This is a genomic window from Paenibacillus sp. A14 (genome assembly GCF_036864815.1).
Lineage (GTDB): Bacteria > Bacillota > Bacilli > Paenibacillales > Paenibacillaceae > Fontibacillus > Fontibacillus sanfengchensis.
This window is the reverse complement of sequence record NZ_JBAGJD010000002.1, coordinates 576,562-634,232: the sequence shown is the minus strand read 5'-3', so window position 1 is coordinate 634,232 and position 57,671 is coordinate 576,562. Positions and strand designations below refer to the sequence as shown.

At 49.9% G+C, this 57,671-nt stretch carries 52 protein-coding genes, 1 pseudogene, 1 riboswitch and 1 other annotated feature (1 of these 55 running past the window's edge); of the genes and pseudogenes, 42 read left to right on the top strand and 11 right to left on the bottom strand.

Annotated elements, in window-relative coordinates:
* Positions 1 to 87 precede the first annotated feature (87 nt).
* Positions 88 to 537 carry a MerR family transcriptional regulator gene (locus V4U88_RS07190; RefSeq protein ID WP_334072582.1) on the top strand — a complete coding sequence of 150 codons (450 nt, stop codon included), beginning with the start codon at positions 88 to 90 and terminating at the stop codon, positions 535 to 537.
* A gap of 389 nt (positions 538 to 926) precedes the next feature.
* Positions 927 to 1,385 (top strand): NUDIX hydrolase, encoded by a 459-nt coding sequence (locus V4U88_RS07185; RefSeq protein WP_334072581.1) that lies wholly within the window; start codon positions 927 to 929, stop codon positions 1,383 to 1,385.
* A gap of 75 nt (positions 1,386 to 1,460) precedes the next feature.
* On the opposite strand, the gene V4U88_RS07180 is transcribed toward V4U88_RS07185, so the two are convergent.
* Positions 1,461 to 1,832 (bottom strand): winged helix-turn-helix transcriptional regulator, encoded by a 372-nt coding sequence (locus tag V4U88_RS07180; protein WP_334072580.1) that lies wholly within the window; start codon positions 1,830 to 1,832, stop codon positions 1,461 to 1,463.
* A 217-nt stretch (positions 1,833 to 2,049) separates the two neighbouring features.
* On the opposite strand from V4U88_RS07180, the gene V4U88_RS07175 reads away from it, so the two are divergent.
* From V4U88_RS07175 to V4U88_RS07160, 4 genes are all read left to right on the top strand, one after another.
* The gene (locus V4U88_RS07175; protein WP_334072579.1) at positions 2,050 to 2,646 is read left to right on the top strand and encodes an NAD(P)H oxidoreductase; all 597 of its coding nucleotides are present in this window, start codon (positions 2,050 to 2,052) and stop codon (positions 2,644 to 2,646) included.
* Positions 2,647 to 2,868: 222 nt separating this feature from the next.
* The gene (locus tag V4U88_RS07170; RefSeq protein WP_334072578.1) at positions 2,869 to 3,375 is read left to right on the top strand and encodes a MerR family transcriptional regulator; all 507 of its coding nucleotides are present in this window, start codon (positions 2,869 to 2,871) and stop codon (positions 3,373 to 3,375) included.
* Positions 3,372 to 3,809: an SRPBCC family protein gene (locus V4U88_RS07165; protein WP_334072577.1), complete on the top strand. Its 438-nt coding sequence runs from the start codon at positions 3,372 to 3,374 to the stop codon at positions 3,807 to 3,809. Before V4U88_RS07170 ends, V4U88_RS07165 begins: the two co-directional genes overlap by 4 nt.
* 16 nt (positions 3,810 to 3,825) lie before the next feature.
* A complete protein-coding gene (locus V4U88_RS07160) occupies positions 3,826 to 4,266 on the top strand; it encodes an SRPBCC family protein (protein WP_334072576.1) in 441 nt (146 codons plus the stop codon).
* Positions 4,267 to 4,349: 83 nt separating this feature from the next.
* Here V4U88_RS07160 and V4U88_RS07155 read toward each other — a convergent pair whose 3' ends face one another.
* Positions 4,350 to 4,661 (bottom strand): hypothetical protein, encoded by a 312-nt coding sequence (locus V4U88_RS07155; protein WP_334072575.1) that lies wholly within the window; start codon positions 4,659 to 4,661, stop codon positions 4,350 to 4,352.
* An 80-nt stretch (positions 4,662 to 4,741) separates the two neighbouring features.
* On the opposite strand from V4U88_RS07155, the gene V4U88_RS07150 reads away from it, so the two are divergent.
* The 4 genes from V4U88_RS07150 to V4U88_RS26950 all read left to right on the top strand — a co-directional run bounded on the left by V4U88_RS07150 (position 4,742) and on the right by V4U88_RS26950 (position 7,733).
* A complete protein-coding gene (locus V4U88_RS07150; RefSeq protein WP_334072574.1) occupies positions 4,742 to 5,686 on the top strand; it encodes a DMT family transporter in 945 nt (314 codons plus the stop codon).
* 94 nt (positions 5,687 to 5,780) lie between these two features.
* Positions 5,781 to 6,785, top strand: a complete 1,005-nt coding sequence (locus V4U88_RS07145; RefSeq protein WP_334072573.1) for a DUF3231 family protein — start codon at positions 5,781 to 5,783, stop codon at positions 6,783 to 6,785.
* Positions 6,786 to 6,942: 157 nt separating this feature from the next.
* Positions 6,943 to 7,434 (top strand): CBO0543 family protein, encoded by a 492-nt coding sequence (locus V4U88_RS07140; protein WP_334072572.1) that lies wholly within the window; start codon positions 6,943 to 6,945, stop codon positions 7,432 to 7,434.
* Between the two features lie 113 nt (positions 7,435 to 7,547).
* Positions 7,548 to 7,733, top strand: a complete 186-nt coding sequence (locus V4U88_RS26950) for a hypothetical protein (protein WP_416367215.1) — start codon at positions 7,548 to 7,550, stop codon at positions 7,731 to 7,733.
* On the opposite strand, the gene V4U88_RS07135 is transcribed toward V4U88_RS26950, so the two are convergent.
* Positions 7,663 to 8,631 (bottom strand): helix-turn-helix transcriptional regulator, encoded by a 969-nt coding sequence (locus V4U88_RS07135; protein WP_334072571.1) that lies wholly within the window; start codon positions 8,629 to 8,631, stop codon positions 7,663 to 7,665. The genes V4U88_RS26950 and V4U88_RS07135 overlap by 71 nt on opposite strands.
* A gap of 102 nt (positions 8,632 to 8,733) precedes the next feature.
* Between V4U88_RS07135 and V4U88_RS07130 the strand changes: the two genes are divergently transcribed.
* The 8 genes from V4U88_RS07130 (at position 8,734) to V4U88_RS07095 (ending at position 14,959) form a co-directional block, all read left to right on the top strand.
* The gene (locus tag V4U88_RS07130) at positions 8,734 to 9,231 is read left to right on the top strand and encodes a GyrI-like domain-containing protein (RefSeq protein WP_334072570.1); all 498 of its coding nucleotides are present in this window, start codon (positions 8,734 to 8,736) and stop codon (positions 9,229 to 9,231) included.
* Positions 9,232 to 9,257: 26 nt separating this feature from the next.
* The gene (locus V4U88_RS07125) at positions 9,258 to 9,725 is read left to right on the top strand and encodes a phage tail protein (protein WP_334072569.1); all 468 of its coding nucleotides are present in this window, start codon (positions 9,258 to 9,260) and stop codon (positions 9,723 to 9,725) included.
* Between the two features lie 97 nt (positions 9,726 to 9,822).
* A complete protein-coding gene (locus tag V4U88_RS07120; protein ID WP_334072568.1) occupies positions 9,823 to 10,596 on the top strand; it encodes a hypothetical protein in 774 nt (257 codons plus the stop codon).
* Between the two features lie 132 nt (positions 10,597 to 10,728).
* Complete coding sequence (locus tag V4U88_RS07115) at positions 10,729 to 11,256, top strand: hypothetical protein (protein ID WP_334072567.1); 528 nt, start codon at positions 10,729 to 10,731, stop codon at positions 11,254 to 11,256.
* Positions 11,257 to 11,610: 354 nt separating this feature from the next.
* Entirely contained in the window at positions 11,611 to 12,198 is a 588-nt protein-coding gene (locus tag V4U88_RS07110) for an RNA polymerase subunit sigma-70 (RefSeq protein ID WP_334072566.1), read from the top strand.
* On the top strand, positions 12,182 to 12,571 hold the full coding sequence (locus V4U88_RS07105) for a nuclear transport factor 2 family protein (protein ID WP_334072565.1): 390 nt from the start codon (positions 12,182 to 12,184) through the stop codon (positions 12,569 to 12,571). Before V4U88_RS07110 ends, V4U88_RS07105 begins: the two co-directional genes overlap by 17 nt.
* Before the next feature lie 72 nt (positions 12,572 to 12,643).
* Positions 12,644 to 13,069 (top strand): SRPBCC family protein, encoded by a 426-nt coding sequence (locus tag V4U88_RS07100; RefSeq protein WP_334072564.1) that lies wholly within the window; start codon positions 12,644 to 12,646, stop codon positions 13,067 to 13,069.
* A gap of 498 nt (positions 13,070 to 13,567) precedes the next feature.
* Positions 13,568 to 14,959: an MATE family efflux transporter gene (locus V4U88_RS07095; protein WP_334072563.1), complete on the top strand. Its 1,392-nt coding sequence runs from the start codon at positions 13,568 to 13,570 to the stop codon at positions 14,957 to 14,959.
* Between the two features lie 76 nt (positions 14,960 to 15,035).
* Here V4U88_RS07095 and V4U88_RS07090 read toward each other — a convergent pair whose 3' ends face one another.
* The gene (locus V4U88_RS07090; RefSeq protein WP_334076912.1) at positions 15,036 to 17,420 is read right to left on the bottom strand and encodes a glycoside hydrolase family 16 protein; all 2,385 of its coding nucleotides are present in this window, start codon (positions 17,418 to 17,420) and stop codon (positions 15,036 to 15,038) included.
* Positions 17,421 to 17,670: 250 nt separating this feature from the next.
* Here V4U88_RS07090 and V4U88_RS07085 point away from each other — a divergent pair, with 250 nt between their 5' ends.
* The 8 genes and pseudogenes from V4U88_RS07085 to V4U88_RS07050 all read left to right on the top strand — a co-directional run bounded on the left by V4U88_RS07085 (position 17,671) and on the right by V4U88_RS07050 (position 29,862).
* Positions 17,671 to 18,093 carry a VOC family protein gene (locus V4U88_RS07085; RefSeq protein WP_334072561.1) on the top strand — a complete coding sequence of 141 codons (423 nt, stop codon included), beginning with the start codon at positions 17,671 to 17,673 and terminating at the stop codon, positions 18,091 to 18,093.
* Positions 18,094 to 18,933: 840 nt separating this feature from the next.
* Positions 18,934 to 25,119: a DUF7601 domain-containing protein gene (locus V4U88_RS07080; protein ID WP_334072560.1), complete on the top strand. Its 6,186-nt coding sequence runs from the start codon at positions 18,934 to 18,936 to the stop codon at positions 25,117 to 25,119.
* A gap of 19 nt (positions 25,120 to 25,138) precedes the next feature.
* Positions 25,139 to 25,912: a class B sortase gene (srtB, locus tag V4U88_RS07075; protein ID WP_334072559.1), complete on the top strand. Its 774-nt coding sequence runs from the start codon at positions 25,139 to 25,141 to the stop codon at positions 25,910 to 25,912.
* Positions 25,913 to 25,920: 8 nt separating this feature from the next.
* Positions 25,921 to 26,147 (top strand): annotated as a pseudogene (locus V4U88_RS07070) (EamA family transporter); the annotation flags it as partial.
* Between the two features lie 271 nt (positions 26,148 to 26,418).
* A complete protein-coding gene (locus tag V4U88_RS07065; RefSeq protein ID WP_334072558.1) occupies positions 26,419 to 27,393 on the top strand; it encodes a hypothetical protein in 975 nt (324 codons plus the stop codon).
* A 111-nt stretch (positions 27,394 to 27,504) separates the two neighbouring features.
* Positions 27,505 to 28,071: a hypothetical protein gene (locus V4U88_RS07060; protein WP_334072557.1), complete on the top strand. Its 567-nt coding sequence runs from the start codon at positions 27,505 to 27,507 to the stop codon at positions 28,069 to 28,071.
* 137 nt (positions 28,072 to 28,208) lie between these two features.
* Entirely contained in the window at positions 28,209 to 28,844 is a 636-nt protein-coding gene (locus V4U88_RS07055; RefSeq protein WP_334072556.1) for a type 1 glutamine amidotransferase family protein, read from the top strand.
* 46 nt (positions 28,845 to 28,890) lie between these two features.
* Complete coding sequence (locus V4U88_RS07050; RefSeq protein WP_334072555.1) at positions 28,891 to 29,862, top strand: helix-turn-helix transcriptional regulator; 972 nt, start codon at positions 28,891 to 28,893, stop codon at positions 29,860 to 29,862.
* 65 nt (positions 29,863 to 29,927) lie between these two features.
* Here V4U88_RS07050 and V4U88_RS07045 read toward each other — a convergent pair whose 3' ends face one another.
* Complete coding sequence (locus tag V4U88_RS07045; RefSeq protein WP_334072554.1) at positions 29,928 to 30,533, bottom strand: TetR/AcrR family transcriptional regulator; 606 nt, start codon at positions 30,531 to 30,533, stop codon at positions 29,928 to 29,930.
* 194 nt (positions 30,534 to 30,727) lie between these two features.
* Between V4U88_RS07045 and V4U88_RS07040 the strand changes: the two genes are divergently transcribed.
* The 9 genes from V4U88_RS07040 (at position 30,728) to V4U88_RS07000 (ending at position 40,923) form a co-directional block, all read left to right on the top strand.
* A complete protein-coding gene (locus V4U88_RS07040) occupies positions 30,728 to 31,507 on the top strand; it encodes a nuclear transport factor 2 family protein (RefSeq protein WP_334072553.1) in 780 nt (259 codons plus the stop codon).
* 40 nt (positions 31,508 to 31,547) lie between these two features.
* Positions 31,548 to 32,741 carry a YhgE/Pip domain-containing protein gene (locus V4U88_RS07035; protein WP_334072552.1) on the top strand — a complete coding sequence of 398 codons (1,194 nt, stop codon included), beginning with the start codon at positions 31,548 to 31,550 and terminating at the stop codon, positions 32,739 to 32,741.
* A 477-nt stretch (positions 32,742 to 33,218) separates the two neighbouring features.
* Positions 33,219 to 33,611: a nuclear transport factor 2 family protein gene (locus V4U88_RS07030; RefSeq protein ID WP_334072551.1), complete on the top strand. Its 393-nt coding sequence runs from the start codon at positions 33,219 to 33,221 to the stop codon at positions 33,609 to 33,611.
* A gap of 93 nt (positions 33,612 to 33,704) precedes the next feature.
* Positions 33,705 to 34,093: a binding site (T-box leader), on the top strand.
* Positions 34,094 to 34,174: 81 nt separating this feature from the next.
* Positions 34,175 to 35,845 carry a 2-isopropylmalate synthase gene (leuA, locus tag V4U88_RS07025; protein WP_334072550.1) on the top strand — a complete coding sequence of 557 codons (1,671 nt, stop codon included), beginning with the start codon at positions 34,175 to 34,177 and terminating at the stop codon, positions 35,843 to 35,845.
* 170 nt (positions 35,846 to 36,015) lie between these two features.
* On the top strand, positions 36,016 to 36,336 hold the full coding sequence (locus V4U88_RS07020; RefSeq protein ID WP_334072549.1) for a hypothetical protein: 321 nt from the start codon (positions 36,016 to 36,018) through the stop codon (positions 36,334 to 36,336).
* Between the two features lie 2 nt (positions 36,337 to 36,338).
* Positions 36,339 to 36,941, top strand: coding sequence for a Crp/Fnr family transcriptional regulator (locus V4U88_RS07015; protein WP_334072548.1), 603 nt, complete (start codon positions 36,339 to 36,341; stop codon positions 36,939 to 36,941).
* Between the two features lie 76 nt (positions 36,942 to 37,017).
* A complete protein-coding gene (locus V4U88_RS07010) occupies positions 37,018 to 37,365 on the top strand; it encodes a darcynin family protein (protein WP_334072547.1) in 348 nt (115 codons plus the stop codon).
* A 249-nt stretch (positions 37,366 to 37,614) separates the two neighbouring features.
* Complete coding sequence (locus V4U88_RS07005; protein WP_334072546.1) at positions 37,615 to 39,120, top strand: malate:quinone oxidoreductase; 1,506 nt, start codon at positions 37,615 to 37,617, stop codon at positions 39,118 to 39,120.
* Positions 39,121 to 39,294: 174 nt separating this feature from the next.
* A riboswitch (glycine riboswitch) is annotated at positions 39,295 to 39,374 on the top strand.
* A gap of 157 nt (positions 39,375 to 39,531) precedes the next feature.
* Entirely contained in the window at positions 39,532 to 40,923 is a 1,392-nt protein-coding gene (locus V4U88_RS07000; RefSeq protein ID WP_334072545.1) for an amino acid permease, read from the top strand.
* Positions 40,924 to 41,222: 299 nt separating this feature from the next.
* Here V4U88_RS07000 and V4U88_RS06995 read toward each other — a convergent pair whose 3' ends face one another.
* Positions 41,223 to 43,268 (bottom strand): serine hydrolase, encoded by a 2,046-nt coding sequence (locus V4U88_RS06995; protein ID WP_334072544.1) that lies wholly within the window; start codon positions 43,266 to 43,268, stop codon positions 41,223 to 41,225.
* Between the two features lie 251 nt (positions 43,269 to 43,519).
* On the opposite strand from V4U88_RS06995, the gene hprK reads away from it, so the two are divergent.
* The 3 genes from hprK (at position 43,520) to helD (ending at position 47,928) form a co-directional block, all read left to right on the top strand.
* On the top strand, positions 43,520 to 44,434 hold the full coding sequence (gene hprK, locus V4U88_RS06990; protein WP_334072543.1) for an HPr(Ser) kinase/phosphatase: 915 nt from the start codon (positions 43,520 to 43,522) through the stop codon (positions 44,432 to 44,434).
* A gap of 57 nt (positions 44,435 to 44,491) precedes the next feature.
* Positions 44,492 to 45,253, top strand: a complete 762-nt coding sequence (locus V4U88_RS06985; protein ID WP_334072542.1) for an AAC(3) family N-acetyltransferase — start codon at positions 44,492 to 44,494, stop codon at positions 45,251 to 45,253.
* A gap of 245 nt (positions 45,254 to 45,498) precedes the next feature.
* Positions 45,499 to 47,928: an RNA polymerase recycling motor HelD gene (gene helD, locus V4U88_RS06980; protein WP_334072541.1), complete on the top strand. Its 2,430-nt coding sequence runs from the start codon at positions 45,499 to 45,501 to the stop codon at positions 47,926 to 47,928.
* Positions 47,929 to 47,942: 14 nt separating this feature from the next.
* Here helD and V4U88_RS06975 read toward each other — a convergent pair whose 3' ends face one another.
* Positions 47,943 to 48,896 (bottom strand): hypothetical protein, encoded by a 954-nt coding sequence (locus V4U88_RS06975; protein ID WP_334072540.1) that lies wholly within the window; start codon positions 48,894 to 48,896, stop codon positions 47,943 to 47,945.
* A 283-nt stretch (positions 48,897 to 49,179) separates the two neighbouring features.
* Between V4U88_RS06975 and V4U88_RS06970 the strand changes: the two genes are divergently transcribed.
* A complete protein-coding gene (locus V4U88_RS06970; protein WP_334072539.1) occupies positions 49,180 to 49,617 on the top strand; it encodes a methyl-accepting chemotaxis protein in 438 nt (145 codons plus the stop codon).
* 75 nt (positions 49,618 to 49,692) lie between these two features.
* On the opposite strand, the gene V4U88_RS06965 is transcribed toward V4U88_RS06970, so the two are convergent.
* From V4U88_RS06965 to V4U88_RS06955, 3 genes are read right to left on the bottom strand one after another with little or no spacing between them, the layout of a single operon-like run.
* Positions 49,693 to 50,493 (bottom strand): ABC transporter ATP-binding protein, encoded by an 801-nt coding sequence (locus V4U88_RS06965; protein ID WP_334072538.1) that lies wholly within the window; start codon positions 50,491 to 50,493, stop codon positions 49,693 to 49,695.
* 22 nt (positions 50,494 to 50,515) lie between these two features.
* Positions 50,516 to 51,523 (bottom strand): ABC transporter substrate-binding protein, encoded by a 1,008-nt coding sequence (locus V4U88_RS06960; RefSeq protein WP_334072537.1) that lies wholly within the window; start codon positions 51,521 to 51,523, stop codon positions 50,516 to 50,518.
* A gap of 36 nt (positions 51,524 to 51,559) precedes the next feature.
* Positions 51,560 to 52,534, bottom strand: a complete 975-nt coding sequence (locus tag V4U88_RS06955) for a FecCD family ABC transporter permease (protein ID WP_334072536.1) — start codon at positions 52,532 to 52,534, stop codon at positions 51,560 to 51,562.
* A 315-nt stretch (positions 52,535 to 52,849) separates the two neighbouring features.
* On the opposite strand from V4U88_RS06955, the gene V4U88_RS06950 reads away from it, so the two are divergent.
* A complete protein-coding gene (locus V4U88_RS06950) occupies positions 52,850 to 54,025 on the top strand; it encodes an oxalate decarboxylase family bicupin (RefSeq protein WP_334072535.1) in 1,176 nt (391 codons plus the stop codon).
* Between the two features lie 327 nt (positions 54,026 to 54,352).
* On the opposite strand, the gene V4U88_RS06945 is transcribed toward V4U88_RS06950, so the two are convergent.
* The gene (locus tag V4U88_RS06945; protein WP_334072534.1) at positions 54,353 to 54,835 is read right to left on the bottom strand and encodes a hypothetical protein; all 483 of its coding nucleotides are present in this window, start codon (positions 54,833 to 54,835) and stop codon (positions 54,353 to 54,355) included.
* 224 nt (positions 54,836 to 55,059) lie between these two features.
* Between V4U88_RS06945 and V4U88_RS06940 the strand changes: the two genes are divergently transcribed.
* Both V4U88_RS06940 and V4U88_RS06935 read left to right on the top strand, forming a co-directional pair.
* The gene (locus tag V4U88_RS06940; protein WP_334072737.1) at positions 55,060 to 55,638 is read left to right on the top strand and encodes a TMEM175 family protein; all 579 of its coding nucleotides are present in this window, start codon (positions 55,060 to 55,062) and stop codon (positions 55,636 to 55,638) included.
* 319 nt (positions 55,639 to 55,957) lie between these two features.
* Positions 55,958 to 57,671, top strand: partial view of a TerD family protein gene (locus V4U88_RS06935; protein WP_334072533.1) — the 5' portion only. It continues 386 nt past the right edge of the window; only the first 1,714 of its 2,100 coding nucleotides appear in the window; it begins with the start codon at positions 55,958 to 55,960; its stop codon lies off the right edge, out of view.

Genomic DNA, 57,671 nt, shown 5'->3' with positions numbered 1-57,671 from the left:
CGCCGATTTGCGTTACAATAAGCTTAGGACCTTCGTGTTACACGAAGTCAAGCGCCTTTTATTATTTTTTTCCAAGGGGGATTTTACATGTATACGGTCAAAGAAGCCGCACAGATCACGGGACTCACTGAGCACGCTGTGCGCTTTTACACGGATAAAGGCCTGGTGCCGAGCATACAGCGCAATGAGCATAATATTCGGATGTTCGACGAAGAATCGATCAACTGGCTGTTTGGCGTCAAATGCCTTAAGCAATCCGGGATGCCGATCGAAGTCATTAAAATGTACATCGATTTATGTCTGGAAGGGGATTCGACCATTCCGCAACGCTATAAACTCATGATGGAGCATAAAGAGGCGGCGCTCATGAAGCTCGAAGAAGCCAAACGGCACATCGCCCATTTGGAGGAAAAAACCGCCCTGTATCAAGCCATTTTGGAGCACCGTTCGCCAGACACGACCAATCCGGCCAACTGGGATAGAATTCAACATATGCATGGGGATGTGTTTTACTCGCCCTCTGCCCGTAAGGCATGAGGGGTGGAGGCCCCATCAGACAACCTGGATGACGTAGAATTCCTGCAAATCTGCATGTTTTTTTCTCGTTCGGGGCCAAAATTTGAAAATTCCTGAGATTCTGCAGGAATTTTCGGCGAAACCGGCTCGTTTCTCTAAAATGGCTAGAAATGCCTGCAGATTTGCATCTTTTTCGCATCCCCTCGGGAATCGGCTTAAATGCCTGCAGATTTGCATCTTTTTGGAGTTGGCCGTGTTGGAAGCGCGCTGGGCGGCTGGCGCTCTAGGCGAGTTGCATCGGGTGACGTACTTGGCTCTACAAAATGCGCCGCAAGGACAGCCCCTTGGGAGAACCGGTGGAACGAGCCTTAAAAAAACTAGTGCAAACATGCACTATGGAGGAGAATTGGATGTCGCAAGAGGCAATTGTTTTAGTAGCAAGTGTAACCATCTTTAATCATGATCAAGTCTTGATTATAAAAGAGAATAAGCCTAATGCTAGGGATAAGTGGAACTTTCCAAGTGGGCGTATGGAATATGGTGAGGACATTCTCCATACAGCTCGTAGGGAAGTTAGAGAAGAGACGGGGCTGGAAGTAAACCTGACGGGTACTACGGGTGTATATAATTTTAGGAGCCGTACGAACAATCAAGTTATTTTATTTCATTTTATAGGTGAGATGACCGGAGGGGTTTTAAATCTCGAAGAGGATGAAATTTCCGACAGCAAATGGGTGCAAGTACATGAGCTTGCCAAAATGGAAAATGAAGACTTACGGGAACCGGGTGTATTAAAGCAAATCATCGATAACTTATTAAAAGATAAGGTTCACTCCATAAGTATGTATAATGAGCAACTTAATAAATGAGTTAACGGGGAGCTTTATTGAGCAAAAAAGGACCATCAAACATGATGTGATGATGGTCTTTTCTCGTTATGAAACTTAAAACTCCTCCAAAACCTTGGATTTGTCGCCATAAACCTTATCCAGGTGATCCTCTCCCCAATAGCATAAATGGTCTAGCGCGGGCTTTAATCCCCAGCCGTAGGGGGTTAGCTTATACTCCACTTTAGGCGGGATTTCTTTATATACCTCTCGTGCTACAATCTCATCCTTTTCCAGGCCCCTTAGTTGAGTGGTCAGCATTTTTTGCGTAATATCGGGGATTAACCGGCGGAGCTCCGAAGTCCGTTTCGGGCCGGTCATCAAATGATAGATGATCAGAGGCTTCCATTTTCCCCCCATGACTTCTAATGCCGCCTCCACCCCAACTCTATACTTTTTTCGAATGCTATTGTCCCTCGGTTCAGTCATCTTTACTCCTCCGTTAAAAGGATGTGTTTTTGCCAAGAACATAACTTCTTGGGCAGTTATCTAGAGTAGGGCACTTCCATGTTCCTATGGCACCCGTATCATCCTATAGCACGTGAAAGTGCGTACTTCCAGGTTATTCGAGTCCTGTTTATAATAGCATCAGCCAGGGATGATGGCTATAAGTTAACTGCTCAAGAAAGGTAGTGAAGATACAAGTATGAAAGTATTATGCGTTGTGTCGCACCCGAGAAAAGATTCCCTCACCTTTAAGGTTGCCGATCGTTTCGTGCAAGGTCTTGCCGAGGCCGGTCATGAATATGAGATATTGGACTTGCACGGGATTGGCTTTGACCCGGTTTTAAAAGAAATAGATGAACCGGATTGGTCAGCGGCGGAACAGACCTTTTCCCCTGAGGTGGAAAGGGAAATACGGCGAATGAAGGAGCATGATGCTCTGGCATTTATTTTTCCGGTTTGGTGGTGGCACTTGCCGGCCATGCTAAAAGGTTATATTGACCGTGTATGGAACAACGGGTTTGCGTACGGTTCAAACCAGCTTCATCACCAACAAGTCTTGTGGATCGGTCTGGCGGGCGTTTCCAAAGAGCAGATGAAAAAGCGTAATTATGATGAAATGATTACTCACCTGCTCAATGTGGGAATTGCGGATTATTGCGGTGTTTCCAATTCCAAGGTTGAATTTTTGTACGAGACTTTGGATTCCGATTCGAAGCATTATGAGATGCTGTTTCATCAAGCTTATCATTTAGGGTTGAATTATGCCTTGAAACAAAGCATATCCGGGGAAAATTAGTGATACAAATCCGGAAATAAGCGATAGTTGAATCACTGGGAATCAGGCCGCCGATTTTTCGGTGGCCTTCCGTGCATTTAAGTAAGCTGGATTCCACCTCCTGAATCGGTATTGGAAGATCGGTCTGTAAAAATGTCACGATTTTACTTGAACCTTACGTAACGTCATGTTTTACAATAGAGCTACCGGTACATAGCTAGCGCCAAAGAGTGGAGATGGTTCATGAAGAAACATTGGAAGGTGGGGGAGCTCGCCAGGTTAACGGGGCTTACCGTTCGAACTTTGCGGTTTTATGATCAAATCGGGTTGTTCTCTCCGTCGGGACAAACGGAATCCGGCCACAGGCTGTACAATGAATCGGACTTGTCGCGTTTGCACCAGATATTATCGCTTAAGGAGCTGGGATTATCTCTCGAGGAGATTAAATCGGCCTTAAATGGCGGGCAGATCAGTCCGCTTGAGATCGTGGAACTGCAGATAGACCAAATCAAAGAACAGATTAAACTGCAGCAGAAACTATTGGAGCAGCTAAGATACGTATCCAAGCTTATGCAGGGCCAGGCGGAATTAACGGTTGAAGATTTCACGAGCCTTTTGCAGGCGATGAAGATGAGATTTGAGAAACCGGTCATTGAGCGGCAAACGAGTTGGGAGCGACATTTGGACCTGTTGGGAGATTTTCTTACCGAAGAGAATGGAATTTCGAAACGTAAGGAGGAAAATCAATGAAAGAACGATTTGTCAAGCATGGAACCTTCGTCGTAGAACGGATTTATGCCGCTCCGCCGGAGCGGGTGTATCAAGCATGGGCCGACCCGATGGCTAAAGCCAAGTGGTTTTCGAAGCCGGAGATCTTCGAGTTCCAGGTTGGCGGGCGCGAGTACAGCAGCGGCGGGCCGCCGGAAGGGCCGGTTTTTACCTTCGACGCCAGCTACCAGGAACTTGTTCCGGAGCAGCGTATTGTCTATACGTACACGCTGGATTCGGACGGCGTACGCATCTCCGTCTCGATCACAACGGTCGAGTTGATCAAGGTGGAGGGCGGTACGAAGCTGATTTTCACAGAGCAAGGCGCATTCTTTGACGGACATGATACGCCAGAAATACGGGAACACGGTACAAACATCATGTTGGATACACTGGGCAAGGTAGTAGAAGGGTAGAAGGGGAGGCTGGAACATGACGATAGCTGAAAATGAACTTATTGCTTCGCGCGAGTATGATGTCCCGCGGGAACTTGTGTTCCGGGCATGGACAACCCCAGATTTATTAGCAAAGTGGTGGGGACCGCAAGGCTTCAAGAATACGTTTCACGAGTGCGATATGAGGCCGGGAGGGACGTGGAAGTTCACCATGCACGGACCGGATGGCGTGGATTATCCTAACCATAATGTCTTTGTTGAGTTCGTGCCGCCGGAGCGGGTCGTGATTGATCATCTAAACGTTCACGAATTTCGGGTAACGGCTACCTTCGAGGACTTCGATGGCCGCACCAGAGTCACCTTTCGTCAACTTTTCAAGATAAAAGAGGAGTTTGAACAAGCTAAGCCCATCTGCCTAGAAGCTAATGAACAGCAGCTGGACCGGCTTGGCAAGGTGCTGGCGGAATTGGCCGACTAGCTTTGCCAAGTGAGATCTGTATCTCCTTCGAAAAGAGCGCTACTTAATTTGAAGACTCTATATGTCGCCGTTCACAATCCCTGTCAGGAATCGGACGGCGGCTTTTTGTTTTCTCTCCTCACCTCCTCCATAATCCCCCTCACGCCCTCTTCGATTCTCTCCGGCCTGACCCGCGGAATGCTGATTCGCAAAAACTTTTCCCGCTCAAGCCAGTTTGTCAAATAGAACGACTTTTCGGTCACCGCTTTCACTTGCCTCGCCGACAGGCGTTTTATCAGCGGATCCAAATTAACGGTTTGCGGCAGCTTTAAATTGGATATAAACGCCGGAGTCGACCCCGAATTCAGAACTGTATCGATACAATTCCGGAAACTTGTGGTTGTGGGTGTCCCCATTTCGCTTTACCATTTCAAGTATTCAGCCCCACGTCCGCGAATATGACAACACTATGGGGTTTAAGGAGGCACTTACTTCGATGAATTCATCCCGATTAAAACTTGCTTATCTATGCGCCATTATGAATGCGATGATTATAGGGTTTTCCTTTTTATTTACGAAGATTGCGCTCGAATTCGCCGACCCTATGGATACACTGACCTTCCGGTTTGCCGCGTCCTTTGCCGCGATGTCCATTCCCGTCCTGTTGGGCCGAGTCCGTTTGAACTACCGCGGAAAAAAGCTCGGCAAGGCGGTGCTCTTGGCTATTTTGTATCCATTGGCGTTTTTCGCGCTTCAATCTTACGGTCTAAAATATACCACGTCCAGCGAAGGCGGCATTCTGTTCGCTTTTACGCCGGTTTTAACGCTGCTGCTGGCGTTCTTGTTCCTGAAAGAAACGACCACGCTCCTGCAAAAGCTATCCATCTGTCTGTCGGTGAGCGGAGTCCTGTTCATCTTTATCATGAAAGGCGGCGGCATCGATTGGTCCAACATGACGGGAATAGTTCTCTTGTTCCTGTCCTGCCTGGCCATTGCGGGCTATAATGTGCTCGCGAGAAGGCTGCTCAAATCGTTCAGTCCTGCGGAGATCACGTATGTCATGCTGGGCATTGCTTTTGTTTCTTTCCTGGCCGTGTCGCTTGCCGGGCACACCGCCGCAGGTACACTCGATCAATTGTTCTCTCCGCTGGCCAGCGGTGCGTTTGTTGCGGCCATTCTCTATCTTGGCGTCTTGTCCACACTGGTTACGGCGCTTAGTTCCAACTATGCCTTGTCCCGAATCGAAGCCTCCAAAATGAGCGTATTCTCCAACCTGTCGACGATCGTGTCGATCGCTGCCGGAGCGCTTTTGCTTGGGGAGGAAATCAGAATGTATCATATCGTCGGTTCTGCGCTTATTATTGTCGGTGTCATTGGCACCAATCTGCTGGGGACTTCATTCTCGCCGAGCTTTCCAGCGAAATCGATCAAACGGCAATAGCAGTCTGGTATGCCGCAGAAACCGTGTATTTTCAAACGGTTCAAGGGATATCCTAAACACGGGTTCTCAATAGATCGCAAAGGAATGAGTGCTTGTGAAAACCGATCAATCGCATTTAACCGCAGCGGAGATGGGGAAACTCTGGGCAACATATGTGGGGAATACGATGGGGAAATGCGTGCTTAGTTATTTTCTTCAACATGTGGACGATAAAGAGATTAAAGAAAATTTACAATATGCCCTGGGGTTATGTGAAGAGTATATACAAACCATTGAGGCTATTTTTAAACAAGCCGATTTTCCGATCCCGGTCGGGTTTACGGACGAAGATGTAAACTTGGAGGCACCCCGACTGTATGAAGATGATTTCTATCTTCATTACCTGAAGTATTTGGGTAAGGCCGGGGTGAGTATTTATAGCGTGGCTATCCCCTTGGTGACAAGGAAAGATATCCGGGAATTCTTCGTCAAGGCCCTTCAGGATACCAGTAAATTAATGATCAATGTCATGGAGGCCTTACTCTCCAGAAATATATTAATGAATTCACCCGTCATCCCTCCGCCCCAAGGCGTGGACTTTATTACCAAGCAGAGTTTTTTAAATGCTTTTTTTGGAAAGGTGAGACCGCTGCAAGGATTGGAAATTGCCCATTTTTACGCAAACTTGAACAACGATATTACGAGTAAAGCGATCATTATTGGCTTTAGCCAGGTGGCGAGAAGTGAAAAGGTCAGACAATATTTGGAACGCGGGAAGATGATAAATCATAAACATATTGATCTGATGTCGGATAAATTGTCTAAAGACGGTTTGCCGCTCCCTCCGAGTATTGATCATTTGGTCAGACCCTCCACGGAGCCTCCGTTCTCGGATAAACTCATGGTTTACCATAAAATCGACATGTTCTCCATGAAGATTCGGGAATACGCCAATGGCGCATCACTGAATGGCAGAAAAGATATAGGTACTTTATATGCAAAATGCCAATTGGATGTATCGTTGTATGTGGAGGATGGCGCCAATCTTATGATTGACCAGGGTTGGTTGGAGCAGCCTCCAGAGGCTATAGACCGGGATGAATTGCACGCCGGACATTAACAGCTTGCCAGGGCCATCCCGCCGCCAAGGATGGCCCTGCTTGCCGTCACAGATTGTTGTGTGTGGTACGGGTACGATTTTGATTTAAGCTTTAGGGCAGAAGAGCTTAAATTCTTGCTTAAGGGAAATACTGTACATATCCTATGTAACCGAGGTTATGCGTCTTATGACAATGGAAATAATCATATTAATTGTAGTATGGAGTTTAACCATTCTGCTGTTGCTAGCTACGACACCGCGTAATAAAATTCGAGAAGCGTTTGTCATATTTTCTTTTAAGCAAATACTTACCTGGTTTTTAGGCCTACTAGTTGTACAGTACAAACTAATTGAATATCCGGTACGTATGTTTCCCTATGCATCGCGAAGTAGTTTTTCGTTCGAGTATTTTATCTTTCCCGCTCTCTGCGTCGTGTTTAACATGAAATTTCCGGAAAACAAAACCAACATCCATAAAACACTCTGGTTTTTGTTTTTTCCGAGCTGGATGACCATTTTGGAGGTATTGTTGGAAAAGTACACCAACCTCATTCGCTACATCGCTTGGAGTTGGTACTGGACGTGGGCCTCCCTTTTAATTACCTTTTTCTTGTCCCGTATTTTTTATCTTTGGTTTATGAAAAAACAAACCGGTGGGACAAAGGGTTGAAGTTGAACCGTAATTAATGGAGGATAGAGTTAAAAGCCCCTTGGAGGTACGTGTTCTATGTTAACCAACGGGTCAATGAGAAGCTGGGAGGACATCATTCCGCCAAGAGCCTCATGTATTCCGTGGATTTTGATGAGATCAAAAGTCTTCAGTATCAGGGGAAATGGGATGAGGCCACGAAAATCATGATGGATGCGGCGGAAAAGTTGGAATCCGGCGGGGCTGATTTCATCGTGATTTGTACCAATACGATGCACGTTCTTCCAACCTGTCCAGGAGCTCCTTCGGCGCTTCCCTGACCTGGATATCCCCGCCCAGGAAAAGAAGCCAATTGGTGATTTCGGTCAATTCTTCGGGCTTATCCACAGGGATAAAAGTCTTCAGAATGGCCGTGGTTTGATAAGGGTTCGTATAGGAGACGGAAGCCTTTAAAGGATGGTATTTCTTGTACTGGGCGATGGCTTTTGGGCCCAGATCCAGGACAAGGTTGATTTCTTCTTCCTGCTTGCTCAGGATTTCCAGAATCTTTTTCCGGCTTAACCTTTTTTTCGGCGAGAAGGGTGTGACATCGGTGAGCCCGTCGACGGGAAACAGCCGTTTCCTTTCTTCCAGCAAGTCAAATCCCTCCATCAGCCAAAGGCCCTTTTGATGAAAAAGGTGCAGGAGATAGATGGGGTAAGATTTGATCTCCTTCGCTTCTTCGATCGTAATCCGCAAATAGCTGTCCGTAAGCAGGTTTTGGATGAGCTTTTCCAACATAGGGTGGGGGAGGTCCGAAAGCTCAAGCAGGTCGGGATTATGCGGGTTGGTTCCTTCAAACAGCAGGATTTGATTCAAAAGAACAAGGTCGTCCTGCTGGTTGGTCGAAATGAGGCCCAGTAATTTCTCGGCTAGAGATTGACGGCTCTTCAGATAGGGAAGCTGCGCATTTCTTGTGGCCATAAAGGCGATAAAAAGGGCTTTGACCTCATTATCGGTAAAACGAACGCCAGGGAGGAGCGTGTTGTGCATGACAAAATATCCCCCATCCCTTCCGACCTCGGCGACAAGCGGCATCCCCAAGGCCTCGATTTCCCGGATATCCCGAATGGCTGTTGAACGGGAGATCTGAAATTCGCGCATGATTTCGGAAATGGTAAATTGGGAACGATTATTGATATACCGCATGATCGTATTAATCCGTTCAACTTTTTTCATCGCGACTCCTAAATGGTATCATTTTTTGACATGATTAAAGATTATCATAAGTCTATCAAGTGAAGAACACAAATTAAATAAAAAAGAAGGAAGGTTATGAACATGGCAAACTATCAATTGGAAGAAAAAGAGGGCTTTATCGTTTACGGTCTGGGCACCGAGCTGAAGAGCGATTACACGGACTATGCCGGCATTAACAAGGAAAAATCGGACTTTTGGCAGGCGGTCAATCATGACGGAAGGCTGGACACTTTAAAATCTATGGCCGCCAACGACTATGTATTTGCCGTAAACGAAGCGGTGAACAACAAGATGATGTATTATGCCGGAGTTTTGACCGAGTCATCGGCGCCGGGGTCGGCATCAGCAGCGGAGGGTTCCCGGGTTATTCAATTCCCTAAAGGGGAATACCTGGTGGTTAAAGGAGAAGGGGCGACGGCCGATGTATTGAGTAATCAGCTTGCCGGGATTGCCTTCGGCCAAGTCTTGCCTGAAGTCAGCCATGTCGCGTATGTAGGCGGGCCGAATGCAACGGTGATCATGGGGCAGCGGGACGGCCAGGTGTTTGGCGAAATGTGGATTCCCGTCGTTAGGAAATAATCGGATAAAAAGGAGCCGTGGTGGAGATGTCCTATATTGTTGATTTTAAAAATGTGTCCACGATCGGTTTGGAGTCTTCACCCGTAGCGGAAGCGCTGGCCGGTTTGCGCGCGAATGAAGCCCGCTACTTCATGAATAAATACAAGCATGAATTTGCGGTGGAACCCGCCGGCGAAAGCCAGGAGACCCTTGATTATGTGAACCGGATTTTGAAAGAGGAACGCGGTATCGAGTTTGCGGCCAAGCCTCTGGAAACGTCGCGTTTTCAAGTGGAGAATATCCAATGGGCCTTCGTCTTTTATGAGGATGGCTTGGGGGTCAATGTCTTGTATACCGTAGATGACCCGAAGAAACGGGCGGTTGGTTTTAAACTCTCCGAGGGGATGGAGGTTCCCCGGGAGTTGGAAGAGAAGAAGTTCAAGTTTGCCCGCCAGAAATCCAAACTGGCCGGAACGATTCGGGGCTCGTTTTTCGTAATAAAAGGAGAATATTAAAGTAAAAATAATTTAAAGGCTATGTAACCGAAAGGTTCAACCTCGCTGCAGTTGGGGTTGGGCCTTTTTTTATGGTCTGAAATGGAGGAGAGTTGGGATGGCGACGAAAGAAGGGCTTCTTAGAAGACTTGATGAAATCGGAGGTTCACTGGCGCGAAGAGGTGAAGCGCTGTTGCTATTGGGAGTCGGATCGGTTGGGGTGGAAACGGATCGAATCGATGCTTATTCGGATTTGGACTTTTTCGTAGTAGTGAAGCCGGGGTATAAACAAGGGTATATTGAGAGGTTCGATTGGCTGGAGGAGGTGTATCCGTTGGCATATACTTTTCGGAATACGGCGGACGGATACAAGATCTTGTTCGAAGACGGAATATATGGCGAGTATGCCGTGTTCGAGGAGAACGAGATGGAGCATATCGCATACTCGGAGGGAAGAATTGTTTGGATGGATCCGGCTTGCACGAATCCGGAGATCGCTAAGGGCGGAAGGAGAACAGAGACGCAACGAAGAGAGGGGCTTGATTTTCCGCTGAATGAGGCTTTAACCAACTTGTACGTGGGACTATGCCGATATGCCCGGGGAGAGAAACTCTCCGCAGCGCGGTTCGTCCAGAGCTATGCCGTGGATAACATCCTGTCCGCTCTGCATCTGTTAGAGAAGGAGGAGGCGTATTTCCCGGATGTATTCGGTGAGGAGCGGCGGATGGAAAAGAGATACCCTTCTTTTGCAGAACGGGTGGGCGATATGATTCTGGGATACGAACGAACCCCGGAATCGGCGCTGCACATTCTTCGTTACCTGGAAGAAGTGTATCCCGTTAACGCCAGAATGAGCATGGAAATTAGACGATTGGCCCATCTTCTTTGCTGATGCAAAAGTTCCGGAGATCATAAACGGCGAGCCCATCAAGCGATTTTCGGCGTACACATGACCCATTCGCACAAGCAGTCAGCCCGCCCCTGGCGTAAACTGAAGTACAACTCAGTGATCGAGGTGAACTTCATGGCACAATCGAAAGAGATACGTGCGCGGGCGAAGAAGCTGCAGGGCTGTCCGGTATGTGTCACCCTGAACAGCGGAGAGACTTACGTCGGCTTCATCACCGACGTGAATCCCGGCGGGTTGGAACTTGCCAGCGCTGGAGCCCTCCCACGCGCTTCTTCCGGGAAGCAAAGCTCCCGATCCCTCAAAAACAGAGCGGGTGCACATCCCCCGGGCGTCCGTCCCGGCAAACGGAGAAGCGGCGCGCGCAAACCGTCCGGCCATTCGCGTTCCCGCAAGCCGGACGCCAAGGTGTCGGCATTCCTCCCGATAATGGGCTCGCTGTTCGGCGGCTTGGGCGGGCCTGGCGGCACCGCTGCGGGCACAGGAGGGCTTGGCGGTATGCTCGGCGGCGGCCTGCGGCTGTTCGGCATGATTCGGAGATTTGTTCCGCTCGTGAAGATGGGCTACGGCATGATCAAGTCCATTCGCCCGTTTCTCGGCGCCGTTCAAGGCTTGATGGGTCCGGCCACGCCGGATAACGAATAGTCGTAAACCTCCGGTCGTAGTTGTCGGTAACGGAGATCATAGAGCTAGTTGTTTTGCTTTTTGTTGCCTAAGCCTCAAACTAACAGACAGGAGCTGACCCAGTTGGGCCAGCTCCTGTCTTATTATAGCTTTGCCGTAAGGCCTCTTCTACCCGGGCCTCTGCGAACCAGAGCTTTACCGACCAAGGCCATTACAAGGACTCGGCTTTTCAGAACAGTAGGATTTTCCGACCGGGACTTATGCAAAAAATATTCATGATGAGCCATCGCCATTAGAAGGATGCTCACCGGACGCTCCTGTGGTAAACTATGACAAAACGCACAAATCAATTTTCCCCGTCAAAAGGAGGCTACTATGAGCGAGACGGCAGTGGATCTGCAGTTATTGGAGAATTTAAAGCCGGGGCTAACCTCGTTTTGCTACCGAATGCTGGGATCCATCGATGACGCTGACGATGCGGTTCAGGAAACTTATATCCGGGTTTGGCAAAGCTGGGGCTCCTTTAGGCAGGAATCATCGTACAAAACATGGGTCTATCGAATCGCCTCCAACCTGTGTCTGGACAAACTAAGACAAGCCAAGCGCCGTACTCTGCCCGTCGATCTGTCCGATCCGGCGGTCTCCATCGTCGAACCCCGCGAAACGTTGCCCGATTCCTCCTGGATCTGGCTTGCTCCCGATTTTGGGGAGAATCCCGAAGATGTGCTTATTCGCAAAGATACGCTGCAGCTCGCTTTCATCGCACTCTTGCAAACTCTACCGCCTCGTCAACGTGCCGTTCTTATTCTAAAGGATGTCTTCGACTGGTCCTCCAAACAGATCGCCGATACGTTGGGGATGTCGCCGGCCGCCGTGAACAGCGCTTTGCAGAGAGCCAGGGAAACCTTGAACCGGACCCGGCTGCGTTCCGACGAGCTCAGCGCGGATGGACGCCGAGCCTGATCATGAGCTGCTGTCACGGTATGTGGAGGCCTTTGAACAATTTGATATCGATGCGCTGGTCGCGTTATTTCATGAGGAAGGCTGTATGTCGATGCCGCCTTTTGCCATGTGGGTGCGTGGCAGAAACGATCTGTTCGAGTTTTTTTCGTTGACCCGGCCGCATTGTGAGGGCTCCCGCTTTGTGCCGATTACGGTAAATGGCGGATATCCCGCCTTTGCGCAATATATGCCGAATCCGGAAGACGCCGGGGTCCTCATCCCTTGGGGAATTCATGTGCTTGAAATCAAGGATAATCAGATCCTCCACGTCCAAAATTTCATTAACACCAAATTATTTTTACGTTTTGGGCTGCCGGAGCAGATCCACCGATGAATTTTGAATTCGAATGACGTCTATATTATTGATAAACAAAAAACGATGATATTGAGAGAGGTGTCTTTCAAAATGGAAACGAATCAACCGACGAAAGTAACCGTTCAGGCAGTCATTCAAGCGCCAATTGAAAAGGTATGGAGCTATTGGACGGAGCCGCAGCACATTACGAAGTGGAACCAAGCTTCCGAGGATTGGCATGCGCCAAGAGCGGAGAATGATTTGCGGGCCGGCGGCAAATTTACGACCCGAATGGAAGCGAAGGATGGCAGCATGGGTTTTGATTTTGGCGGGGTCTATGACGAAGTGAGGACGCATGAATGGATCTCTTATACGATGGGAGATGGGAGAAGGGTCGAAATCTCCTTTAGCGGCCAAGGCAACGAAACGAAGGTCGTCGAAACGTTTGACGCGGAAAGCACGCATCCGGTGGAATTCCAGCAAGCGGGCTGGCAAGCGATTATGGATAATTTTAAAAAGTACACGGAAGAATCCTAGGCATAACCCCTGGCGCCCCATTGGGCGCTTTTATTTTTTTGTGCTATATAGGTTGAACTATTGATTTGCATATTAGACAGCGGTGTAAAGGGTTCTTTTCACAGTCTTAACCTGCAACTAATGGTTTGGTTCGAATTAAAGGGAATTCTTCCCGTTAATTGGGTACATATGCGGCTGCAGAGGCGAATTAGCTGGAAAACCTCCCGTTAATTCGCTTGAAATTGTATATATCGGCAATAGGGCCGCGAAATAGATGGAGCTTTTCCAGCTAAATCCGATCGAGGGGCCAAGAGCGGTACATTAACGGGAAATTTTCCCGTTAATGATGCAGACTCCGACGGCGGGACTTTATATCTACAACCTTATCACATCCTTGCCCAACCCCAATTCTTTAGTTCAACCTCTATAAACGAAATTTCCCCCATAGACGTATTGGCTTGCCGGCGCTACACTAGGAAGGTCGAAAGAGAAAAAACACATAGTAGGAGCTTGTATAACGTGACCTTATCCGAACGTATTCCCTCGTGGAAAAAACTTAGTCTTTTTGCTGTGACTTGGCCCATTTTCGTCGACTCCGTACTGCGGATGTTGCTCGGCACAGTCGATGTGTTTATGTTAAGCCGCATCTCCGACAAGGCGACGGGGGCCGTAGGCTTAGCCAACGAAATCATTTACTTCTGCATTCTGATGTTCGGCTTTGTCGGAATCGGCACCAGTGTGGCGGTATCCCAGTATATCGGCGCGGGGCGGGAGAAAGAAGCGAGCCGGATTTCGGCCCTGGCGATTACGTTGAACCTGATTTTCGGAATTCTCGTCAGCCTGGTCCTCGTCAGTTTTGGGGAATCCCTCCTGCGGCTGTTAAACTTGGATCCCGAACAAATTGGCATCGCAAGCCACTATTTGGAGATCATCGGCGGATTTATCTGGATCGAGGCGCTGTCTTACGCGGTTTCATCGGTGATTCGTGCGAGCGGGAACACCAAAAGCGTGATGTATGTAACTTTGGGCGTCAATTTGATCCATGTGACCGGAAACTATTTGCTCATTTTCGGCAACCTGGGCTTTCCGGAGTGGGGCGTTACGGGGGCGGCCATCTCCACGGTCGTTAGCCGCTTCCTCGGCATCATCGTTCTTTTTATCCTTTTGTATCGCCGGATTCCCGCACCGATCCACCGGAAGGATTACGTAACCTGGAACGGTCCCTACGTGAAACAGATTATGAGCGTGGGGCTGCCGGCGGCGGGCGAGCATCTGGCCTGGCAGTCGCAATATCTCATGGTGATCAGTTTTGTCAACATGATCGGCATCACCGCGTTAAATACGCATGTTTATGTCATGAACATATCGAATTATTTCATGGCGCTTGCGTTGGCGATCGGAGCGGGGACCGAGATCATCGTCGGACAGATGGTCGGCGCGGGGGAAATGAAGGCGGCCTATCGGCGGCTTATAACCAGCGTGAGGATCAGCTTCCTGTTAACGTTGGCTGTTGTCGGGGTAGCGGCGATATTCCGGCACGAGCTGATCGGCATGTTCACGGAGGACCCCAAAATCATTGCCGCGGGAGCGGGGATTTTTCTGCTATCCATCGTACTCGAACCCGGCCGGACCTTCAATATGGTGATCATCAATTCGCTGCGCGCCGCCGGAGATGCGCGTTTTCCCGTCTTGATGGGCGTGCTTTCGATGTGGGGTGTCTCGGTGCCGCTGGCTTATGTGCTGGGGGTTCATTCCGGGTTGGGGCTGCTTGGCGTATGGATCGCTTTTACGGTGGACGAATGGCTCCGCGGGGTCATGATGCTGCTTCGCTGGAGAAGCCGGGCCTGGGAGAAAAAGGCGCTCGTAAAGCCGGTTTCCGTTGCGGAAAACGGGGTGGGGGCGCAGGCTTAAAACGGGTATGTTGTATCAAAAACAGGGCTCCCTCGTCTGAGGGAGCCCTGTTTGAGGTAGAACGCGGTTCCCGGGTTTATTCCGGCCTTCCTGGCGTGACCCCGTGAATATAAGTCTGCCAAGGGGTATCCAGTGCTCCTTGGCCCGGGTTGTAGGTAAAGAAGTACTCGACGGTATCCCCGTGCCGCAGGTTGTTGACCGCATAGGTATAGTTGCCGTTCCCCGCCCCGGTCATGGCTACATTGAGCTGTGTGCCGTTATTGACCTTGTAGTGCAAATCGGCGAAGGTTGCGCCGTTTACATAGAACAGCAAGTTATCGCCGGTTTTCTTCAGACCTTTCACTGCATCGCCGATGACGACCGTGGAGGGGGAACCCGGCCCGGGCTCTCCGGGATTTTGGCCGCCGCCGTCTTTGTACACGCGTACATAATCCACTTGCAGCGTCGCAGGGATGTCGCCGGGACCTGGGGTCACGCCGCCGTCAAAGTTCCCGCCGATCGCCAGATTCATAATGAGGTAGAAAGACTGGTCGAACGGAGCGTTCGGGTTGTTTGGGGCAGCGGAGGAGTACCACTGATCCCGGGTGGCTTTAAAAAAGAACTTGCCGTCCACGTACCACTTGATGCTGTCTTCTTCCCAGACGACGGAATAGACGTGATAGTCACTCGCGATGGTTTGCCCTGCCGGGAAGTGATATTCGCCGGAAAGATAGGTATTGGCCGGCCATTGTCCGCCAAAATGAATGGCGCCGGAAGACGTGCCGGGCAGACGCCCTCTCGCTTCCATCACATCGATTTCGCCGGATGCCGCCCACGAGCCGTAGGCGTTATCTTTCGGAAGCATCCAGAAGGCCGGCCAGATGCCGTTCCCCACAGGCAGTTTCGCACGAAAATCCACCCTGCCGTATTTGAGCGAAAAATGATCCTTGGTGTTAATCTTACCGGAAGAGTACTGGGCATACCGGCTTGGATCCTGCGGGAAGGATTTGGGCTCACTCAAGGCCCGGATATTCAACTTCCCGTCCTGCACAAATACATTTTGCGGGCTGTTGGTATAGTGCTGCAGTTCCGCATTGCCCCAACCCCAGGTACCGGGATCGTCATTGAGGTAATAGCCCAGCTCATAATTCCATTTCCCCGCATCCAGCCGGGTTCCGTCAAACTCATCCTGCCAAACCAGCGTCATGCCCTCGATGGCCGGATCGTTCGGGGTTCCGAGCGGAATATCCCCATGATCGTTTTCATCGGGACGGGGAGCATTGGGATTTCCGATAAAGGTGTAGGAGATGAAATTATCGCCGATATTTCCGCCCGCCTGCCCATTTAACGGGTAGCCGATGCGGATTTGCATATCTTCCTGGATGGGCTGGAACCACAGCCCGTAGATATGGTCGGCCCAATACCCCCACTGATTGGCGCTGGACTGGTTATTGTAACCGTTCGCGGAATATACGAATCCGCTCTGACCGGAATTCCCCAAGTCAACCCATTGCCCGTTGATATGAATCTGGTATACGAAGTTCCCAAGCTCATCGGCGACCGGGGCGCTTCCATCAATCTTGGGCAGGGGCAGACCAATGGCACCGCTTTCATTTGCGGTGAAAGTCGTTCCTTCAAAGGGAGTAAGAATATATGAATTTCTCACCGGTTCATTGAAAATGATGGTGTAAACGACGTTAGCCGAAGAGGTTTTCGATGCCAACTTGACGTTGATCGACTCCTTGACGTTAAACCAGTAGCCGCCGCCTCCGTCGGTGAATTGGCCGAAGTTTTGATCATAGATCCAGCCGCTGGCCGCGTTGTTGTCAATATCGATCCATTCGCTGCTGTTTACGGGTTTAACATACAACTTCAAATCACCGGCCACAGCCGCATAAGGAATACCCGGATCATTGTTGAAGACCGGATAAGTGAAGCCGGCTCCGCCCGTCGTTCCCGCCGTGATTTCCGGTCCTTGCGTCGGCGTCATCGCCGTAATCGTCGTTTTGTTGATATTTTGGAATACCAGTTTGTAGTCGAGCGTAACCCCATTCGCTTTGGAGTACAACTGAATCTCTGTCGTGGTTGAAAGGGTGAACCAGTAGCCGTTAAAGCCGCTGTCGCTCCAGTGACCCCAGTTTTGGTTATAAACAAAGCTGCCGACACTGTCGATATCGACCCAACTGCCGTTTACTTTCACCTTCACGCCCAAGTCTTGGACAACCTCATTCCAGGTGGCGGAGCCTCCATTAAATACAGGCATAACGAATCCATAACTGGCTTGACCGACTCCTGATTTAGTGATGACCGGTCCGTCTGCCGCCGAGAAGTAATTCATCGAGGTAATGGTGGTTCCTGTTCCTTCAGCGGCCTGAACCTTCGAAGTCGGCAACAGACCGATGCCGCTCGCGATCACTATCGTCAGGATCATACTGAATACTTTTTGAACAAACCGCCTTTCCCTAAAGTGAGAACGCCTCATAAATACCCTCCCTCAATTAAAGTAATTCCCCAACCTATGTAACCCATGGAAAATAATTGCACAGGGGAATACCTTCATTGTATCAACCCGGATCATCCGAGAGATAGGTGTCATTTTTCGGGTAGGGTGCCCGTTTTTCTTGACAGCAGGGGGGCGAAATAAGAATTTTGCGAGTGACCGATGATTTGGGGGCGCGTAACTCGTCTATATGAATGAATCAAATTTCACCGAACCCAGGGAGGTACAATTTATGACTGTAAAACTAACCCCTTATATTACTTTGGAGGGAAACACAAGGGAGGCTATTCAGTTTTATGAACAGGCCGTTGGCGCTAAAGTTCTCTCGATGATTACTTACGGGGAGATGTCGGGAATGCCGAATACGTTTACTGACGATTTAAAAAACCTGGTGGCCCATGCAAAGGTACAAGTGGGTGAAACGGAACTCATGTTTTCCGATGCTCCAGGGGGTTCACCCATTGCCAACGGAAAAAGGGTAACCATTTGCATCACAACGAACGACGTAGAAAAATCAAAACAGCTCTATGAAGCTTTGCGGCAAGGCGGAAAAGTGAATTTGCCGTTTCAGGAAGAAGCCTTTAGCCCCGGATTTGGGGATGTCACGGACAAATTCGGAGTTACCTTTCAAATTTATACGGAAATTCAGGACTAGGGCCCTTCAGGCATCGTAGTAGGAGAAAAATCGTATTTAACCCACGGAGATCAAGGGACCTAGCGCACTTTCCGACCCTTCCGACTCCAAAAAGATGCAAATCTGCAGGTATTTTAAGCCGGTCCCCGAGGGGATTCGAAAAAAGATGCAAATCTGCAGGTATTTCTGGCGATTTTAGAGAAACGAGCCGATTTCGTCGAAAATTCCTGCAGATTTGCAGGAATTTTGAAATCATTGTTCCAAACAGAAAAAAAACATGCACATATGCAGGAATTCTATGTTATCAAGGTTGTCTGATGGGGGCTGAATCAAGGTGATACCGAGTTGTGCCTATTGGGGTGCAATCTTTTTAATTTGGGTTATTCCCAGATAGACCCCGAATGAGCAGGATATATTGAAGTACCGGAAGGACTTAAAGAATTCATTGAAAAATCCGAAGTATATCTTAGAAGATCGACGTGACCCATACTCCTCCAGGAAAAGGAGAACAGCCTGATGGTTGTTCTCCTTTACGGCTTCTCGCATCATTCCTCCATTGTTTTTTTCGCCTTCAAGGCCCTTTGTCGAGTTTTGTCTAGAATTTGTAGAGATCTCTCGAATATAATGGCGAAGTACGCTGTTTAAACTGGGCGTACTCTGCCATTTGCAGTATTTAAATGGTGAAAATGTCGAAGAAGGGGGGAGAAAGTTACTAAGATGATCAACCGCCTGAACGCCCATGACCTTCACCTGTTTATTTAAAATTTGAAATATTTGGGTGATGTAAAGGGTCGTTGAGATCAAGCAAACGCATAGGTCTTTTCGCGTTTAGGCAATTTTGGAACGGGGGAGATTACAGTCTTGAAACATGAACGCAGCATAGGTAAAGCAATACTCTCTTTCTGCCTGGCGATGATGCTTGTCTTGCAAACGGTGGCGTTCTCTGTCACTGCTTATGCGGAAAGTGTGCCAAGCGAGTCTGGGGCGGAGACCGTTGGCGAAGCCGATTCGCCGAGCGCGGACGAAGCGCCTTCGGCATCTGAGGCGGTGTACGATGTGCCGAACGATTTCATGGTGATGACGGCAGCCCCGACGGACAAAACGGCGGTACTCATGGGGGCCAATTCGCCTTTTCCGTTGGAAGTCGTGCAGAACGAAAATGTCTTACATACGGATGACGTCATTCATGGCAGAAAGCCCTTCACCTTAAGATCGAGCGATATCAAGATCCCGGTGAAAGGGGATGCCGACGATCCGAACACGGTGGATGGCAGCACGGTCATTTTGCATGGCGACTATGTAATGTTGGACAAAGCGACCTATTTCCCGGAAGTCATCCTGCCGGATGCCACAATGACGCTGAAGGAAAAAACGGGTTACACCATCGGAACCGCCTATTTCTCCGAAGCGGGGATCAGGGTGGTGTTTGATGGCGAAGAACGCTTCTTCAACGGCCAGGGTAAGAACGTCTCCTTCGGCTTTGAGTCCACCGCTAAGGCAGACTTGTCGGGTATACAATACGGCGAGCGAAAGCCGATTAACATCTTCGGCGGGAACTACCTGCTTGAAAACCCTCAAGTTACGCCTGCGTACAGCATCAAACTGAAATCCAACAGCAACGCTACTGAAAACAATTGGATTTATCCGACAGACTTCGTGGATGGAACCATCGAGTGGCAGGTGGACATTACCGCTGCGGATGAGTTTGATCCCGCCATTCCGCAGCCGCTGGACGGACTGAAGTTCTACAACGCGCTCGATCCGGCTCAGGTGGGCACCTTGGTGGAGGGCTCCCTGAAGGTTAACGGCAACACAGTGGCACCGGAAAGCGGCAGCGGGAACTCGTTGGTCTATGCCTTCCCGGAGGGATTCGGCGACAAGGCGACCGTCACTTTCAGGACGTGGATTCCCAAGGCGAAATATTATACTGAGTATAATACGGCTAGTGGGTATCAGACTGTCACAAATATCACGGAATTGAGAGACGCGTCGGACAGCAAGCTGCTTTCCTCGAATTCTTGGCGCGTGACTTTCAGACCCGACTGGATTCAGAAGAGCGGCACATTGAATAAGCGGACGAGTTCTTCAGACCCGCATACCATTACATGGACGATTGATGTTAACAAGAACTACAGCAAAAAAGGGCTGAAGGACTTTACGATCACCGATCCCTTGCCGGCCGGACTTACCCGATTATCGGCCGCTTGGCAAACATGGGACGGTCAGAAGTGGTCGGACACAACAACGCCGATTACCCCCGATGCAAACAATGTGTATTCGTTCGGTGAGGTAAATGGCCCGATCCGTCTGGTCATTGTGTCCGAAGTTACGGGCAGTCAGACCAGCTTCAATAACAAGGCCACCGCCCAGTGGAAGCTGGATGTCAATACCGTGCAGGACAATGACCAAGCTAGCGTGTGGGACACGGCCGTTGTCACCATCGGTGCCCATACCCTGACAAAGAGCATAGGTACTGGGGAAACCCTTGCTTTGGGCACATTGCCGTGGAAGATCACCCTAACACCTCAGGAGGCTCTTCCGGACGGTGCGGTGTACGATCTGCTGGTGTATGGGGATGCAAGCTCCATCGACTTCACCAAGCTTACCGCCAGTCCGGTGCTTGACTCTGCAATTCTGAATCAGTTGAAGGGGAACAGCAGGGAGAATTACTACCAGCGGTTCCAGTCCGGTTCCTTTCAGTCGAGTGACGGATTAACGCATCAAGTATACACGCTTTCACAGGATGGGAAGCCTGTCGCCGACTTGCTTCAAGTCACCGGATACAACACCGATAAGCCCGCTTCCTTCACATATAATTCCCTGATGACACAGTGGGAGCATTTCGCGGGCAATAAGTCCACGGATCAGTTTAACCGGGCGGTCCTGTTTGAAGGCACAACTCGGACAATTGATTCAAACCGGATTTCTCAACGATTCAATAGCGGCATGCTGGCCAAAGAGATGCTCTTTGCGTCCAAACCGGATGGAACAGGCGCTATTCCTAACGATGTCAGAAGCTACATCCGGGATGACGCTAACCAAACTTATACACTGGCAGCCTTTGATCGGGTGAGCAAGACGGTGACCTTCCGGTTTTCGGTCAATATGAACGGCATGAGGACCGAAGAGATGGCAAAGGATGGCGGAAATCACGTTGCCAGCGACATCAAACTTGTAGATACCCTACCCGAGGGCTGGGAGTTTGTGCCCTATTCGGAGGGACAGGATTTTGCGATTTACAAGGGAGCCCGGGCAGACTATGGAGCGACGGTTAGCGCAACGACGCCGATTTCCGACCCAAGTGGTCTTGTGAGCTTTTCCGCTGCAGGAAACGTAGGTACCTTTTCCTTTACCAAGCTGGAAAGCCCTTACGTCGTTCTGGTCAAGGCAAGACCGAGCGAGGCGGCCCTGCGTCAATACTTTGAATCAGGCAACGCAAAGATTGAAGCGACGAACACCGCCGAGATGAAAATCACATGGGGGGATGAGCCTACCGCGGTCAAAGCCAGCCGCAAGGTCATCGTTCCGATGCAGACGCTGGGCAAATCGGTGACAAAGCCGAACCCTGGTGTACTGGAGTGGACGGTGAACTACACACCTCCTTTCGAGGTCAAGGACGGCGTTTATCTGCAAGATACCCTTGGGGAAGGGCTGGCACTGCGTAAGGATGAGAACGGGAACCTTTCGTTGCGACGTCCCGATATGGCGGTATACAAAGCCAAGCTGACTCCAAGCGGAGGCCTTGAAAGGGACGGCGATGCGCTGAACCTGTACGATCCGAACAGTGAAGTCAAGGTGGAAACCGTTACGGAAGGTGGAGCGACGCGGCTGATTTTCCGCATGGCGAATCCGAACCAGCTCTATCAAATCACGTATCAGACCGAGGTTACTAATGTACCCACCGGTGGTAAGGTGGGCAACGAGATCAAACTGATGGGCGATGACACCTTGGACGGTATCAGCGCCAAAAGCGAACACGCCGTCGACAACAGTGACGTAGGCGGCAGCGCGGAAACTCAGGGTAAACTGGATCTGCTCAAGGTTGACCCCAAAGGCAAGCCGCTGGGCGGCGTAGTATTCAAACTGTATGAGCCCGACGGCGTAACAGAGGTTACCGGCGGAACCACCGGTCCGGACGGCAAGCTTAGCCTGTTTGCCAAAGCGGGGCTTTATGTGCTCAAGCAAACTTATATCGACCCTACCACCTATCTGCCGACCACAACGGTTTATCAGGTACGTGTGGCGTCTACTCCATGGAATCCCATCTGGGTGGACGGGGTGGAGGTGACCAGCGCCAAACCGCTCGTTGTGCCAACCCCGGTGTGGGAGACTGGCGATTTGAAGCTGGAAATGGCGATCGAAGGACTAGGGGCTGATCCGAACAAGGAATTTGAGTATACGATCTCTTTCAGCAACCATAAGTCTTATGCCTATAATGGCTCCGCAAGCGGCACCATAGCCGATGGCGGAACCGTTAAGTTGAAAGGCGGCCAGTCGATTACCATCAAGGATATCCCGGACGGCATCACCTACACTATCGTTCAGAAGGATTACGCAAACGATGGCTACACTACCGATCCGGAGAATCTGACGCGCACCGGCAGCATCGTGAAGGAACAAACGGCCGAAGCGAAGTATGTTAACGCCAAGTACCTCCCCGGCAAGTTGACGATCGGGAAGACGGTAGCCGGTAACGGTGCCGACAAGAACAAGGCGTTCGATTTCACCGTCATGTTCGAGGGCCCGGGAGCGGGCAAAGCGTTTACTTATACGACATCGGACGGTGCGACGGGAACCGTCCAGTCCGGCGGGAAGATCACCCTGAAGCATGGGGAAACCGCCGTCATTGATGGAATTCCCAAGGGTACAATCTACACCGTCACCGAGGCCGATTATACGGCCGAAGGATACACGACAACCTGGCCGGACCGGAAAACGACCGGCACCATTACCGATGGGGGCGACCATCAAGAGGGGATCGTCAACACGCGGATGGTGTACGGCGGTCTGCTGATCGGTGAGACGGTAGTCGGCAACGGGGCGGACAAAAATAAAGATTTCGAGTTTACGGTCCAATTCCCGGACGCCGCTGTGGGTAAGGCGTACGCCTACACCAAATCGGACGGTACGATGGGAACGATCAAGTCTGGCGATAAGATCACCCTCAAGCATGGGGAAACCGTCGCCATTGAGGGCATTCCGAGCGGTGACCGCTATATCGTCACGCAGACCGATTATGCGGGCGAGGATTATACCGCCGACCCGGCGAATCGGAAGCACACCGGCACGATTATTCACAAAGAGATTACCGAAGCCCGATTCGTCAATGCGAGATATGTCCCCGGTGAGCTGACACTGACGGCGGATCCTGCTGTCGTTCCCGGCAACGGTAAGACAGCTTCGCAGTTGGCGGCAACGTTGACCGATCATGAAGGCAAGCCGGTGGCGAACCAGGAAGTCATCTTCCTGCTGCCGGATCAATCGGAAGTGAAGGCTACGACCGATGAGCAAGGGAAAGCGGTTATCTCTTATACACCGCCGGAGCTGGAAACTACAACGCCTGAGGATCACTTTATCGTGGCTAAGGTGGACAGCCTGACGGAAGGGAAATTGACGAGCAACATCGCCAAGGTAACTACCGTACCGGCAGCGATCATCGGGGTGCTGCGCGATAACGAAACGGGCGAAGTGATTCCGAATGCGACCATTGTCATTACCGACAAAACGAATGGCAAAGAGCATGAGATCATAACCGACGCCGATGGTGCGTACTTCCATCCTGTGCTGTATGGCGGCGACTATACGATCAGTTACACCAAACTGATCGAAGTGGGCGGCGTCGAACAGCCGATCACTTTCACGCAAAAAGCGCAAGTCGAGGGTGATGTGAAAGGCGGAGAGCTGGTTCCTGCGGACATTACGGCCGTAGGTGTCGTACTCCTGAAGCAGCCTGAAGGGCAGTCTTCACTGGTGACCAGCGAGCTCGCCGGCAAGATGCGCATCTATTTGCGCGATGCGAACGATCAATATGTTAAGGACCAAGATGGCGCTCCTAAAGCTTTTCATTTGCAGCCGAACGGCGCATTCTCGGCGGACGGTTTAACCGCGGAGAACTATAAAATGGAAGTGCGTTACGAATTTGAGCCGGGCCAAGAACTGACGATTGTTCGGGATGCGATTCTGAGCGTGAAGGCCAGCGGAGAATTGAATATTTCTCAGGAGCTCGTTGATCCGTACGGCATCATTACGGACAAAACGACCGGCGCAGTGATTGAAGGTGCCGAAGTCACCTTGTACTATGCCGACACGCCGGAGAACAAAGCCAAAGGCATTGTGCCAGGCACGAAAGTGACGCTGCCGGGCATTCCGGGCTTTGCACCGAACGATAACGCCAGTCCAAGTCAGTACAGCGACGCAACCGGCGCATATGCGTACATGGTGTTCCCGAATACGGATTACTATCTGGTGGTCACAAAAACCGGATATGTGACGCATACAAGCGACCTGATCAAGGTTGGAAGCGACATCGTACGCTACAATGTAGAATTGAGCCCGGTAAGTACCGGCGGCAATAGCGGCGGCGGAGGAACAGGCGGCGGTTCAGGATCCGGAAATTCTTATCCGGTTCCGGTGACCCCCGTTCCTAATCCTGTCAAGCCGGAACCTGGCAGCATCGAGAGCATAAACGGTAGCGTCGACAGCGTAATCGGCAACGTTGACAATGGAACCGGCAATGTGGATAACGGAGCCGGGAATGTCGACAACGGAGCTGGCAACGTGGATAACGGAACCGGCAACGTCGACAACGGAGCTGGCAACGTGGATAACGGAGCCAGCAACAACGTCGACAACGGCATCGGCAACGCCGGCAACGAAGCCGACAACGTCGGTGACGGACCTGGCAACGCCGACAACGAGCTGGACGATGTTCCGGAAACGGGGGATCACAGACCGTCGCCAATCTCCTATATGATTTTGGCGTTGTTGTCCCTGATTACCATCGGAATTTGTCTGCTCGACATAAAGAAGAAAAAGCACATTCTGTAATCGGAAAGGCGGTAAGAACATGAGCAAAATCAAAAAAATTCTTATCGCCGTTTCCGTCCTTCTGTTGGTATTTTCCCTGGCCAATCTTGCGAGAATGCTCGTGGGGGATTATGCCGAACAACAGAAAATCAAAAAGCTGACCGAAACATGGGCGGAAGGGTTGGACACGGACCAAGGAAAGGTATTTCCTTTAGCCGCGAAGGCGCGTGAGGCGGTCATGCTTCCCGAGTTTCGAGAGCTTTACGAAAGAAACCCGGACATTGTCGGATGGTTAAAGGTTGACAATACCCGCATTAATTACCCGATTATGCAGAATCCACAGGATCCGGAATACTATCTCAATCGCGATTTTGATCAAAAGGAAACCCAAAGCGGGCTCCCCTTTTTGGACGCGCACAGCCGGATCGACGGCTCGGACATTTTGCTGATTCACGGACACCACATGAAAAGCGGCTGGATGTTCAAAGACTTGTCGAAGTATAAGAAAGAAAGCTTTTACAAGGAGCACGCCACGTTCCAGTTCAGCACGCTATACGAAAAGGAAGAGTATGAGATAATTGCCGTGATCCTGTCAAAAGTTTATCGCAAATCGGACGACGTTTTTAAGTACTACCAGATTGATAAGGTACGTACGCCCGCTGAGTTTGATGATTATGTTCAGAACATCAAAAAACTCGCTCTTTACGACACGGGCGTAACGGCCCGGTATGGCGACAAGCTTATTGTACTGTCTACCTGCGAGTACTCGACCGACAACGGCCGGTTAGCGGTGGTCGCCCGAAAGCGTAAATAACGAGAGTAGGGTTCTTGTACTTGGGCATTGTTTCAACGGCAGGTGGATTTTTACTTTGGAATCGTGGTTTGCAATTGCTTAACGCCTCAAGCGGAGGGCTATTTTTCTTTTTTCAGCCCGTGGTTGGAACATGGCTTGGATGGCTTATTCTAGGAGAGAACATTGGTGCAACGTTTTGGGTTGGCTCCACCTTGATCCTTATGGCGTTTTATTGGTTATTAAAGAAGAAAAATAGACGTGATAGTAGAATCACCGACAATTAGGCCGCCGATTACTTCGGTGGCCTTCTATTGTTTCACCCCAACTGGGAAAAATTGTTTTAACATTATGTGTCGATTTCCAATATAATCTATTAATTGGATATGAAAGGGTATACAATAACGTTGTAATTTACTTTTAATTCCAATTTAACCAGGGAGGTGAGAATGTCTATTAGATTACGGAGTCCCATGGTCCAAGGTAAAGAAGGCGTAAAGTGCAAAAACAAAACAAGGGAGACGGTAAATTTGAAAAAGTTATTCAGTCTATTGATGGCAACAATATTACTATGTTCGTTTAGTGTAAATGTTTTTGCCAGTGAGGTTGCCGGTGACGATCTAAGTCAGGAAAATTCCGGTGTAAACTTTGAATATCAGATTACGCCTGACGACCCGGAGTGGGCCAACTTATCAAGCAAACGGGAAATGCTGGATGTGACTCGTATTCCGAATGATGTACTGAAAAAAATGACCACGGAGGAGGTTGTCAATGCAGTACTTGACTATCCTTTAGTTATTAATATATATGCCTACGATTCATACGCCGATGGTCTCAAGGCGCTGGCCAAAGACTCGGATGCGTTTAGAGAGCTGCTGACCCGCGATGATGCCGGTGATCAACTGCTGGCCAAGTTGCAGACTAACAAGACGTTTAGTAGTGAGCCATCTCTGGGAGAGCTGACATTGAGCGTCCTCTTATCACAGACATCCATTTGGGAATCGGTATCTAATAAGAAATTGGCCCAAAGCTTGGTGCTTACTGCGTCGAGTAGTACTGTAAAAACACCGAGGGGGACAAGTGTACCGGTAATCATTCGAGGAGAGGAACTAACTCTTACCCAAAAAGCTCAACTCAACAATTCATATAAACAGGCATATCCGAACGCAACATTCGTTTCGTCTTCAACAAGCAATTACAACTGCCATTCTTATGCTTGGTATTCGGATTCTACAAGCAACACTTATTGGATGAATAACCCAAGTGCCTATATGACGGATGGAAGCTATTCCAGTTTTACTAACCTGATTAATGCGGGGATTGGAACACGTGTATACTATGATAATGGCGAACACTCCGGAATTGTGTATCAAGCCGGCGGGCCATTAGCGAGCCCCAAATACTTGAAAGTCATTTCGAAATGGGGAATGGCGCCCCTTATGAAGCATCAGGCTGACTATTCCCCGTACGCATCGAATCATTTAACCATGTGGAAGAAGAATTAGAATTAATTACAATGATTTGGTAAAATATAAAAAAACAGGTCCTATCCTTTGAAATTGATAGGGCCGTTTTTTCATTATTTTAGTCCAAACTTTGCTTAAGGGAGTGAAATATTGAAAAAAACTATGCTGCTGGCTCTAGGTCTCACGCTTCTGATCGCAATCACTGCTTGTGATAATGACAACAATTCAGCCAAGGCTGTTGCGGATTCAGGTACTATAGAGGTAAAGGCTAATAACCAGGATATTAGTCCAGTTATTATTTCAAAGACTGTGGAGAAACCGGATTACGGAAACTTAGATTCTTTTCAATCCATTTTGGAAAACAAGGCTGCAAATCTTCCTTATGTGAAGTTAGGGGAGACCATTCAGGTGAAATTTCTTGACCAAACCGTCGAACCGGACTCGTATGAGCTGATTGATTATGTTTTGACGGAAGAAGGCAGGATGAAATATGAAAAAACCGAGCCCCTTAAACCTGAAGTGGAGTTCGATAAGGGAACGGCTTCTTTTATACTGAAGGAGAACATGCAGGCCTATGCGAGCTCAAACAGTAAAGATTATGAACACGGCGCTGTCTTGAGAGGTTTTCGCCTGCTGTGCAAATGGAACAATGGGACACGGGAGGTGGCTTTTGTGATTCGAACCGACGCCATTCCTGAACACGGACAGACCGAGTAATACGGCGGTTGCGTTGATATTGCAAACATAGACTCTTTAATTTCTATCAAGCTTGAAAACTTTACTGACGGAAGTTGTCAGTAAAGTTTTTTTATAATGGGGTCAATGATGGATGCATTACTAAAGGAGTGTATATTTTGCATACAAAACAAGTGTATCTTTATGTATTTGATACGATGGCGGATTGGGAGACGGGTTATTTAACAGCGGAACTAAACTCGGGAAGGTATTTTAAAAAAGAACTGGCGCCCTTAGAGGTGATTACGGTAGGTGTTGATAAAAAACCGGTAACTACAATGGGAGGATTAAAAATACTGCCTAGGATTTCTGTTGATGAGTGTATTTTGGAAGGTACGGATGTTATAGTTCTTCCGGGCGGGAATACTTGGATGGAAGCCATTCACGAACCTATATTGAAGAAAGTGTCCGAATATTTAGATAAAGGCACTGTTGTGGCGGCGATTTGCGGCGCAACCTTGGGTCTTGCTAAGATGGGAGTGCTGGACTCAAGAAGGCATACAAGCAACGATCTGGAATATATGAAAATGCTATGTCCTAATTACAATGGAGAACGGCATTACGAAATTGAACCGGCCGTAACCGGTGGGAATTTAGTAACCGCGTCAGGAGTAGCGCCATTGGAGTTTACGATGCATGTGTTGAAGCTGCTGGATGTATTTGCACCGGAAACCTTACATTCATGGTTCAACCTATATCGGACGCATGAGCCAAAATACTTCTTCGAGTTAATGAATTCTATCCATAGCGAATAAAAGGCTCCAATAGTTTTGGTGTCGCGAGAAAAAGAGGAGGCCCCCGATGGCAAAATGGGATAACATGTTGTCCATGCTTTGGATGCTGCGATCCGGAAGGAAGCTCACCGCCGCGCAGATCGCGGACAGTTTGGAGATCAGCGTTCGTACCGTGTACCGGTATATCGACGCATTATGCGCCAGCGGCGTGCCGGTCGTCGGGGAATCGGGCCATGACGGCGGCATTCGCATTCTGGAAAGCTTCAGGGAGACGCCATTGTTCTTCAACACCGTAGAGCTCAAGGCGCTGGTGGACGCGTTTAAATTTGCGCAGGGCGCCGGCTATCCGTACACCGAGGAACTGGAAAGCGCGTTGAAAAAGGTGGAGAACGGGCTGCACGAAGAGCAGCGCCACGATCTGTCCCGTCACACGAGCGGACTGGATGTGATTTCTCCGGCGCGTCCGCCTTCCGTCGTTCCGTTGCTCCGGGATCTGGAGCAGGCGGCGAAGGACGGACGAACGGTCCGCATCGCCTATCGCAAAGCGAATGCGGAGCGGGCCGACGAACGCGAGGTCGATCCGTTCGGGTTGGCTTACGACCGGAACGAATGGTACGCTGTCGCGTTCTGCCATCGGGCGCAGGCGGTGCGGACGTTCCGCGTGGACCGCATCGCGCGGCTGGAGCCGACCGAAGCGCGGTTCGAAAAGCCGGAACGCTTCTCGGCGTCCGCCTATTTCCGCGACCAGTCCGAGCGGGGGCGGGAGGCGGACGGACCGCTGGCGGTCATCCGCATCGAGGGAGAGCCGGACAAGCTGAACGCGGTTTGCGGCCATTGGCATCTGCGCCACTATTTGACGGAACGGACCGATCGGGAGGCTAGATTTCTGCTCGACGTCCCGACGATGAACAAGTATCTTCCGATGTATCTGATGACGTTCGGCACGGCCATTCGCATTCGGGAGCCGCTGGAGTTGAAGCGTCGGCTCCGGGAAATGGCACAAGAAATCGCCAAGCATTACGAAGACGATCCCGATTGAACTATGCTGACAGCGGTTGTCAGCGAGTCCGGTGACGTATCACCGGGGCAATGTGTCCGCTCATTTTATTCCTTGACGGCGATGCCGGCAGCTTTCAAATGCCCGTAGGCAACGATTCTGCTGAACTGGGATGAAACTTCGTTCGCAGGAAGAGGCTGATCGTTGTTGAGCCACCAAATGACAATCCCCATGAATGACGATACGAGGAATTCGAGCAGCAACTCCTTGGATATTGCTAAAGGGGAATTGTCCTGCGCGGGATTCCACCCCTCATTTAGCTTATCTCTAACAATATGCTCCATTTTCGCTCGAAACTGATAGATTCTATTCTCATCAATTAACATGGCATAGTAAAAAGAAGTGTTGCGCGAAATATGTTCCAATATGGCTTGCATGACTGTTCCGAGTTTAGAAGTACTGGAAGAACTCGCGCTGATGGGGCATTGAACGACTACATCCTTTAATTCGCTCAACAATTCATTCATACATGTATCTAATAAATCAGGTTTGTTTTGGTAGTGGAGATAAAATGTGTTTCGATTGATCATTGCCCGGTCGGCAATATCCTGGATCGTTATCGCCTCATATCCTTTTTCCTGAATAAGCTCATAAAACGCCTTTCGAATCGATTGAATGGTGCGCAGTATTCTTAGATCGGTCTTCTTGTTCACTGTTTTCGTTCCCCCCTACATAAAATTTTATCCGTTAAGCGACAAAGGTTCTATGAATTGTCTGTTATCCTTCAAAATTAAAATTATTACATATTGAGCCTTGTATTAGCCTTCATTATAATGAGCAACAGATAAATAAACAACGTGATGTTCATTATTTGTCTAATGACTATAGACTCAAGGAGGATATTCTAATGACTTTCAACCATCAAAATGAGCTTGTCCGTAAGGCCATCGCCGTGCTGGAGAGTTTTGAGAGCGGCAATCCCGAAGCGATTACGGCTTACGTTCATCCAGATCAATATATTCAGCACAACCAGGCCCTGCCCGATGGTCGTGGGGCCATGCTTGGCGCGCTTGATCATTTGAAGGAAATCGGTACAAAGGTAAGCGTTAAGCGCGCTTTGGTCGATGGGGATTATGTGGCTCTTCATTCTGTATATGATTTTCACGGCCCTAAAATCGCCTTTGACATCTTCCGCTTTGAGAATGGACTCATCGTCGAGCATTGGGACAATTTGCAAGAGATGGCGGAAAAGACGCCAAGCCATCATACGATGATTGACGGGCCGGTCGCGGTGAAGGATATCGACAAGACGGATGCCAACAAAGTATTTGTTAACAGTTATGTTGAAAACATCTTGCTTGGGAAGAACCCCGACCTGCTTGCCTCTTACTTTGATGGCGATAACTACATTCAGCATAGTCCGCATATTGCGGACGGCCTTTCCGGTCTTCATGCCGCTTTGCAGGCGCTGGAGGAGAAAAATATTGAATTTCAATATACTCATGTCCATCAGGTCATTGGACAAGGCGATTTTGTGCTTACGATGAGTGAGGGTCTCTTCGACGGTCAGCCTACCGCTTACTACGATTTGTTCCGCATGGAGGAGGGGAAGATCACCGAGCATTGGGACGTGATCGAGGCCATCCTGCCGGCGGAAAAGCGAAAGAACTCAAACAGCAGATTCTGAAGTTGATGCCGCTGAATCGCAAGAAAAACAGAGGAAACCTATGAGCTTATTAAAAAACAAATTAATTGTTGCATTACCCCTTATTGTTATGGCGGTCATTTTCATTTTTAGCCTTGCCATGATTCCCAGCATCAATCCTACTCCCCGTAACTTGCCGATAGCCATTGTGAATGAGGATGAAGGCTTGGAGGTCCCGGAAGCAAATATAGGCGAGACGATGGTGTCTAATATTCTGTCAGCGACCTCTGCAAATTCGGATGGAGAGCCGGAGATGAAATGGATCGAAGTTGATCATGAAGAGAAAGTGAAAGCAGGACTCAATAACCAAGAATATTATGCCGCATTGGTGATTCCGAGTGATTTTAGCGAGAAGCAGGCATCGCTGATGACGCCGGACCCGTCTTCGCCCCGGGTACGGATTTATGTCAATCAGGGCATGAATGCATCGGCATCCGCTATGGCTGAACAAATGCTAAGTCAAGCGGTGAATGGCATGAACGAGAGGAAGCGTAGTGATCTATTAACGGCTTTCGACCGGCAAGGCGCTGCGATCTCGACGAAACAAGCAGCCGCATTAGTTTCGCCAATCGTTAGCGAAGTCGTCCATGTAAATGCAACCGGTACGCATAGTGCAAACGGGAATTCACCGATTTCGATGTTCCAACCCTTGTGGATGGCCAGTCTGATCGGAAGCGTGATTTTCTTGCTGGTTAAAAACAAATCTAATTACGCAAATCGTAATGAACGGCTTCGGGCGAATATAGTCCAAGTCCTTTGGGGAGCGGTTATGGCTTTGGCAAGTGGATTTAGCCTCACCTGGTTTGCGAAGCTCTGGGGCTTGCACATTCCTCATTTCCTGGATGCGGCTTTGTTCATGGCCATCGCTTATTTGGCTTTCTTTCTCATGATCTCTGCTGTTTTCTCTTGGATTGGATTTAAAGGTATGTTTATTTTTGTATTGTTCTTATTTGTCGGTGCGCCGCTGCTTGGCCTTGCTCCCGAGTTATTGTCTTCGTTTTACCGTGATTGGATATTATCATGGCTGCCGATGCGCTTCATGGTTGAAGGACTGCGCGAGTTGTTCTTCTTTGGGCAGGGCCTACGCATGAATCATCCGACGCTTGTCTTAATCTGGATCGGGATGGGGGGCCTTTTGGTCTTGCTTGCCTCTGCCTTTAAACCATCCCGTAAACCCGAACAGAAAAGAGGGGGGGAAATTCAACCTAATTCCTGATGAAATCAACTATCCGGCACCCTAACGGGTGCCTTTACAAGTTGATTTGATATCCAATATTTCGCCGATCACGTGGTTATCCTAAGTAAAATTGCACTAACCCGCACACGATCTGAGCAGACTTTACCTGCATTGATGTAATCGAGAATGAATTCCTGCAAAAGTCCAGGCTTTCCGGCTGGTACTAACACCTGAGGGAAGTCTAACGGCTGTAGCAGCCGCTATTTAACGAAAAGTAGCCCTTTCGAAAATCTAACGGTCGTGAGCACCGTTATTTTCCTGGATTCTCGCCCTAACAGCCTGTTTATGCGAAAATAAGCGTCGTGGCGACCGTTAGAATGGGAAGTCGGCGTTTTCAGGGCAAATAACGGCTGTGGCAACCGTTAGCGTAATTTTCGTCTTTCTTGCAAGGCTGCTCATGCGACGGAGGTTAGGGAAATGGGGCGTCGCTAAATAATAAATGAAAGGCTGATTTTTATGGATCAAAATACTTTAGAAAGCCTCTCCATGAAAGACAAAGCGGTGTCCTTTCTGAAGCTCGTAGCATCGGGGAAAATAGATGAAGCATACCGGAGATATATTAGTGCGAGCTTCTGTCACCATAATCCCTATTTCCGCGGTGATGCGGATTCTCTAAAGCTCGCAATGAAAGACAATGCCCTCCAGAGTCCCAACAAAATGCTTGAGGTCAAGCATGCCATTGAAGAGGGGGAGATCGTTGCGGTTTTTTCTCATATAAAACAGAAACCTGAGGACCTTGGGGCAGCCGTGGTGCATTTCTTCCGCTTTCATGATGGCCAGGTTGTTGAGTTATGGGATGTAGGCCAGCCGATACCGGAAAATTCCCCTAACGAAAATGGCATGTTTTAAAAGGTTTACATCCAGCATGCATCCAATTGTCGGTGAAAGATCAAATTACACTTGACACCATCATATCGGTGATATAGCATTATTTCTAATAATTAAAATACGTTGAAAAGGAATAGTACGGTTTTCCAAACGCACAGAGAGCTGTTGGACGGTGTGAAACAGCCGTGAAGAAAATCGGAACTCGCCTTGGAGTTGCTCGCTGAAACATTAAAGTGCGAGTTCAAAAAGTTGGCTTTTCAGCACCGGAAGGCCCGGCTGAATTCAAGATTCGATGCCGAGTCACTTCTCGATTCACTTCGTGATCAAAAGACGACTTTTTGAACAACCTCTTACAGTAGGTGGAGCCGGAGCCTGACCGTTATCATCAGGAGGATGCCAGGTTTGTCCGTTCTTTGCAAACCCGTGTCCGTTGAGTGCATGCCGGGCGACGGCATGAATTCGGAGTGGTACCGCGTAAGATGTCAAAGTCTTTCGTCTCTGTTGTTAGTGGAGATGAAAGGCTTTTTTTGTGCATCCGGTCTTCGCCAGATGAACCCAAAAAATCGACGAAAGGAAAGATATCCATGAAAAATGTTGAAAAGTACGCCAGAGGATATTTTATGCCGCCGGAGACAAGCTTGAATTGGACCCGGAAGGAGTATATTACAGAAGCTCCGATCTGGTGCAGTGTCGACCTTCGCGACGGGAATCAGGCGTTGATCGTTCCGATGAATTTGGAGGAAAAGCTGGAATACTTCAAAATGCTCGTAGATATCGGATTCAAGGAAATCGAAGTCGGATTTCCCGCGGCCTCGGAAACGGAGTTCACCTTTTTGCGCACCTTGATCGAGCAGGAATTGATCCCGGACGATGTCACGATTCAGGTGCTCACACAATCGAGAGAGCATATTATCCGCAAAACGTTCGAATCGCTGAAAGGCGCGAAAAAAGCCGTCGTCCATCTGTACAACTCGACCTCAGTGGCACAGCGGGAACAGGTATTCCGCAAATCCAAACAGGAAATTATCGACATCGCCATAAACGGCGCGAAGCTGTTGAAGCAGTGTGCGGAGGAAACGGAAGGGAACTTCCAGTTCCAGTATTCCCCCGAGAGCTTTACGGGGACGGAAATCGATTTCGCGCTGGACATCTGCAACAGCGTGCTCGACGTATGGCAGCCGACGGCGGAGAATCCGGTCATCATCAATCTGCCCGCAACGGTATCCATGTCGATGCCTCACGTCTACGCCAGTCAGATCGAGTATATGAGCGAGCGCCTGAATTTTCGGAAGCATGTGATCTTGTCGCTCCATCCGCATAACGACAGGGGAACGGGCGTAGCCGATGCGGAGCTGGGGATGCTGGCCGGAGCCCAGCGCGTCGAAGGCACTTTGTTCGGGAATGGGGAGAGAACAGGCAACGTCGACATTGTGACGCTGGCTCTGAACATGTACTCCCACGGGGTGGACCCGAAGCTGAATTTTGAGAACCTCCCGGCGATTGCCTCCGTTTATGAACGGCTGACCAAAATGAGAGTCAGCGAAAGACATCCGTACGGAGGCGAGCTGGTATTCACCGCTTTCTCCGGTTCGCATCAGGATGCCATTGCCAAAGGCATGAAATGGCGTGAGGAAGAGGAACGGCAGCATTGGTCGGTCCCTTACCTGCTCATTGATCCCAAGGATATCGGCAGGGAGTATGAAGGCGATATTATCCGCATCAACAGCCAGTCCGGCAAAGGCGGAATCGGGTACGTGCTGCAGTTGAAGTACGGACTCGATCTCCCGGCGAAAATGCGCGAAAACTTCGGATACTTCGTTAAAAACGTATCGGATCAGCAGCAAAAGGAACTGATGCCCGAGGAGATCTACGATATTTTCTTGAAGGAATACGTGAACATCAGCACCCCTGTTGAGTTTATCAAATACCGCTCTACAGACGATGAAGGCTTTCAAACGGTCGTTACGATCCGCACCGGCAATGAAGTCAAGGAAATGGAGGGCGCCGGAAACGGAAGACTCGACGCGATCAGCAATGCGCTGCAAACGGGTCTTGGCATGAACTATACCGATTTGATCTACAGTGAGCACGCTCTGGAAACAGGCTCCAAATCACAAGCGGTTTCTTATATCGGGATTACGGCTTCGGACGGCAGCGTATATTGGGGCTGCGGCATTGACGTGGATATTATGACTTCATCCGTAAAAGCTCTGTTTAGTGCCGTGAATCAGTTTAGCCGGAATGCCCGGGGATAAGTCCACGGAAGAGATTATACAGTAATGGGGGCCCTTTTGCCTGGTGCAAAAGGGTTCTTTTGCTATTGACACTCCGGAATAGGGTACAATTTTTGTTAAATAAGCCAAGATTGGTTTGGACCCAATAAACTGGAGGACTTTACCCAAATAAATAAGGTGAGGGATATCGTATGAAACGTAAAACAATGCTTGAAACGTTCCTTTCTCCTCAGGAACTGAGTGTGATGCAAAGAAATTGGGATTCCTCCCAGGTCGAGGATAACGAACTTTTATCGGACTTGATCCGTGAACAAATGGTCTTGATGGTGGATTGGGCAGAGGAATCCGGGAAGTACGAAATCGGTACATTCCTCCAGCGGCGGTTGGATCGGCTGAGTAACGGTGACGGGTTACCGATGTTGAATCAAGACGACGTATACCTGGAACTGGAGAAGCAGAAAGGGTTCGATCGGGGGAACGCATTGGTAAAAGTTGTATTGGAGTATATTTGAGTATGCTTCCGGAACCTGAAAACCAAAATCATCATTATCTCTCATTATTAAACAGGGTCTCCGTCTTTTCGTTTGTAGAAGCGGATTGGAATACGTTCGTAGAACGAACTGTCGTGAAAAAGGTGGGGCAAGGAACGCGAATCATTGAAGCTGGTCAGCGGGTGCGCCATGCTTATTTTTGCTCGGAGGGATTATTTCGTTTGTTTTACCCCTTGCCCGATGGAAGAGAATATAATGTTGCTTTCTCTCTGGAACAAGATTTTGCGACTTCCTACGGCAGTATGGTAAAGGGAGAAGCGTCCGCCTTCTCGATCGAAGCGATGGAGGACTCGGTGGTCATTGAGATTTCGTATGATCTGCTGAAGGAACTCATGGATACAAGCCCGATGTGGGAACGGTTTGTACGAACAAGCGTAGAGCGGCTATACATAAGAAAAGAGGAACGGGAACGTGAATTATTGTGTTATTCCGCATTGGAGCGCTACAAAGCCTTTTTACTCAAATATCCCGGTCTCGAGAAGCGGATTCCTCAATATCATATCGCATCCTATATAGGCATATCCCCTGTTTCGCTCAGCAGATTGCTTCGTAACGACGAGCATTAACCTATGTTAATGCATCCTGGACGATGAACGAGTACACTGACATTCAGATCAGATTGTCAAAGCGGAGGTATACAGAATGCGTTATATGATGATTGTTTTGGTAGAGTTTTATCCTTCCTGGCTAGCCTTATCGCGAGAAGAACGCCGGAAGCACGCCGCTTCTTTGGAGGGGATTCTTCAAAAATACAGGGAACAGGTGAGCGTGCGCTTTTTTGATGCGGAGGCGCTTCCGGGAAAGGAATATACGGATTTCATCGTATGCGAAACGAATGATATGAAGCCTTATCACTATATGTGGGAAGAAATTCGGGATTCAGTCCCGTATACCAGGGGTTACATGAAGATTAAGGACGTCATTATGGGTTTGGAAAACGCGTTTCAGTCCTACGAATCGGACATGCTTAACTTGGACGAGCGACACTAAGCTGCAAGCAACGTCTTTGACGCAGTCAAAGGCGTTGCTTTTTCTATTTTTGTAAAATTCCGCCGGTCTTTCGCATAAATTATAAATATCTTAGAAATAAATATTTAAATCTAGCGGCACTATTGATACACTAGGACCATATGATATTTATATGAGAATGATGTGGGTGAACTTGAGACGGGTTTATGGCGATGCCGGGGCGAGAGCGCTTACATCGTTTCGGCAAATTCTAGGGTGAGGAAGGGTAGAATGAGTTACGGACAAACTAGTACAGATGTTGTCTTGATTGGTGCCGGAATTATGAGCGCAACGTTGGGAACCCTGTTAAAAGAATTAGCGCCGGACTGGAAAATCACGGTTTTTGAAAAACTCTCCCGCGCGGGGGAGGAAAGTTCGAACGAATGGAATAATGCGGGAACGGGGCATGCCGCCCTGTGCGAACTTAACTATACCGTTGAGCGGCCTGACGGATCCATAGATATCAGCAAAGCCATCAAAGTGAATGAGCAATTTCAAATCTCCAAGCAGTTTTGGGCTTACTTGGTAAACAGCCAGCTGATCCATAATCCCGGCGACTTTATCATGCCGCTGCCTCATTTGAGTTATGTTCGCGGGGAGCAGAACGTCAAGTTTTTAAAGCGGCGTTTTGAAGCCCTGTCCAACCACCCCCTGTTTCACGGGATGGAATTCTCCGATGATCCCGGAAAACTGAGGGAATGGCTTCCGCTCATGATGAAAAACCGCAGTTCTACCGAACCGGTGGCGGCGACCAAGATCGATTCCGGTACGGATGTGAACTTTGGCGCTTTGACGCGGATGTTGTTCGACCACTTAAAGGCTCACCATGCCGAAGTCCGCTACAAACATAGTGTTACCCATATGAAGCGTACCCCTGACGGATTGTGGGAATTAAAAGTAAAAAATCTGGACAGCGGTGCCGTCGAACGCCATACCGCAAAGTTTGTCTTTATCGGGGCTGGTGGAGGAAGCCTGCACCTGCTGCAAAAATCCGGCATTCCCGAAGGAAAACGGATTGGGGGATTTCCGGTCAGCGGAATATTCCTGGTGTGCAATAACCCGGAGGTCGTCCAGCAGCATCATGCGAAAGTGTACGGCAAAGCTTCGGTGGGCGCTCCGCCCATGTCGGTTCCGCATCTGGATACCAGATATATCGACAACCGGAAATCGCTGCTTTTTGGACCGTTTGCCGGCTTTTCTCCCAAGTTTCTAAAAACGGGATCCATGTTCGATTTAATCACATCCGTAAAACCGCATAATCTCTTGACGATGTTGGCGGCGGGCGCGAAAGAGATGTCACTGACGAAATACCTCATCCAGCAGCTGATGCTGTCCAAAGAACAGCGCATGAATGAATTGCGCGAGTTCATCCCTAGCGCCAAGAGTGAAGATTGGGAGCTGGTCGTCGCCGGCCAACGCGTACAGGTTATTAAAGATACAGTGGAGGGCGGTAAAGGAACGCTTCAATTCGGCACGGAGGTAGTGAGTGCCGCCGATGGCTCGGTTGCCGCATTGCTGGGCGCTTCTCCGGGGGCTTCGACGGCCGTTCACGTCATGCTTGAGGTCATCAAAAAATGCTTCCCGCAGCATTTGAAAGCTTGGGAGCCAAAGATTAAGGAAATGATCCCGTCCTATGGCTTATCGCTGTCGGAAAACCCGGACCTTTTCCGCCAAATCGATCCGGAAACCGCGAAGGCGCTCGGCTTAACGGAAGAAAAACGAGCCATTGTGATTTAACAAAAAAGCTAGGCCGGCATCAAGCCGTGCTTGGCTTTTTGTTTTACTGGGCGGATCCCAACATGAAATTTATGTTATTGACAAAGTCAGGCTGCCGGGAGTAGTATTGAAAAATATTTAAAGTGAAAATTGAATAGCAAGCAAGCTATGATCGCTATGGATCGTACCATAGCAGGAGCGGCTTCTGGAGAGACCGCGGGGTTCCGCGGCGCCGAAGGGTTCACCATCTCAGGCAAAAGGACAGGAGAGTATTAAATAATCTATTTGTTATTTCTTAAATTTGAATAACAAACTTTATTTATTATTCTTATGACCATGAGATTGGAGTGATCCAATCTCTTTTTTTATTGGCGTTCATGGTTGTTCATCATTTCACATGAATGGATTTAATTGATTAAGGGGGAGTTAGGTATGGCACAACAAGAATTGAAGAGAGATTTAGCGAATCGACATGTCCAACTTATTGCCATTGGCGGCACCATTGGTACCGGTTTGTTTCTCGGATCGGGCAAAGCGATTCAACTGGCGGGGCCGTCCATTATTTTGGCTTATTTCATCGTGGGGATCGCTGTGTTTTTTGTGATGAGAGCGCTCGGAGAGCTCCTGTTGTCGAAAGCGGGATATCAATCTTTTACCGACATTGCCGAGGACTATCTCGGACCAAGGGCCGCGTTTGTAACCGGATGGACCTATTGGTTTTGCTGGATTATGACCGCTATGGCCGATGTGATCGCCGTCGGGGTATATGTACAGTACTGGTTTAATATCCCGCAATGGATCCCGGCTGTCATCTGTCTAATTATTTTATTGGGGCTCAATCTGCTGACCGTGAAAAGTTTCGGAGAATTGGAATTTTGGTTTGCCTTAATTAAAGTGGTGACGATCCTTGCTTTAATCGCCATCGGGGTTGTTTTGCTGATCATAGGATTTAAAACCGAGGCGGGCATGGTCACGGTAAAAAACATATGGGAGCATGGAGGAATTTTTCCTCACGGGATTACCGGGTTCCTACTCTCGTTCCAAATGGTCGTGTTTGCCTTTGTCGGTGTGGAGCTGGTAGGGGTATCGGCCGCGGAAACCGCGAATCCTGAAAAAAATATTCCCTCGGCGATTAATAAAATTCCGTTAAGAATTCTATTTTTCTACGTTGGTGCGCTGGTTGCCCTTTTGTGCATTAATCCCTGGACGGGACTGAGTCCTTCGGAAAGTCCGTTCGTTAAAACGTTCAGTTTAGTCGGGATTCCGGTGGCCGCTGGAATTATCAACTTTGTCGTATTAACTTCGGCCGCTTCCGCCTGCAACAGCGGGATGTTCTCAACAAGCCGTATCATGTACAATCTAGGGAAGAATGACCAGGCTCCATCCCATTTGGCAAAACTGAACAAAAATCATGTGCCGAGAAACGCGTTATTCATATCCACGCTTGTCATTTCGGCGGGAGCCCTCTTGAGCAAGCTCGTTCCGGAGCAAGCTTTCGGCATCGTGACAACCATTAGCGCCATTTGTTTTATATGGGTCTGGGGTGTCATACTGGTCTGTCATTTACGGTATAAGAAAAAGCAGCCGCAACTGCACGCGAATTCCAAATTCAAAGCACCGTTTACGCCGTTCGTGAATTATGTTGTCCTGGCATTGTTTGCGATCATTCTCCTGATTATGTTGGTCGCTAAAGAAACACGGATGGCATTATTGCTGACACCCCTCTGGTTTGTTCTATTATTTGCTTTGTATGCGGGCAGTAAAAGAAGAAGGGGGAGAAACAGCAACGTAGCGGTAAAGAAACAACAGTCTTTAGACGCTTGACCCTTTTGCTACAGTCAGGAAGGCCGGGGAACCGGCCTTTTAAAATTAGGAGATGAGGCATTGAGAAAGATTAGTGAGGGTCGAACGGCCGAAGTATTTGCAGCGTTTAAAGTGCACTTGAACGGGTAAGGTCCACGATCAGCGATGTATATTTGGAACAATATCTTACCTATTCCGGTCTGCGATTCAATGACATTGGCGAGTGGATACTGCCGATAGCAGCCGCAAGGCTATCGGAATGGATATCTGACGAAGAGAAAGTGCGGCTGATCAGCTTAATCGAAGAGCGGTTGGAGCAACTACGATCCCGACGGAACGGCAAGCGGAGCTAGCAACGCGGCGGCTTCTTGGCGAAGCATGGGGCGCGTTGGCTTATAATCGACCGTCCCGTCAGCGCCCATGCCTACTTCGGGGCCAAACAGCTTTGCGGCGATTACAAATTGAACGGCCTCCCTGGCCCAAGGTGAGGGGTGTTCGCCGCTTAGTTTTGCGGTTTGCGGCAGGTCCGGTCTATACGTCTGCGCAAACTTCCATGCTAATGAAGCGGCTTCCTGCCTCGTGATCGCTCGATCCGGTTCAAAACGTCCATCCTGTAATCCTTCGACACCTAAATGTTCTACGGCTGTCTGAATTTCCGGTGCCAGCCGATGACCCGCCGAATCGGCGAATCGGACAGGCTGCTTGCTCATTGGAAATCCGCCGATCTGTACCAGCATTTGCACGAATTCGGCACGGGTTAAAGTTTCCTCTGGCCCGAATGTGCTCGGGTCGCCATCGCTGACCTTCCGAAGCTGCTTTAACAGATAAATCGAAGAGGCGTACGGGTGATGCTCAGGTACGTCACTGTAGGGCTCAGGGTTTGGCAATTTTTCAAAAAAGCTGTCCGGGGCATTATAGTAGAAGTAGCTGATTTCTCCGCCGCTATCCTCTTTAAATCCCGCCTTCATGCCCTCCTCGTCTTGAAACAACAACGCCTCCAATTTCTGCAGCTTATGCGTGCCCATCTGATCTTTTACCGTAAGAGTACCGTCCTGACTGGCCGTAATACGCGAGATCGCCTGCGGATTCCGCAGGTTGCGGTAAGTGCCTTCAAACCGGGTCAAAGGTGCTTGTTGTTCTTGTGCCCGTTGAAGTTGAGGCGTTGCGACAGAGCGTTGATCGGGATAAAACTGCTGCATGAAGGCGGCGAACAGTTCGACTCTAGGGTCTATGGCCTCGCCGTTTACGATCACCATCGCACCTACTTTGTGCTCGGGCAGCATCCACATCCAGGAGTGAGCTCCGGCAAGATCCCCGCCTTTCCCGATGACGTCCTCTCCGTTGTGAAGGTGGTTAAAGAAGGACTCGAACCCATAAGCCATCACAGGCAGCTCGGAATGAACGCCGAATTGAAAGGATTTCATGGTCCGGGCGGTTTGTTCCTGCAATATCCGGGTCTCCCCGAGCTTGCCGTCATTCAGCATCGCTATGATAAATTTGGCCATATCGCTCCCGGTTGAGAATAATCCTCCGGTGGGATCGATATAGGGGGTATTCTCGTACAAAGGAATCTCGTTGCCTTCAGGATCATACCCCTTGGCCAGATTGGCTTGGATCTCGTCACTCATTACAAAATCGGATCTGTTCATGCCGAGCGGTTTTAAAATGTGCTCTTTCGTATAAGTTTCAAACGGGAGCTTCGCCACATTTTGTACGATATAACCCTGTTGTACGTAAGCGATATTGTCATAACGGTAGGCTTCTCCAGGCTTACGTATGACGGTCGGTATGTTTTCTTTGACGTAGCGCTCCAGAGAAGTGCGGTTCGCAGCTGCGGAACCCTCTGTATAGTCGTACCCGGTTGTATGGGTTAACAGATGTTTCATCGTCAGCGGGGATCCTGTTTGATTAGGGATGGTGATACCCGCCATATATTCGGAGATGTCGCGCTCCAGATCGATTTTGCCTTGCTCGGCGAGCTGCATGACGGCCGCTGCTGTAAAGACTTTGGAAATGGACGCCATTCTGAAAACCGTGGTATCGGGGTCAACCGGCTTTTTTGCGGCCGCATCGGCATAACCGTATCCTTTATTGAGCAGGATTTTATCATCTTTAACGACAAGAAAGAGTGCGCCCTTGAGCCGTTCTTTAACATCGGGACGCGAAAAATAAGCATCGGCAAACTGTTCCACCGACTCGGCGGTGACGGGAATGGTCTTCTTCGAAGCGGTTGACGCGGTCTGCGCCGACGCGATAGGGTCTTGTGCGGCTGCAACGGGTAGGCTTGGCGCGGCCGCAGTCCATCCAATCAGGATGGCCGTTGTCAGGATAGCTGGGGTGATTCCTTTGGGAATGATGATTTTCATCGATTTTTTCTCCTCAAAATGTATTAGGTGCGGGATAGGCAATATCAATATATCAAATAGTAAACTGGCGCAAATCCGTGTATACCGCATGATATTTTGCGTTGTCGCGCAAATATTTGCGAATTAAAACATCCAGTGACATATAAGAATATGGGGCAGGAATGCACCGATCGGTCGTGGAATATATCCAGAACAAAGTATCGATGAATCGGTATATTTCGGGTACGCCCTAGCAGCAGGAGGAGAACTACATGAAATCGATTACCGTCCAAAGCCTTGCAGAATCGTTCCAATTGGAAGTGCTCGCGGGAGCCGGCCGAATGGACCGCTTGATAACCCGTCCACGGACGCACAGACCCGGACTGGAGTTTGTCGGGTATTTTGATTTTTTTCCGATGGAGCGAGTGCAAGTGCTCGGCCGCAAGGAGATCACCTATTTATTGACGCTCAGCATAGAGGAACGCAAGCTTCATATCGGAAACATTGTCAAATATCAACCGCCTTGTTTTATTGTGACGTCAGGGCAGCAGGAGATTCCCTATCTAACTCTGTTCTGCGACCAGGAGGGCATACCGCTCCTACGCACGTCCGAGACGACAACGGAGTTTATCGCCAAGCTGGATAACTATCTGGTGAAGGCATTGGCGCCGGAGTTGTCGATTCATGGGGTCTGCGTGAATGTTTCGGGGATAGGTATCCTGCTTCGGGGCAAATCCGGAATCGGCAAAAGCGAGACCGCCCATACGCTCATTCGCAGGGGGCACCGCTTTGTGGCGGACGATATTGTGGTCCTCAAGAAGCTGGGCCCTTCGACGCTTCTCGGAACACACAATGAGACGACACGCGAGTTTCTTGCCCTGCGCAGCGTCGGATTGATCAATGTCGTTCGCCAATATGGGCGCCGGGCATTTCAGGACGAGACGCGTATCGTGCTCGACATCGAGCTGTCTCCATGGAAGGAAAATTCGCTGAACAATGAGCTGGAGGTGGTGCCTCAGTTCACCGAATATCTTGGCGTCCAAATTCCGCACATTGAAATCCAGCTTCAGCCGGGACGGGATGTAGCCGGTTTAATCGAGGCGGCGGCGAACAACTGGTATCTCAAACAGCTCGGTTACAGCGCAGCCGAGGAGTTCATGCAGCGGATCGAGAACAAGCTGCAGTAGGCTTTCTCGGCATCTGTTGGGCAAGTTTTTGAAAAAGTGGTCGGAGGAAAAAAGAACATGCACACGAAAGAGAGTTTAATAAAGCAGCTAGAGCACATGGGGATTGACGGCAAAGGAACGATGCTGATCCATTCCTCGCTGAAAAGCATGGGTCCGGTCGAGGGTGGCGCGGATACTGTCTTGGATGCGTTTACCGCGTATATGAAGGACGGGCTGCTGGTGTTGCCTACCCATACCTGGTCCTCCATCAATGCGGATAATCCGAGATTCTACGTGGACCGGACGCCCTCTTGCATCGGGATATTACCCGAACTTTTTCGGAAACGGCCCGGTGCAGTGCGTTCGTTACACCCCACCCACTCGGTGGCGGCGTTAGGTCGGGATGCCCTGGAGTTCACGAAAGACGATCATTGTTTTGATACGCCCTGCGCAAGAGGCTCCGCCTGGGGGAAGTTGCTCGACCGAAACGCGACCATATTGTTGGTGGGGGTCGATTTAAGACGCAATACCTTTATTCATGGCGTTGAAGAATGGGCCGACATCCCGGGTAGATTAACGGATGATCATGAGACGCTTTACACGGTTTTGCCCGACGGAACAGAAATACCGGTACCTTCCCGCAGACATTGCGGGTTGTCATGGTCCGAGCATTTTTGGAAAGTGGATGAGATCCTGGAAAGCAAAGGCGCGATGTATAAGGGCCGGTTGGGCGACGCTGTTGTAAGGGTTTGTGATGCGGCTAGGGTGGAGAAAGTAATCATCGAAATGCTCAAGCACAATCCGGATTTGTTTTCGGATAACAATCCCTTGGAGGACTGAGGCGGGTCTTATAAAGAAGCAAGTCGCATAAAAAAATCAAAAACCCGGCGGATCTGCCGGGTTTAATTATGACGGTTTAAAGTTGCGCACAAAGATATGCTGTGATATGATTGGAGAACCGCTATCGAATTATTTGAAAAAAAGCAAGATTAACCCATCTTATTTACACTTTAATCTTACCATATGGCATTTCGGTTTGTCAAATCGTATTTTTCAAAAATTGAATGAAGGGATGTAGACAGAAGATGATCAGCGCCGAGGATTGGAGACAAGAGCGGGAGCGGCTGGATAGGGTTACGGAAAAGCTGCAAGGCAGGATCGCCGAACTGGAACCGGAGGTGTCCGGGCTGCATGAACAGGTGGCGGGTATACGCAGGCAGTTTTGGGAAGAAGTGACTGTCAACACCGGCACGGATGAGGATTTTGAAGAGACCTTCTACAGTATCCGGCAGCAGGAAGCGCTATTGTCCGAGCGGGAGCGGAGCCACCGTCTGCGTATGCAGCAGTGGAAAAATATGCAGCGGCTGCTGGCATCCCCTTACTTCGGGCGTATCGATTTTCATGAGGAGGGCATGAGTTTTACCGAGCAGGTCTACATCGGCGTATCCTCCTTCGTCGATACCGACGGGATGAGTTTTCTGGTGTACGATTGGCGCACCCCGATTGCGAGCATGTACTACGATCATTCCCCGGGAGCGGCGGCGTACGATACCCCGGGCGGAACGATCACCGGTATGATGAAGCTGAAACGGCAGTATCAAATCCGGGAGGGCGAACTGCGAAACGTATTCGATACGAGCGTGACGATCGGCGATGAGTTGCTGCAGCAGGTGCTCGGCAAGGGTGCGGACCATCAGATGAAGAGCATCGTCGCGACGATTCAAAAGGAGCAGAACGCCATCATCCGCGAGGACAAAAGCCGAATGCTGATCGTTCAAGGGGCTGCCGGAAGCGGAAAGACCTCGGCGGCGCTGCAGCGGGCAGCGTACTTGCTGTATAAACACCGGGAGCGGCTGAAGGCGGATCAAATCGTTCTTTTTTCGCCTAACCCGATGTTCAATAGCTACGTCTCTACGGTTCTTCCCGAGCTTGGTGAGGAAAATATGCAGCAAACGACCTTCCAGGAGTATCTCGACTACTGGCTGGGCGGGACGTTTCAAGTGGAGGACCCCTTCGATCAGATCGAATATGTTTTGACGGGGGCTTCCGGTGAAGGGTATGAGGCCCGGGTTCAAGGCATTGAATATAAAGCGTCGGCCGTGTTCCTTCAAGCTCTCGGGAATTACGCGGTGTGGTTGGAGCATGAGGGCATGCGATTCCACAGCATCCGGTTCCGCGATCGTGATCTCATCACGGCCGAGCAGATGAAATCCAAGTTCTACAGTTTTGACCCTTCCATCCGCATGAACAACCGGATTGCCATGCTGCAGGAGTGGCTGCTGCGCGAATTGGCTTCGCTGGAAAGCAAGGAACGGGAAGAACTGTGGGTGCAGGAGGAGTTGGACTATCACGACAAAGATCAGTACGCCGAAGCGTTTCAACAACTGCACAAGGAGCGGGGCGTGTTTGACTTTGCCGAACAATATGAGGAAGTCCGCGAAATGCTGCAGGGGGAGCGGAGGCCGGATGAAGCCGATTTCGACTATGCCGACCGGGAGGAGCAATTGCTGCGGCGGATGATCGTCAAGGAACAATTCAAACCACTGAAACGAAGCGTGAAGCGGATGAGTTTCATAGATATGGTTGGGTTGTACGGCCAGTTGTTTGAGGAAGAGGATACGTTCAGGGAGATGACCGATAGCGCTGACAGCGCTGGAATTCCTTCGCATTGGGCGGAAATCTGCGGGCAGACCCGGGAGAAGCTCGGCCGGATGGAACTGTTCTATGAAGATGCGACACCATACCTGTATCTGAAAGAACTCATAGAGGGCGTCCGGACGAACACGGAGATCCGGCATGTTTTTGTCGATGAGGGTCAGGATTATTCGCTGTTTCAATACGAGTTTCTCAAAAAAATGTTTCCCCGTGCCCGCATGACGGTGCTCGGCGATTTCGGCCAGGCCATCTTCGCTCAGGCCACGGAGCTGTACGGCGAACACTCGCCGCTTCTCCGGCTTTACGGGGAGGCGGAAACAAGCTTATTTCGCCTGATTCGCAGTTACCGCTCGACCCGCGAGATCGTGTCATTCACGAAGTCGCTGCTGCCGGACGGCAAGGAGATTGTGGCCTTTGAACGGAGCGGACGGAAGCCGCTGCTGTCCAGATTGGGCAGCGTAGAGAAGCGGACGGCGCGGATAGCGGAGCACATAGCCGAGCTTCGAGCGGAGGGCTTGGTCTCCATCGGCATCGTTACGAAGACGGCGGCCGAAAGCCGGGAAGCCTATGATTTCCTGCTGTCCCAGGGATGCCGGGGGCTGAAACATGTGACGAAAAGCACGCCCACTTTCGAACAAGGCACGTTGATTCTCCCCGTATACCTTGCCAAGGGGGTTGAATTTGACGCGGTGCTCATCTATGACGCATCCTCGCGGACCTATCATGCGGAGAGCGAGCGCAAGCTGTTTTATACGGCATGCACTCGCGCCATGCATCGGCTGCTGCTGTACTCCACAGGAGAGTGGACTCCGTTCGTTCAGGGATTGGATATGTCTTTGTATGAGGTCGAGGAATTATAGAGAGAATTTTGGGCCTACAGATAAATCCTCCGGGCCTCTGCTCCAAAATACGCGATCACCTGTTTATACTCGGAAATATCGATATGGTTAAGCCTCATGATTCGCTGCACAAAGATGGTATCCGCAAATATATGGTTAATTATCTTCTCGCACCATGTGGGAGTGTTTTTAAAGTAATCCACCAAATGATGAATCTCATCAAATTTAAAATAGAGAATGTAACAAACATAATTTTGAAGCAGCGTCCGGAAACAGTGATCACGGTAAGGGTTGGAGCGGAGGTCGGAGAGGAATCCGGCCATCATCTCGAATACCCGGGTTTTATTCTCCGAATAAGCACGGATCAACGCGTCAACGTGATTGACCAACCGCAGCACGTCCTCCAATCCATCTTCCGGCGGCAAGACGAGCTTGGCGGATTTCCCTTCGATGGATCTTAACAGCTCCAACGTGAGGTTTTTGCACGCTTCGATTTCTTGGGGGGACAGGTTTATTTTCCCGCTGAACTTGCCGAGATTCTCGCTGTAGTAATCGTGATACAAGGAGAAGTACCGCTCCATATTGATCCGGGTCTTCGTATGAACCAAATCCTGCCCGCTGAAGGAGAACGCATAGAGGGTTTCCTCGTTCACCGGGTGGGCGTAAAGGTAGAAAAAGAAGAAGAAGCCCCTTAACTGATGCCTCTGTTCCTCATGTAAGGCGGACGCATTCGCCAATTGAGCGAACTGAAAAAAACAATAGTTTTTCATGAAATCGTTCATTGCGCCGTATGGATTGCTATTGGCTATGGTCGTCGTCGTGTTGATCGTAAACAGCAGGTAGTAAAATATCAGTTCATCATATACATCCATCTGTTTGAAAATATCCGAGAGCACAGGCTCCCAGTCGGGGTTCATGATGTAATGGGGATCTCTCGGCTGTAATTCGTCCGTCCAGTCCGTAAAGATCTCGTCATCACGACCGGTCAAGAACAACGCTGTTCTACCGTCTTCACAAAAGCTATATTCGAAACTGTCCGTTTGCACGGGTTGTAAACCTCTATTGAATTTCAGATTCAGATATTCGTGAAAGAGTGATTGAAGGTTCATCCGTTATATCCCCCATTTATTTGGAAAAAGTCTGCTGCTTCCCTGAGAGTTTTCGACACCTGCAGGGGGAATCCTCTTGGCCCTGTATATTTATTGTCCAGATCGCGTTGTTAAACTGGAGATGTGTTGCTTATTTTTATAGTGGAGGTCGACAAACTTAGTTATGAAGAACCAGGCGGTAACGGACGAATTGGTCCTCAGGGCGCTGGAGCGGAACGTGGCCAAGCTCCATGAGCAGGCCAAGTCCATCCAGGGAATTGTGCGGACGATCCGGGACATCGCCTCTCAGACCCATCTGCTCGCCCTGAATGCCGCCATCGAGGCAGCCCATGCGGGGCCGTATGGCAGAAGGTTTAATGTCGTGGCCACAGAAGTGCGCAAGCTGGCCAACGAGGTGACAGAATCCATCACCAGAATTCAAGGAACGGTCAACGGTATTGCAAGGGAGGTTTCCGAGATTTCGGAAGGGATCGGGCGCGTCCAGTCTTCTGTGGAGGAAAGCCAACAACAGATTCGTGTGACCCTGGGTGACTTCGACAGCGTTGTGGATTTTGCCCAGAAGCTGGATGAACAGGCACGAAACGTTGCTGCAACTATTTAAATAGGAGCATCCGATGGGCCCCCGGGCATCTTGGCTGGAAGTCGCTCCCCAACATGCCCAAATAGGGTATTTCGCTTACCTGTCATCGTATCTTTTGCGCAGCAGACGTACGGGGGTAAAGAAAGGGACCCCATTCTCCTGATGAACCTTGGCTTCAATCAGAAAGACATCCTCAAACAGCGCAGGATGTATAATCTCAAGCGGTTTGCCGGATGAATAAATCGTCCCATCCTTCATCACTACGAGCTCATCGCTATATTTGGCCGCCTGATTGATATCGTGCAGCACCATCACCACTGTCATACCCAAGGCTTGATTCAGGTACTGCACCAGTTCAAGCACTTCCATCTGATGGGAGATATCGAGGTATGTCGTCGGCTCGTCTAACAAGAGAACTTTAGGCGATTGGACAACGGCCATGGCAATCCATGCCCGCTGTCTTTCGCCGCCGGACAACCGATGAACGGATTGATGCTGCAAATGCTTCAAATTGGTGATAGAGATCGCCCAGTCAATCCGCTCATGATCCTCGCCGGTCAGCTTCTCGTACCATTTCCGATGCGGCAGCCGTCCGTGCGAGACCAAGTCGTGAACGGTCAACTCCAAGTCCAGGTTTGGCGATTGCGTCAGCATCGTCATCGTCCGGGCTAGTTTTTTCGGATGAATCCCCGATATCTCTTTGCCGTCAAGCATTACAGTCCCCTTGTCGGGGTGAGCCAGATTGGACATTAAGCGCAGCAGCGTGGATTTTCCGGAACCGTTCGGACCGATAATGCTCGTAATCTTCCCCGCTTGAAACTGCATGGACAAACTCTGAAGGGAAAAAGCTGCGGACTGTCGGTATTCGATTTGCTGGGCTGATAGTGAGAGAGACATGGGCCTCCTCCTTTTTGACGGATCATTTCGCCGCGACCTTCTGCAATTCGTTGTGTAGATAATCCAGGGAATCGATGATTTTGGCCCCGGGGTTCGATCCGAACAAGCTGTTGGGCAATACGATAAAATGCCCCTGCTTCACCGCGTCGATATGGCTCCAGGATGGATTCTTGCTCATTTCGGCTTTGAACGATTTCTCCGCAATTTCCTGCGGCCCCGGTGTAATCAGGAACACCACTTGCGGGTCGGCTTCGACGATGCGTTCAATATTCAATTGGGCGTACTGCGGGAACCTTTCAAGCTGGGGATAATCTTTAGCGATATTGAATCCTCCCACCGCATCCAATAAGCTGCCGGACAAAGAATCCGGGAGTGCCACCATCCAATTTGACGGTAAGCCGAAGACAATCAAGGAACGGATTTCGTCACCGTTGTTCTGCCCTGCCAATTCGGCCACTTTATCGTTGATCCGCTTGACCAGCGCTTCCGCCTCGTTCGTCTTGTTCAACACTTTGCCTATCATTTCGATGGAGGCGTTATTCTCTTCAAGCGAAGCAGCGCCCGTTAACAGAATTTTAGCCCCCAGTTGTTTCAACGCCGGGATATCCTTGACATTCAGCTGCCGGTGGGCGATGATCAGGTCCGGCTGCAATGCGGCCACCTTCTCCAAATTTATGGCGTTTGTTGTTCCGATTTCGGCAATGTCCTTCGCTTCCGCAGGCACTTCGCCTCTCATTGAGGGCCTGCCTACCACGGTTCCGCCTAAGGCTTGAACGATGGACATATCCCCTGCACTGAAAGTCACGATCCGCTGCGGCACCTCGGTAAATTCAACCGTTTGGCCCGCCAAATCCGTCACCGTAACGGCTTGCTGTGCGGCATAAGCTCCGGAGGCCGTCGTTTCCTGGACACTCGCCGCGGTATCGTCTTTGTTTATAGAGGCATTGTCGCAGCCGGCGACAAGGAGAAGGATACTAACCATCGCGCTCATCGTAACGAAAGATCGGTTCAACCGAGTTGCCATTGTCATATTTGTAACCCCACCTTATATATGTATTTGCCTTCCCTATCTTCCACCCATCAACTTCCCGCGTTGGAGCAGGTACAGGAAAAATGGACCGCCGACCGCCGCCAACAAAATCCCGACGGGCAGCTCAATCGGATCAAACCAGCTTCTGGCCGCCGTATCCGCAAAAACGACCAGCATCCCGCCGAACAGCGCCGAAACAGGAATAAGAAAACGGTAATCGTCGCCGATGATCAAGCGGATGATATGCGGCACGACCAAACCGACGAAACCGATCAGCCCGGCTACGCTTACCGCAGCCCCGGCCAGGAACGTGCTTAATAGAATGAGCAGAAGGCGGCTTTTCTCCACCTTGTGGCCCAGCAGTTTGGCCGCGTCGTCTCCCAGACGCAGGATATTGGCTGTTCTGGCGGCAAAGAGCGAGAGAATCAAACCTACCGACGCATAGGGTAAAATCGTCCAGAAATGCGGCCAACTGCGCTCGCTTAGTCCCCCCATTAACCACGGCAGGACCGCCTGCACCTTGTCGCTGTGTAGCATCATAATCGCCGAGGTGACAGCCCCGAGAAGCGTGTTAATCGCAACGCCGGCCAGAATTAGGCGAAGCGGCGAGACCCCGCCTTCCCATGCCAGCAAATACACGAAAGCAGCTGCTATGAACGCCCCCAGAAACGCGCCGAAGGGCAATAAACTCATGAACTGCGGAAAAATCAACATCGTAATGATCGCTACCAACCCGGCGCCGGAGGAGATGCCGATCACTCCGGGGTCGGCTAAGGGATTTCGCATAATCCCTTGGAGGATAGCGCCCGAGACCGCCAGGCACATCCCTACCAACAGCCCGGTTAACACGCGGGGCAGGCGCAAATTCCAGACGATCTGATGCTCGATGCCGTCCGTGGTTGAGGTTAAGCCGCTCCAAACTTCAGAAATGCCGAGCGGAACAGAACCTTTTGCCAGTCCATACAGTATGGACAGGAGCACCAGGATACAGCAGCTCAAAAACAAGACCATTCTTCTTCGTTGAAGCTTTTGGTGCGGTTTATTCGAATGCGTATCTTGAACCTGAATGGGATCTCCCCCCTCATTAAAGAGAAATAACGATCCATTTCATGTAAAGCCGTCTACTACTTTAATGGATAGCCCGTCTTAGAGAATGTGATTGGAGTCACATAAATTGTCGCATTACTTTCGATTTAATTTACGCAAGACCTATGGAATGGAGTACATAATTTGAAGGCAAGATCTCCTTTTCTTGTCGCGGTGATTGGGAAAAGTCCACTTCGCATAATTTAGATTAGCGGCAAGTAGAGAAGGAGGAGTGATAATGTGGAGAATAACCCGCAACACCAAGCAGTAACGGGACAAATCCCGCAACCGATAAGGAAGGATGGAGCGGGTTGGTGGGACCTCGGTCCGCGTGATATTCTGCGGGACTGTGAGAACCCGGATTTGCTGGTTCCTCCCGTCACGGATGCCGGAACGATCCCCAACCTGAAGTTTTCATTTTCCGATGCGCATATGCAGTTGAATCATGGCGGTTGGTCGCGGGAGGTTACGGTCAGGGAGCTTCCGACGGCAACTACGCTGGCCGGGGTCAATATGGCGCTTACGCCGGGCGGTGTCCGTGAACTGCATTGGCATCAGCAGGCGGAGTGGTCCATCATGCTTGTGGGCCGGGCCCGGATTACTGCGGTCGATCAGAACGGAAGGAACTTTATAGCCGATGTGGGCGTTGGCGACCTGTGGTACTTTCCCCCCGGAGTCCCCCATTCGATTCAAGGGTTGGAAGAAGGCTGCGAGTTTTTGCTCGTTTTTGACGACGGCGGCTTCTCCGACCTCAATACTTTATCGATTTCCGACTGGTTCGCGCATACCCCGGAGGACGTATTGGCTGCGAATTTCGGGGTGCCGGCGAGCGCTTTTGCCCATATTCCAAAAGAACAGCGGTATATTTTCCAGGCGAATGTGCCCGGCTCCCTGGAAAGCCAGCAGGTAGCGGATCCCTATGGAACGGTTCCTTTGACCTTTTCGCATCGACTGCTCGCGCAGAAGCCGATGGTTACTCCGGGGGGGACCGTTCGGATCGTCGATTCAACGAACTTTCCCATCTCGACCCAAATTGCCGCCGCTTTGGTTGAGATCAAGCCGGGCGGTATGCGGGAAATGCACTGGCATCCCAACAATGATGAATGGCAGTATTACATCTCGGGAATGGGACGCATGACGGTGTTTGCGGCGAACGGCACAGCCCGTACGTTTGATTATCGCGCCGGGGATGTGGGATACGTACCGTTCGCCTACGGACACTACATTCAGAACACGGGGAACGAAAGCTTGTGGTTTCTTGAAATGTTTAAGAGCGATCGTTTCGAAGACGTTTCCCTGAATCAATGGATGGCGCTGACGCCTCATCAGTTGGTACAAGACAATCTTAACCTGGGTCCCGAAGCGATGAACGCGTTGCGGAAGCAAAAGTGGCCGGTCGTCAAGTATCCAGGGTGATAGTGCCCCATCAGACAACCTGGATAACATAGAATTCCTGCATATGTGCATGTTTTTTTTCTGTTTGGAACAATAATTTCAAAATTCCTGCAATTCTGCAGGAATTTTTGACGCAATCGGCTCGTTTCTCTAAAATCGCTAGAAATGCCTGCAGATTTGCATCTATTTTCGAATTCTCTCGGGGACCGGCCTAAAATACCTGCAGATTTGCATCTTTTTGGAGTTGGAAGGGTTAGAAAGTGCGCTAGAACATTTTCCACCCGATAATGTCGGCATATTTTTCTATGTATTTCCAGTTACATCGGCTATGTATTCCAGGATTGTAAATCAATACATGAGCTGTACCCGAAGAAAAACGTATGCAATCTGCACCGCCACGGTGGCGGCTGTAATGGCCAGACAGACAGGGAGCCGGCTTTTCTGTCCGGGTGCCAGTGAATTTGAAACGACGGATACCCCTCCCAGTACACCGATGGAGCAACTGATCAGCCCTCCTAAAAGCAAGCCAAATATCGTGAGAATCAGCATAATAGCCGTTGACCAGCCCGGGATATTGTTAAGGGGGATGTAAGGTTTTGCGGAATTCAGATAAAATCCGTCAACCGCCAAATCCACTTTTCCTCCAATTGCAGTCAGGTTCAGGGTTTTGCTCCCGATAACTATAGGTTCATCAATGAGCCGAATCACTGTGCTTCTACTCTTCACCCGACTTTCAACCCCATCCACGGTGATTTTGCATTTAAAGGGCCCTGTTCTAATGCCAATTTCGTGTGGTGAGCCATCGACCATTACGGTCCATGATTTTGCCATTGAATACGACCTCCATGTTTCCTGGTTGGGATAATTTTCAAATCTTAATACTATAGGTATATCGGCAGCTAGAACATTTTTTGAATATAGTTCCAACCAATCCTTTTGTAGGATTCGTGAACAGGTTAAATGCTGAAGTTTTTCTTGACAGGATCGAGGGTGATATGCAAAGTTACTGGTGTCGAATAGTAAAAAAGCGCGAGAAGCGAGAAAGGGGAGCCCCTCTGAAAGCAAACCGGATGGAAGCGTTCAGCGATGGCGTGCTGGCGATCATTATTACGATCATGGTGCTCGAGTTTAAAGTACCGGAAGGCCATAACTGGCATGCGCTTATCGAACTTGGCCCAAAACTTCTTAGCTACATTTTCAGTTTCGTATATGTGGGCATTTACTGGAATAATCATCATCATTTATTGCACATGGTACGAACGATGAACGGGCGGTTGATGTGGCTCAACTTGCTGCTTCTCTTCTGGCTATCCTTTGTGCCGTTCACGACGGCTTGGATGGGGGAAAGCCATTTTGCCGCCACTCCAACGGCGCTGTACGGCATTATTCTGCTGCTGGCGGCGTTCTCGTACCGGCTGCTTCAGCGCACGATTATTAACCAGCATTCGGGCGATTCTTCATTCGTCGCAGTCATGGGCAAAGACTGGAAGGGTAAACTGTCTCCGTTGCTCTACTTGATCGCGGCCTTGACCGCATATCTGAGCCCTTGGATATCCGGCTTCTTTTTCATACTCGTTGCCGTAGTCTGGTTTGTACCGGATAAGCGAATCGAGCATGCCCTGAGAAGCCGTTAATAAAAAGCTCTTCGATGCTCGCGTGCAGGCGGGTTCGAAGCGCTTTTTTTTAGCGCCTTTTTATAAGTCGTAATACTTTCACCCTGTTGGCGCGCCGCAAACTCTGCGAAGATAAGTACATCAAAGCGATCGGGTCACGGACTTCGAACCTTTGAACCTTCAGGCTATCGCGATCCTTCCTTCTAAACTCATTGGCGAAATAGGGTTGCGGCTTTCCTGAAGGATTTCTACCCGGAGAGGAGGCGTCCAGGCTATCATATTCCTTCCTTCTACTTCCCTTAATGAATTTAGGGATATGGCTTTCCTGGACTCTTTGATCATGATAAATACGATTTTGCTGCGAAGAGCGAACAAAGTGATTGTCGAACAAGGACAAGAGGAGAACAGACTTCCTGAAGCTTACTTGGCGACGGTGTTAAAAAATATCGAACATCTCGGGTTCACATTCTCGCATCAGCTAATGCGTACCGTACGTGCGTTATCCAGGGAGCAGTTTGAAGCGTTCTATCATCGGCTGGTAGCCGATTTAAGGGTCATGGTAGGGGCGCATGTGGAATTTAACCCCATGTATCCCGGCTTCCCGATGCAGGTGATGCAGGAGGATGACGTGGAGCTGTATCTGAATGCGATCTATCATTATCTAACTTTGGAATATCCCGAACCTCCCCATGCGGAAAGAACGCCTCTGCTCGATAAGGTCGAACTGAAGGTCATTGATCTTGGAAGCAAAGAAGAGTTTCATACGATGATCCGCCGACTGATCGAAGCCAAGGTCTCCATCTCCGAGACGGACAAACAGGATATCGATACGGCGATTGAAATCGCCGAACCGGATGAGGTGGAGGCATTGCTGCCGGCCGAGATTCCGTTCAAGGAGAATGTCGGATTCGTGGCGGCTTCCTTGATGAAGCATGACAAGGCCAATCTTGGACTGATCGGGCGCTATTTTAAAACCGCCACCGACGTCCTCCGGCTGGCCGTGGCTTGGTCGAATGGTGATGTCAGCTTGGCCGGGGCCACGCGGTTCCGCAAATTTAAACGGTCCGAGCGCCGATTGCTGCTGGGGCTGCTGGAACAATGCGGCCAGATCACGGAGGATATGCTCCGGTTTAAGGAGCGCTGGATCCGCTTGGGCGAAATTTTGCATCCTTCCGAATATAAGCACCGGTTTCGCCGGTGTGAAGAGGCTTTTGATATTTTGCGGAATAACAAGCCTTTCACCACCTTTAACGGAAGCGTTGAGCTCGCCTTCCGGTACCGCAATACCTGGACACTTATTGATTTGTTGACACAGCGCCCCGGCGAACTTGCCAGAAGATTGGATCACTTGATTCGAACGGCCGAAGACCCGGAGTATGTATTGCTGGCGTTTGGCGAGGTCGTGGACCAGGTATCGACCCCGGTACTGCTCCAAGTGAAAAACCATTTTGCCCACCGAAACGAACGGCAGGAGTTGCGCATTTTTTTCCCGAAGGGCATTGTGGCTAAAGCGTTCGCAATCCCTCATACCCTTCCGGAAATCGAGGAGGCCATCCGCCGGGAAGCCGTGCGATTGTGTGAGGAAGCGCTGGTCCGGAGATTCTCCGCGCTCCCACCGTTGGGGAAGGTCTATGTGAATCCCGAATTGAAGAATTATCATGTGCCGTTCTCCCAAAGATCGGCAAGCAAGTCGCTGCGTACGATTGTGCGGGGAAGCCGCCTGCCGATGGCCGACGGAGATACCATTCGTTTCTTCAACTGGTGGAAGGAAGGGAAAGTCGCCGGGAAGCCCACCGGCCGCGTGGATATTGACTTGTCCGCCGTGATGTATGACCGCAACTGGCAGTACGTGGAGCATATTTCTTATACGAATCTGCGTTCCTCTAAATACCGGGCTGTTCATAGTGGAGATATCGTGTCTGCCCCTCAGGGCGCCTGCGAGTTCATTGATCTGCACATCCCTTCCATCGTGGATTATGGAGGACGTTATATTGTTGCCACGCTGCATTCGTTTACGGAACAGCCCTATTGCGATTTGCCGGAATGCTTTGCGG

Bases quoted from the DNA above. Each gene is read 5' to 3' on its own strand.
- V4U88_RS07190 (WP_334072582.1), top strand. From the start codon at position 88: ATGTATACGGTCAAAGAAGCCGCACAGATCACGGGACTCACTGAGCAC.
- V4U88_RS07185 (WP_334072581.1), top strand. From the start codon at position 927: ATGTCGCAAGAGGCAATTGTTTTAGTAGCAAGTGTAACCATCTTTAAT.
- V4U88_RS07180 (WP_334072580.1), bottom strand. From the start codon at position 1,832: ATGACTGAACCGAGGGACAATAGCATTCGAAAAAAGTATAGAGTTGGG.
- V4U88_RS07175 (WP_334072579.1), top strand. From the start codon at position 2,050: ATGAAAGTATTATGCGTTGTGTCGCACCCGAGAAAAGATTCCCTCACC.
- V4U88_RS07170 (WP_334072578.1), top strand. From the start codon at position 2,869: ATGAAGAAACATTGGAAGGTGGGGGAGCTCGCCAGGTTAACGGGGCTT.
- V4U88_RS07165 (WP_334072577.1), top strand. From the start codon at position 3,372: ATGAAAGAACGATTTGTCAAGCATGGAACCTTCGTCGTAGAACGGATT.
- V4U88_RS07160 (WP_334072576.1), top strand. From the start codon at position 3,826: ATGACGATAGCTGAAAATGAACTTATTGCTTCGCGCGAGTATGATGTC.
- V4U88_RS07155 (WP_334072575.1), bottom strand. From the start codon at position 4,661: ATGGGGACACCCACAACCACAAGTTTCCGGAATTGTATCGATACAGTT.
- V4U88_RS07150 (WP_334072574.1), top strand. From the start codon at position 4,742: ATGAATTCATCCCGATTAAAACTTGCTTATCTATGCGCCATTATGAAT.
- V4U88_RS07140 (WP_334072572.1), top strand. From the start codon at position 6,943: ATGCGTCTTATGACAATGGAAATAATCATATTAATTGTAGTATGGAGT.
- V4U88_RS26950 (WP_416367215.1), top strand. From the start codon at position 7,548: ATGTATTCCGTGGATTTTGATGAGATCAAAAGTCTTCAGTATCAGGGG.
- V4U88_RS07135 (WP_334072571.1), bottom strand. From the start codon at position 8,631: ATGAAAAAAGTTGAACGGATTAATACGATCATGCGGTATATCAATAAT.
- V4U88_RS07130 (WP_334072570.1), top strand. From the start codon at position 8,734: ATGGCAAACTATCAATTGGAAGAAAAAGAGGGCTTTATCGTTTACGGT.
- V4U88_RS07125 (WP_334072569.1), top strand. From the start codon at position 9,258: ATGTCCTATATTGTTGATTTTAAAAATGTGTCCACGATCGGTTTGGAG.
- V4U88_RS07120 (WP_334072568.1), top strand. From the start codon at position 9,823: ATGGCGACGAAAGAAGGGCTTCTTAGAAGACTTGATGAAATCGGAGGT.
- V4U88_RS07115 (WP_334072567.1), top strand. From the start codon at position 10,729: ATGGCACAATCGAAAGAGATACGTGCGCGGGCGAAGAAGCTGCAGGGC.
- V4U88_RS07110 (WP_334072566.1), top strand. From the start codon at position 11,611: ATGAGCGAGACGGCAGTGGATCTGCAGTTATTGGAGAATTTAAAGCCG.
- V4U88_RS07105 (WP_334072565.1), top strand. From the start codon at position 12,182: ATGGACGCCGAGCCTGATCATGAGCTGCTGTCACGGTATGTGGAGGCC.
- V4U88_RS07100 (WP_334072564.1), top strand. From the start codon at position 12,644: ATGGAAACGAATCAACCGACGAAAGTAACCGTTCAGGCAGTCATTCAA.
- V4U88_RS07090 (WP_334076912.1), bottom strand. From the start codon at position 17,420: ATGAGGCGTTCTCACTTTAGGGAAAGGCGGTTTGTTCAAAAAGTATTC.
- V4U88_RS07085 (WP_334072561.1), top strand. From the start codon at position 17,671: ATGACTGTAAAACTAACCCCTTATATTACTTTGGAGGGAAACACAAGG.
- srtB (WP_334072559.1), top strand. From the start codon at position 25,139: ATGAGCAAAATCAAAAAAATTCTTATCGCCGTTTCCGTCCTTCTGTTG.
- V4U88_RS07050 (WP_334072555.1), top strand. From the start codon at position 28,891: ATGGCAAAATGGGATAACATGTTGTCCATGCTTTGGATGCTGCGATCC.
- V4U88_RS07040 (WP_334072553.1), top strand. From the start codon at position 30,728: ATGACTTTCAACCATCAAAATGAGCTTGTCCGTAAGGCCATCGCCGTG.
- V4U88_RS07035 (WP_334072552.1), top strand. From the start codon at position 31,548: ATGAGCTTATTAAAAAACAAATTAATTGTTGCATTACCCCTTATTGTT.
- V4U88_RS07030 (WP_334072551.1), top strand. From the start codon at position 33,219: ATGGATCAAAATACTTTAGAAAGCCTCTCCATGAAAGACAAAGCGGTG.
- leuA (WP_334072550.1), top strand. From the start codon at position 34,175: ATGAAAAATGTTGAAAAGTACGCCAGAGGATATTTTATGCCGCCGGAG.
- V4U88_RS07020 (WP_334072549.1), top strand. From the start codon at position 36,016: ATGAAACGTAAAACAATGCTTGAAACGTTCCTTTCTCCTCAGGAACTG.
- V4U88_RS07015 (WP_334072548.1), top strand. From the start codon at position 36,339: ATGCTTCCGGAACCTGAAAACCAAAATCATCATTATCTCTCATTATTA.
- V4U88_RS07010 (WP_334072547.1), top strand. From the start codon at position 37,018: ATGCGTTATATGATGATTGTTTTGGTAGAGTTTTATCCTTCCTGGCTA.
- V4U88_RS07005 (WP_334072546.1), top strand. From the start codon at position 37,615: ATGAGTTACGGACAAACTAGTACAGATGTTGTCTTGATTGGTGCCGGA.
- V4U88_RS07000 (WP_334072545.1), top strand. From the start codon at position 39,532: ATGGCACAACAAGAATTGAAGAGAGATTTAGCGAATCGACATGTCCAA.
- V4U88_RS06995 (WP_334072544.1), bottom strand. From the start codon at position 43,268: ATGAAAATCATCATTCCCAAAGGAATCACCCCAGCTATCCTGACAACG.
- hprK (WP_334072543.1), top strand. From the start codon at position 43,520: ATGAAATCGATTACCGTCCAAAGCCTTGCAGAATCGTTCCAATTGGAA.
- V4U88_RS06985 (WP_334072542.1), top strand. From the start codon at position 44,492: ATGCACACGAAAGAGAGTTTAATAAAGCAGCTAGAGCACATGGGGATT.
- helD (WP_334072541.1), top strand. From the start codon at position 45,499: ATGATCAGCGCCGAGGATTGGAGACAAGAGCGGGAGCGGCTGGATAGG.
- V4U88_RS06970 (WP_334072539.1), top strand. From the start codon at position 49,180: ATGAAGAACCAGGCGGTAACGGACGAATTGGTCCTCAGGGCGCTGGAG.
- V4U88_RS06965 (WP_334072538.1), bottom strand. From the start codon at position 50,493: ATGTCTCTCTCACTATCAGCCCAGCAAATCGAATACCGACAGTCCGCA.
- V4U88_RS06960 (WP_334072537.1), bottom strand. From the start codon at position 51,523: ATGACAATGGCAACTCGGTTGAACCGATCTTTCGTTACGATGAGCGCG.
- V4U88_RS06955 (WP_334072536.1), bottom strand. From the start codon at position 52,534: ATGGTCTTGTTTTTGAGCTGCTGTATCCTGGTGCTCCTGTCCATACTG.
- V4U88_RS06945 (WP_334072534.1), bottom strand. From the start codon at position 54,835: ATGGCAAAATCATGGACCGTAATGGTCGATGGCTCACCACACGAAATT.